The 57,671-nt window shown below is 62.0% G+C and carries 41 protein-coding genes (2 of these 41 only partly in view); 14 read left to right on the forward strand and 27 right to left on the reverse strand.

All coding sequences use genetic code 11. From position 1 onward, the window contains the following. Positions 1–158 carry the 3' portion of a pyridoxine 5'-phosphate synthase gene (pdxJ, locus tag ACVI9W_RS17780; protein WP_422417467.1) on the forward strand. 568 nt of this gene lie to the left of the window's left edge, so the window shows 158 of its 726 coding nt (coding positions 569–726); the start codon falls outside the window, past its left edge; it ends in the stop codon at positions 156–158. A gap of 74 nt (positions 159–232) precedes the next feature. Here pdxJ and ACVI9W_RS17785 read toward each other — a convergent pair whose 3' ends face one another. Together ACVI9W_RS17785 and ACVI9W_RS17790 are read right to left on the reverse strand one after the other, a co-directional pair. Further along, a complete protein-coding gene (locus ACVI9W_RS17785) occupies positions 233–1,618 on the reverse strand; it encodes a heavy metal sensor histidine kinase (RefSeq protein ID WP_461530683.1) in 1,386 nt (461 codons plus the stop codon). Next, positions 1,615–2,289, reverse strand: coding sequence for a heavy metal response regulator transcription factor (locus tag ACVI9W_RS17790; RefSeq protein WP_461530684.1), 675 nt, complete (start codon positions 2,287–2,289; stop codon positions 1,615–1,617). The genes ACVI9W_RS17785 and ACVI9W_RS17790 overlap by 4 nt, the downstream gene beginning before the upstream one ends. A gap of 203 nt (positions 2,290–2,492) precedes the next feature. Here ACVI9W_RS17790 and ACVI9W_RS17795 point away from each other — a divergent pair, with 203 nt between their 5' ends. From ACVI9W_RS17795 to ACVI9W_RS17815, 5 genes are all read left to right on the forward strand, one after another. Continuing rightward, entirely contained in the window at positions 2,493–3,746 is a 1,254-nt protein-coding gene (locus ACVI9W_RS17795; protein ID WP_461530685.1) for a TolC family protein, read from the forward strand. A gap of 64 nt (positions 3,747–3,810) precedes the next feature. Beyond that, positions 3,811–5,040 carry an efflux RND transporter periplasmic adaptor subunit gene (locus ACVI9W_RS17800; RefSeq protein WP_461530686.1) on the forward strand — a complete coding sequence of 410 codons (1,230 nt, stop codon included), beginning with the start codon at positions 3,811–3,813 and terminating at the stop codon, positions 5,038–5,040. An 18-nt stretch (positions 5,041–5,058) separates the two neighbouring features. Next, positions 5,059–8,220, forward strand: a complete 3,162-nt coding sequence (locus ACVI9W_RS17805; RefSeq protein ID WP_461530687.1) for a CusA/CzcA family heavy metal efflux RND transporter — start codon at positions 5,059–5,061, stop codon at positions 8,218–8,220. Between the two features lie 101 nt (positions 8,221–8,321). Continuing rightward, positions 8,322–9,644, forward strand: a complete 1,323-nt coding sequence (locus ACVI9W_RS17810; RefSeq protein ID WP_461530688.1) for an OprD family porin — start codon at positions 8,322–8,324, stop codon at positions 9,642–9,644. A gap of 98 nt (positions 9,645–9,742) precedes the next feature. Further along, positions 9,743–9,949 (forward strand): hypothetical protein, encoded by a 207-nt coding sequence (locus ACVI9W_RS17815; RefSeq protein WP_157191366.1) that lies wholly within the window; start codon positions 9,743–9,745, stop codon positions 9,947–9,949. Positions 9,950–10,022: 73 nt separating this feature from the next. Here ACVI9W_RS17815 and cmoB read toward each other — a convergent pair whose 3' ends face one another. The 7 genes from cmoB to ACVI9W_RS17850 form a co-directional block, all read right to left on the reverse strand. Next, positions 10,023–10,979, reverse strand: coding sequence for a tRNA 5-methoxyuridine(34)/uridine 5-oxyacetic acid(34) synthase CmoB (gene cmoB / locus ACVI9W_RS17820; RefSeq protein ID WP_461530689.1), 957 nt, complete (start codon positions 10,977–10,979; stop codon positions 10,023–10,025). Then, positions 10,976–11,719, reverse strand: coding sequence for a carboxy-S-adenosyl-L-methionine synthase CmoA (gene cmoA / locus ACVI9W_RS17825; protein ID WP_461530690.1), 744 nt, complete (start codon positions 11,717–11,719; stop codon positions 10,976–10,978). Before cmoA ends, cmoB begins: the two co-directional genes overlap by 4 nt. 85 nt (positions 11,720–11,804) lie before the next feature. Continuing rightward, complete coding sequence (locus ACVI9W_RS17830; protein WP_461530691.1) at positions 11,805–12,197, reverse strand: protease inhibitor I42 family protein; 393 nt, start codon at positions 12,195–12,197, stop codon at positions 11,805–11,807. 102 nt (positions 12,198–12,299) lie between these two features. Next, positions 12,300–14,720, reverse strand: a complete 2,421-nt coding sequence (lon, locus tag ACVI9W_RS17835; RefSeq protein ID WP_461530692.1) for an endopeptidase La — start codon at positions 14,718–14,720, stop codon at positions 12,300–12,302. Between the two features lie 131 nt (positions 14,721–14,851). After that, positions 14,852–17,260, reverse strand: a complete 2,409-nt coding sequence (locus ACVI9W_RS17840) for a glucose/quinate/shikimate family membrane-bound PQQ-dependent dehydrogenase (RefSeq protein ID WP_461530693.1) — start codon at positions 17,258–17,260, stop codon at positions 14,852–14,854. A gap of 30 nt (positions 17,261–17,290) precedes the next feature. Next, positions 17,291–18,649 (reverse strand): carbohydrate porin, encoded by a 1,359-nt coding sequence (locus tag ACVI9W_RS17845; protein WP_461530694.1) that lies wholly within the window; start codon positions 18,647–18,649, stop codon positions 17,291–17,293. A gap of 293 nt (positions 18,650–18,942) precedes the next feature. After that, on the reverse strand, positions 18,943–21,003 hold the full coding sequence (locus ACVI9W_RS17850; RefSeq protein WP_461530695.1) for a TonB-dependent receptor: 2,061 nt from the start codon (positions 21,001–21,003) through the stop codon (positions 18,943–18,945). A gap of 153 nt (positions 21,004–21,156) precedes the next feature. On the opposite strand from ACVI9W_RS17850, the gene ACVI9W_RS17855 reads away from it, so the two are divergent. Then, positions 21,157–21,378 carry a VF530 family protein gene (locus ACVI9W_RS17855; RefSeq protein WP_038607694.1) on the forward strand — a complete coding sequence of 74 codons (222 nt, stop codon included), beginning with the start codon at positions 21,157–21,159 and terminating at the stop codon, positions 21,376–21,378. 4 nt (positions 21,379–21,382) lie between these two features. After that, a complete protein-coding gene (locus ACVI9W_RS17860) occupies positions 21,383–22,036 on the forward strand; it encodes a Pr6Pr family membrane protein (protein WP_461530696.1) in 654 nt (217 codons plus the stop codon). A gap of 9 nt (positions 22,037–22,045) precedes the next feature. On the opposite strand, the gene ACVI9W_RS17865 is transcribed toward ACVI9W_RS17860, so the two are convergent. From ACVI9W_RS17865 to ACVI9W_RS17875, 3 genes are all read right to left on the reverse strand, one after another. Further along, on the reverse strand, positions 22,046–22,816 hold the full coding sequence (locus ACVI9W_RS17865) for a siderophore-interacting protein (RefSeq protein WP_461530697.1): 771 nt from the start codon (positions 22,814–22,816) through the stop codon (positions 22,046–22,048). After that, positions 22,813–23,382: a PadR family transcriptional regulator gene (locus ACVI9W_RS17870; RefSeq protein WP_461530698.1), complete on the reverse strand. Its 570-nt coding sequence runs from the start codon at positions 23,380–23,382 to the stop codon at positions 22,813–22,815. Before ACVI9W_RS17870 ends, ACVI9W_RS17865 begins: the two co-directional genes overlap by 4 nt. Before the next feature lie 169 nt (positions 23,383–23,551). Then, complete coding sequence (locus tag ACVI9W_RS17875) at positions 23,552–26,689, reverse strand: transglycosylase domain-containing protein (protein WP_461530699.1); 3,138 nt, start codon at positions 26,687–26,689, stop codon at positions 23,552–23,554. A 437-nt stretch (positions 26,690–27,126) separates the two neighbouring features. On the opposite strand from ACVI9W_RS17875, the gene ACVI9W_RS17880 reads away from it, so the two are divergent. Beyond that, on the forward strand, positions 27,127–28,548 hold the full coding sequence (locus tag ACVI9W_RS17880) for an amino acid permease (RefSeq protein WP_422420061.1): 1,422 nt from the start codon (positions 27,127–27,129) through the stop codon (positions 28,546–28,548). Positions 28,549–28,603: 55 nt separating this feature from the next. On the opposite strand, the gene ACVI9W_RS17885 is transcribed toward ACVI9W_RS17880, so the two are convergent. The 3 genes from ACVI9W_RS17885 to ACVI9W_RS17895 form a co-directional block, all read right to left on the reverse strand. Beyond that, positions 28,604–29,728 (reverse strand): OpgC family protein, encoded by a 1,125-nt coding sequence (locus ACVI9W_RS17885; protein ID WP_461530700.1) that lies wholly within the window; start codon positions 29,726–29,728, stop codon positions 28,604–28,606. Positions 29,729–29,878: 150 nt separating this feature from the next. Continuing rightward, positions 29,879–31,498: an FMN-binding glutamate synthase family protein gene (locus tag ACVI9W_RS17890; protein WP_461530701.1), complete on the reverse strand. Its 1,620-nt coding sequence runs from the start codon at positions 31,496–31,498 to the stop codon at positions 29,879–29,881. A 142-nt stretch (positions 31,499–31,640) separates the two neighbouring features. Continuing rightward, positions 31,641–35,936 (reverse strand): DEAD/DEAH box helicase, encoded by a 4,296-nt coding sequence (locus tag ACVI9W_RS17895; RefSeq protein ID WP_461530702.1) that lies wholly within the window; start codon positions 35,934–35,936, stop codon positions 31,641–31,643. Positions 35,937–36,119: 183 nt separating this feature from the next. Between ACVI9W_RS17895 and ACVI9W_RS17900 the strand changes: the two genes are divergently transcribed. Then, entirely contained in the window at positions 36,120–36,533 is a 414-nt protein-coding gene (locus ACVI9W_RS17900) for an NUDIX hydrolase (protein WP_461530703.1), read from the forward strand. Positions 36,534–36,557: 24 nt separating this feature from the next. Beyond that, entirely contained in the window at positions 36,558–37,196 is a 639-nt protein-coding gene (locus tag ACVI9W_RS17905) for a LysE family translocator (protein ID WP_422421956.1), read from the forward strand. Between the two features lie 3 nt (positions 37,197–37,199). On the opposite strand, the gene metR is transcribed toward ACVI9W_RS17905, so the two are convergent. Further along, a complete protein-coding gene (gene metR / locus ACVI9W_RS17910) occupies positions 37,200–38,117 on the reverse strand; it encodes a transcriptional regulator MetR (RefSeq protein ID WP_038607721.1) in 918 nt (305 codons plus the stop codon). A 108-nt stretch (positions 38,118–38,225) separates the two neighbouring features. Here metR and metE point away from each other — a divergent pair, with 108 nt between their 5' ends. Then, positions 38,226–40,538: a 5-methyltetrahydropteroyltriglutamate--homocysteine S-methyltransferase gene (gene metE, locus ACVI9W_RS17915; RefSeq protein WP_461530704.1), complete on the forward strand. Its 2,313-nt coding sequence runs from the start codon at positions 38,226–38,228 to the stop codon at positions 40,536–40,538. Between the two features lie 186 nt (positions 40,539–40,724). Then, entirely contained in the window at positions 40,725–41,717 is a 993-nt protein-coding gene (locus ACVI9W_RS17920) for an alpha/beta fold hydrolase (RefSeq protein ID WP_461530705.1), read from the forward strand. Positions 41,718–41,771: 54 nt separating this feature from the next. On the opposite strand, the gene ACVI9W_RS17925 is transcribed toward ACVI9W_RS17920, so the two are convergent. The 7 genes from ACVI9W_RS17925 to ACVI9W_RS17955 all read right to left on the reverse strand — a co-directional run bounded on the left by ACVI9W_RS17925 (position 41,772) and on the right by ACVI9W_RS17955 (position 48,601). Then, positions 41,772–42,098 carry a GlpM family protein gene (locus tag ACVI9W_RS17925; RefSeq protein ID WP_167335138.1) on the reverse strand — a complete coding sequence of 109 codons (327 nt, stop codon included), beginning with the start codon at positions 42,096–42,098 and terminating at the stop codon, positions 41,772–41,774. Between the two features lie 33 nt (positions 42,099–42,131). Then, entirely contained in the window at positions 42,132–43,457 is a 1,326-nt protein-coding gene (aauR, locus tag ACVI9W_RS17930) for a two-component response regulator AauR (RefSeq protein ID WP_038607729.1), read from the reverse strand. After that, positions 43,454–45,358 (reverse strand): two-component sensor histidine kinase AauS, encoded by a 1,905-nt coding sequence (aauS, locus tag ACVI9W_RS17935; protein WP_461530706.1) that lies wholly within the window; start codon positions 45,356–45,358, stop codon positions 43,454–43,456. Before aauS ends, aauR begins: the two co-directional genes overlap by 4 nt. A 69-nt stretch (positions 45,359–45,427) precedes the next feature. Then, complete coding sequence (locus tag ACVI9W_RS17940; protein WP_038607733.1) at positions 45,428–46,162, reverse strand: amino acid ABC transporter ATP-binding protein; 735 nt, start codon at positions 46,160–46,162, stop codon at positions 45,428–45,430. Next, positions 46,159–46,827, reverse strand: a complete 669-nt coding sequence (locus ACVI9W_RS17945) for an amino acid ABC transporter permease (RefSeq protein WP_167335139.1) — start codon at positions 46,825–46,827, stop codon at positions 46,159–46,161. Before ACVI9W_RS17945 ends, ACVI9W_RS17940 begins: the two co-directional genes overlap by 4 nt. Continuing rightward, complete coding sequence (locus tag ACVI9W_RS17950; RefSeq protein WP_461530707.1) at positions 46,824–47,570, reverse strand: amino acid ABC transporter permease; 747 nt, start codon at positions 47,568–47,570, stop codon at positions 46,824–46,826. The genes ACVI9W_RS17945 and ACVI9W_RS17950 overlap by 4 nt, the downstream gene beginning before the upstream one ends. A gap of 98 nt (positions 47,571–47,668) precedes the next feature. Continuing rightward, positions 47,669–48,601: a glutamate/aspartate ABC transporter substrate-binding protein gene (locus tag ACVI9W_RS17955; protein ID WP_191830900.1), complete on the reverse strand. Its 933-nt coding sequence runs from the start codon at positions 48,599–48,601 to the stop codon at positions 47,669–47,671. A gap of 333 nt (positions 48,602–48,934) precedes the next feature. Here ACVI9W_RS17955 and ACVI9W_RS17960 point away from each other — a divergent pair, with 333 nt between their 5' ends. Next, a complete protein-coding gene (locus ACVI9W_RS17960; protein ID WP_461530708.1) occupies positions 48,935–53,332 on the forward strand; it encodes an NEL-type E3 ubiquitin ligase domain-containing protein in 4,398 nt (1,465 codons plus the stop codon). A gap of 45 nt (positions 53,333–53,377) precedes the next feature. On the opposite strand, the gene glpD is transcribed toward ACVI9W_RS17960, so the two are convergent. The 4 genes from glpD to ACVI9W_RS17980 all read right to left on the reverse strand — a co-directional run. Continuing rightward, positions 53,378–54,958, reverse strand: a complete 1,581-nt coding sequence (glpD, locus tag ACVI9W_RS17965; protein WP_461530709.1) for a glycerol-3-phosphate dehydrogenase — start codon at positions 54,956–54,958, stop codon at positions 53,378–53,380. A gap of 141 nt (positions 54,959–55,099) precedes the next feature. Further along, on the reverse strand, positions 55,100–55,855 hold the full coding sequence (locus ACVI9W_RS17970) for a DeoR/GlpR family transcriptional regulator (RefSeq protein WP_010221027.1): 756 nt from the start codon (positions 55,853–55,855) through the stop codon (positions 55,100–55,102). 148 nt (positions 55,856–56,003) lie between these two features. After that, entirely contained in the window at positions 56,004–57,503 is a 1,500-nt protein-coding gene (gene glpK / locus ACVI9W_RS17975) for a glycerol kinase GlpK (protein ID WP_461530710.1), read from the reverse strand. Positions 57,504–57,569: 66 nt separating this feature from the next. Further along, positions 57,570–57,671 carry the 3' portion of an MIP/aquaporin family protein gene (locus ACVI9W_RS17980; protein WP_422419813.1) on the reverse strand. The gene runs 750 nt beyond the window's last position, so only the last 102 of its 852 coding nucleotides appear in the window; the start codon falls outside the window, past its right edge; the stop codon is at positions 57,570–57,572.

A 57,671-nucleotide genomic window follows, 5' to 3' on the forward strand; every position in this document is an offset into this window, starting at 1 on the left:
ATGGCCTGCATTATCACAACGTCGAAGCCGTTGCGGCGATCAAGGGCATCAACGAGCTGAACATTGGTCATGCGCTGGTGGCACATGCATTGTTCGTTGGCTTCAAGTCGGCGGTGGCGGAGATGAAGGCGTTGATCATGGCGGCTAGCCGTCATTAAAAACATCGCGGGGCAAGCCCGCTCCCACCAGGAGTGTGATGACCGGTGGGAGCGGGCTTGCCCCGCGATGCAGTCTACGAACCCTGGAAAACCAGACTGAACCGAGTCAACCCATTCACCTCACTGCTCACCTCAACCCGCCCGCCATGCACTTGCATGATCGACTTCACAATCGCCAACCCCAATCCGGTCCCCCCCTCCAGCCGCGAACGTCCCGATCCTGCCCGGTAAAAACGTTCGAACAGATGCGGCAGATGGGCCTGCTCAATGCCCGGCCCCTGGTTCTCCACTGACAGGCGGACTTCATCCCCACAGCGCTCAACCGCAATATCGATCGGCAGCCCCTCAGGGCTATGGCGAATGGCATTGCTCAGCAGATTCGACAACGCCCGTTGCACCATCAACCGATCAGCCATGATCGAGCCCCAGCCGTGCAGGCGCAGGCTGATGTCTTTCTGTTCGCTGCTGAACTCGAACAGCTCACTGACGCGCTTGGCTTCATCGGCCAGGTTTACCGGTTTGAGCGGCAACTGGGCGTGAGGCTGACTGACCTGGGCGAGAAACAGCATGTCATTGATGATCCGCTTGAGCCGGGTCAGTTCCTCGATGCTGGCTTCCAGCACTTCCTTGTATTGCTCGACGGGACGCTCCCGGCTCAGGGTCACCTGGGCCTTGCCCATCAGGTTGCCGATCGGCGTGCGCAGCTCATGGGCGAGGTCGTCGGAGAACTGCGAGAGTTGCTGCACGCCGCCATCGAGCCGGTCGAGCATGACATTCATGGCATGGGCCAGTTCCTTCAGCTCCAGGGGCAAGTCATCCAGTGGCAGGCGCAAGGCCAGTTGCTGGGCAGAAACCTGCCCGGCGATCTGGCTGAACCTGCGCAGTGGCGTCAGGCCGCGTTGTACCAGCTTCCAGGCGCCAAAACCGATCAACAGCACCAGCAATGGCAGCGCCAGCAGCGTCGAGCGCAGGTAGGCCTGCAACAGGCTGTGGTCGTCGGCAAGGTTGACCGTGAGCAACACGCGAACATCGGTGCCGTCCTGCAAACGCATCAGCCGCGAGGCGGTCAGCAGGTGATTGTCATCGCTGTCGCGCCATTGTTGAAAGGCCAGCTCGGGGCTGCCGGGAATCTGCAGCAGGGCCTCGGCTTCGAGTCCCGGCCCGAGGGTCAACAGGGCCGAATGCCGACCGGTCAGGGCGATCACGCTCAGGCTCAGGTTGTCATGGCCCATCACCACATCCAGAAGCGGGTGCGCCGACGTTTGCAGGTCACCGGACTTGAGGTCGATGCTCAGGCCGTGCTCGATCTGCGCCATTTTCGCCGTCAGGCTTTTACGCGCCCGACTGTCCAGTTCGTGGTCCAGGGCAAGTACCGCCAGGCAGGCCATGAGCAGCACCAGCGCTGCGCCCATCAGGCTGACGCTCAGGCCCAGGCGCAGGGAAAGCCGCGCCGGTTTCATTCGCGCGCCTCAAGCACGTAGCCAACGCCGCGCAAGGTGTGGATCAGTTTGTTGTCGAAGGGGTCATCGATCTTGGCACGCAAGCGGCGGATCGAGACTTCCACCACATTGGTGTCGCAATCGAAGTTCATGTCCCACACCAGCGAAATGATCTGGGTGCGCGACAGCACCTCGCCGCTCTGGCGCATCAGCAGGTGCAGTAGGGCGAACTCCTTGGCCGTCAGGTCGATACGCTGGCCGCCACGGTAAGCACGGTGACGGCCCGGGTCCAGCTCCAGGTCGGCAACTTTCAAGGTGCTCGGTTGCAGGGCCTGGTCGTTGCGGCGCAACAGGCTGCGGATACGCGCCAGCAATTCAGGAAACTCGAAGGGCTTGAGCATGTAGTCGTCGGCGCCCAGATCGAGGCCTTTGACCCGGTCCGAAAGGCGGCCATGAGCGGTGAGCATCATGATCCGCGTGCTGGAGTCGGCGCGCAGGCGCTGCAGCACGGTCCAGCCATCGATTTCAGGCAGGTTGACGTCGAGAATGATCAGGTCGTAGGCCTGCTGGCGGGCCAGGTGCAGGCCGTCGGCGCCGCTGTGGGCGCAATCGACGATATAGCCGTTCTCGCTCAGACCCTGCTGCAGGTAATCGGCGGTGCGAAGCTCGTCCTCGATAATCAGTAAACGCATGAAATGACCCGGTGATGTGAAAGGCGGTGATTCTCAACCCTGAAGTAGCTAGAAGGTCAAGGGCTGAAGGGCATCAAGCGGCGGATACTAAGTCATCTTGTGCAGGGCATTGGCTGGATTACAGATTTGTAATTTTCGAGTCATCTTGGGGATAAACCCCGATTACTACAGTGCGGGCTCCAAAAAAGGCGCAGGAGTCCGCCATGTTTCGCACCCTGGACAGGCCCGGCACAGGCCGTGGCCGCATTCTGCTGACGCTGGTATTGCTGGCCTTGCCCTCTGTGGCATTGGCCCAAGGCCCTGTGCTGACCCTCGACAATGCCCTGCGAACCGCCCAGGCCAACAACCCAGAGCTGGCGGTCGCACGTTGGGGCATCGATATCGCCGAAGGTGAACGACGCCAGGCGGGGGTACTGCCCAACCCCGAGTTGAGCTGGGAGGTTGAAGACACCCGCAACGGCTCGCAGACCACCACGGTCAGCGTCAGTCAGATGTTCGAGCTGGGCGGCAAGCGCGGAGCGCGGCTGGGCGTGGCCGGACGCGATTCGGAACTGGCGGGACTGGAGCTTGAACGCCAGGGCAACGCCCTGCGTGCCGAAGTGATCGGCGCCTTCGAGGCGGCGGTGCAGGCCCAGCAAGGTCTGCAACTGGCCGAACAATCACTGCGTTTGAGCGAGAGGGCTTTGCAAGTGGTGCAGGGGCGGGTCAAGGCCGGCAGCGCCACGCCGGTGGAGGCCACGCGGGCGCAGGTGCAGCTGTCCGAAGTGCGCCTGGAGCTAGGGCGTGCCGAACAGGCGCTGACCGTTGCCTATCAGCAATTGGCGGCCGCGACCGGAGCGCCCACGGCCGAATTCAGCCGGGTCGAAAGCGGTGGCAAGCAGGAGCCCGACGTGCCGAGCCGCACCCAGCTGCTTGAACGCCTGGAGCAAACGCCGGACATGCGTCTGGCGCGCACGCAGATCGATCAGACAGATGCCGCCCTGAAACTTGCGCGCACGCAACGGATTCCCGACCTGACCGTGAGTGTCGGCAGCCAGTACGACGAAGCCGAGCGCGAGCGCGTCAACGTGGTCGGTCTGTCGTTGCCGATACCGCTGTTCGACCGCAATCAGGGCAACATCCTCGCCGCCGCCCGCCGCGCCGATCAGGCCCGCGACCAGCGCAACGGTGCCGAACTGCGGCTGCGCAGTGAAGTGATCCAGGCCCTGGCTCAGTGGAGTACCGCCGCCCAGGAGGTGCAGGACTTCGACCGCTCGATCCTGCCTTCGGCGCAACAGGCGGTGGACGCCGCCACACGCGGCTTCGAACGCGGCAAGTTCGCTTTTCTCGATGTGCTCGATGCCCAGCGCACCTTGGTTGCCGCCCGCCTGCAGTACCTACAGGCCCAGGCCCAGCGCAGTGAAGCGCGAGTGCGTCTGGAACGCATTTTCGGAGACTTGAGCCTGGCCAGCCGCTGAGCCTGATCGACTTTTCCCCGCTTTGATTGACACCGCGTTCAGCGGTGACCGCTAAGGAGACTGCATGAACAAGAAGTCCACAACGCTGCTGATCGCTGCCTTGTTGCTGGGCCTGGGGCTGGGCGTGCTGCTGACGCGTCAGACCGGTCCGCAGCCGCAGGCGGCAACGCCAGCGTCCAGCCACGATCATGCTGAAGGTGATCACGATGAGGAAGAGAAAGGCGAGCACGGGCATGCCGAGTCTGAATCGGGACACGCGGAAGAAGAGGGTGCGATCACCCTGAGCCAGGAGCAGATCGCGCTGGCCGGGATCGAACTGGCCGCTGCCGCACCGCGCCAGTTGCAACGCAGCCTGTCGCTGCCGGGTGAGATCCGCTTCGATGAAGACCGCACCGCACATATGGTGCCGAGAGCGGCCGGGGTGGTCGAGTCGGTCGCTGTGGTACTCGGGCAGCAGGTCAAGGCCGGTGACTTGCTGGCGGTGATTGCCAGCCCGCAGATCTCCGAACAGCGCAGCGAACTGGCGGCAAGTCAGCGGCGTCTGGAACTGGCGCGCAGCACCTATCAGCGCGAAAAGGACCTGTGGCAGGAAGGTATTTCCGCCGAGCAGGACTACCTGCAAGCCCGCCAGGCCCTGCAGGAGGCCGAAATTGCCCAGGCCAACGCCCGGCAGAAAATCAGCGCCCTGAGTGGCACCACAGTGCTGGCCGGCGGCAATCGTTACGAACTGCGCGCGCCGTTTGCCGGGCAGATCGTCGAGAAGCATCTGGTGCCGGGTGAGGTGGTCAATGAGACCAGTGCTGCCTTCACGTTGTCCGACCTCTCGCGAGTGTGGGCGACCTTTGGTGTGGCACCGCGGGACCTGGGCAAGGTCCGCGCCGGTATGACAGTGAACATTGTCGCCAGCGAGCTGGGCGAGCAGGTTGAAGGGCGTATCAGTCATGTCGGCAGCCTGCTCGGTGAGCAGACCCGCACCGCCAGCGTCCGTGTCACCCTCGACAACCCGCGTGGCGCCTGGCGCCCGGGCTTGTTCGTGGCCGTGCAGGTGCCGGGCGAGGCTATTGCCGCCAGCCTTGCCGTACCCGATCAGGCGATCCAGAGCCTCGAAGAAAAGCCCACCGTGTTTGTGCGCACCGCCGAGGGTTTCGTCGCCCAGGCGGTGGAGCTGGGCGCCAGTGCCAATGGCTATGTCGAAATCCGCAAGGGCCTGCAAGCCGGTCAGCAGGTGGCGGCGTTGGGCAGCTTCGTTCTCAAGTCGGAGCTGGGCAAGGCCAGCGCCGAGCACGCCCACTGACCCGCGCGAGTACCTCTCATGTTCGAACGCCTTATTCAATTTGCCATCGAGCAGCGCCTGATGGTGCTGCTGGCGGTGCTGCTGATGGCCGCGCTCGGTGTGGCCAGCTACCAGAAGCTGCCAATCGATGCGGTTCCGGACATTACCAACGTCCAGGTCCAGATCAACACCCAGGCGGCGGGCTTCTCGCCGCTGGAAACCGAACAACGCATCACCTTCGCCATCGAGACGGCCATGGCCGGCTTGCCGGGCCTTGAGCAAACCCGCTCGCTGTCGCGTTCGGGCCTGTCCCAGGTGACGGTGATCTTCGAGGAAGGCACCGACCTGTTCTTCGCCCGGCAACTGGTCAACGAGCGCCTGCAACAGGCGCGCGGGCAACTGCCCGAAGGTGTTGAAGCAGCGATGGGACCGATCTCCACCGGCCTGGGCGAGATTTTCCTGTGGACGGTGGAAGCCGCCGAGGACGCACGCAAGGAGGATGGCAGCCCGTACACGCCCACCGACCTGCGCGAGATCCAGGACTGGATCATCAAGCCGCAACTGCGCAACGTGCGCGGGGTCGCCGAGATCAACACCATCGGCGGCTTTGCCAAGGAATATCAGATTGCCCCCGATCCCAAGCGCCTGGCGTCCTACAAACTGACCCTGGCCGATTTGCTCACCGCCCTGGAGCGCAACAATGCCAACGTCGGTGCCGGTTACATCGAGCGCCGCGGCGAACAGTTGCTGATCCGCGCGCCGGGGCAACTGGCCGGGATCGAGGATATCGCCAATATCGTTCTGGCCAACATCGACGGTACCCCCATCCGCGTACGCAATGTCGCTGAAGTCGGCATCGGAAAAGAGCTGCGCAGCGGTGCAGCGACCGAGAACGGCCGCGAAGTGGTGCTCGGCACGGTGTTCATGCTGATTGGCGAGAACAGTCGCACAGTGTCCCAGGCAGTGGCGCAGAAACTGGTGGAAATCAACCGTTCACTGCCGGTCGGGGTCAGCGCGGTGACGGTCTATGACCGGACCAATCTGGTCGACAAAGCCATTGCCACGGTGAAGAAGAACCTGATCGAAGGCGCGATCCTGGTGATCGTGATTCTGTTCCTGTTCCTTGGCAACATCCGCGCCGCGTTGATCACCGCGATGATCATTCCGCTGTCGATGCTGTTTACCTTCACCGGCATGTTCAGCAACAAGGTCAGCGCCAACCTGATGAGCCTCGGCGCGCTGGACTTCGGCATCATCGTCGATGGCGCGGTGGTGATCGTCGAGAATGCGATCCGCCGCCTGGCCCATGCCCAGCAACACCATGGGCGCCTGCTGACCCGCTCCGAACGCTTCCATGAAGTCTTCAATGCCGCCCGCGAAGCGCGTCGGCCGCTGATCTACGGGCAGTTGATCATCATGGTGGTGTACCTGCCGATCTTTGCCCTGAGCGGCGTCGAGGGCAAGATGTTCCACCCCATGGCGTTCACCGTGGTGATTGCCTTGCTCGGTGCCATGTTGCTGTCGGTGACCTTCGTGCCTGCGGCGATTGCCCTGTTTGTCACCGGCAAGGTCAAGGAAGACGAGAACCTGTTGATGCGTAGCGCCAAGCGTGGCTATGCACCGCTGTTGCAGTGGGTGATGGGCCATCGGTCGCTGGCGTTCAGTCTGGCCGCGGTGATGGTGCTGTTGTCCGGTGTGTTGGCCAGTCGCATGGGCAGTGAGTTCGTGCCGAGCTTGAGCGAAGGTGATTTCGCCCTGCAGGCGTTGCGCGTGCCCGGTACCAGCCTGAGCCAGTCGGTGGCCATGCAGCAGCAACTGGAACAGAGTGTGTTGAGCCAGGTGCCCGAGGTCGAGCGGGTGTTCGCACGGACCGGCACCGCCGAGATCGCCTCCGACCCGATGCCGCCGAACATCTCCGACAGCTATGTGATGCTCAAGCCGCAAGACCAGTGGCCGGATCCGGGCAAGTCGCGCGAGCAACTGATCGCCGATATCCAGCGCGCCAGTGCCCGCGTGCCGGGCAGCAACTACGAGCTGTCACAACCGATCCAGTTGCGCTTCAATGAGCTGATTTCCGGCGTGCGCAGTGATGTCGCGGTGAAGGTCTTCGGCGACGACATGGACCAGCTCAACCGCACCGCCGCACAGATTGCCGCGGCGCTGCAGGCGGTGCCGGGGGCGTCGGAAGTCAAGGTCGAGCAGACCTCGGGATTGCCGGTGCTGACCATTGATGTCGATCGCGACAAGGCGGCGCGCTACGGACTCAATGTCGGCGATGTGCAAGACACCATCGCCGTGGCGGTTGGCGGACGTCAGGCCGGTACCCTGTACCAGGGCGACCGTCGCTTCGACATGGTAGTGCGCCTGTCTGACAACCTGCGCACCGACATCGACGGCTTGTCGCAGTTGTTGATCCCGGTGCCGGCAGGTGCTGCCGGCAATGGCCAGATCGGATTTATCACCCTGGCCGATGTCGCCAGCCTGCAGCTGGTCCAGGGCCCCAACCAGATCAGCCGTGAAGACGGCAAGCGCCTGGTGGTGGTCAGTGCCAACGTGCGCGGGCGTGATATCGGTTCGTTTGTCGAGGAGGCCGGTGAGCGCATCGACAGCCAGGTCAGCATCCCGGCCGGTTACTGGACCCGCTGGGGCGGGCAGTTCGAGCAGTTGCAGTCGGCGGCGCAGCGTCTGCAGGTGGTGGTGCCGGTGGCCTTGCTGCTGGTGTTCGGCTTGCTGTTCATGATGTTCAACAACCTCAAGGACGGCCTGCTGGTGTTCACCGGTATTCCTTTTGCCTTGACCGGAGGCGTAGTGGCGCTGTGGCTACGGGATATTCCGCTGTCGATTTCGGCCGGGGTCGGTTTCATCGCCTTGTCGGGTGTGGCGGTACTCAACGGCCTGGTGATGATTGCCTTTATCCGTGGCTTGCGCGAGCAAGGGCGGACGCTGCGCCAGGCCATCGATGAAGGTGCGCTGACCCGTCTGCGGCCTGTACTGATGACCGCGCTGGTAGCCTCGCTGGGCTTTATTCCCATGGCCTTGGCCACCGGCACTGGTGCCGAGGTGCAGCGACCGCTGGCGACGGTGGTGATCGGCGGGATTCTTTCCTCCACCGCGTTGACCCTGCTGGTGTTGCCGGCGCTGTACTACCGGGCCCACCGCAAGGACGAAGAAGACGATGTCAGTGAAGTGACGAAACTGTAATTTCACGCTCATCTTCGAGTTATTCAGCCCTTGTCAGGATACCCACGGCGGCCGCATCAGCGGCCGTTGTGCGTATTACGGCGAATAATCAGGAGTTGAAGATGGGGAATAAAACCACAGCCTGTATCACCGGCGTCCTGGCGCTGGCCAGTAGCTCAGTAGGCCATGCCTCCGTTGAGCCTGGGGGCTTTGTCGAGGACAGTAGCCTGACGCTGCTCAGTCGCAATTTCTATTTCAATCGTGACTATCGCAAGGGCGGCGAGTCACCCACCGGCAAGGCCGGTTATGCCGAAGCCTGGGCCCAGGCGTTTATCGCCCGATTCCAGTCGGGCTACACCGAGGGCACCGTCGGCTTTGGCCTCGACGCCTATGCCATGCTCGCGCTCAAGCTCGACAGTGGCGATGGCCGCAGTGGCGGGCGCAGCTCGTTCGATATGCTGCCGGTCGATAGCAACGGTGACACCGCGAGCAACTTCAGCAAGCTGGGCGGCGCCCTCAAGGCGCGCCTGTTCGACACCGAAATCAAAGTGGGCGACGTGTTCCCGACCACGCCGGTGGTGCATTTTGGTGACTCCCGTTTGCTGCCGGAAAGCTTCAGCGGCTGGACCCTGGAAAACACCACTCTGGAGAACTTCACCTTGCAGGGCGGGCGCCTGCATGCCATGAGCCAACCTCTTTCAAGCAACAACCGTGACGGCTTCGAGACCTATTACGCAGGTCCGGTCGACTCGCCCTGGCTGGGCTACTTCGGCGGCGATTATCAGGCCACGGACAACCTCAGCCTGAGTCTCTACAGCAGTCGCCTTAAGGATGCCTGGGACCAGTACTACGCAGGCGTCAACTATCAGTACCCGATCTCCGAGCAGCTCAGCGTTTTCAGTGGTTTCAATTACTACAAGGCCAAGGATCAGGGCCAACAATTACTCGGCAGCTTCGACAACGACATCTGGAGTGCGCGCATCGGCTTCAGCTATGGCGCCCATACCCTGGCGTTGTCCCATCAGCGCAACCAGGGCGACAACGACTTCGACTACTTGCGCCAGGCCGACTCGATCTATCTGGACAACTCGATCCAGTACAGCGACTTCAACTCACCCAAGGAGCGCTCGTGGATGCTGCGCTACGACTTGGACATGGCCAGCTATGGCGTACCGGGCCTGACCTTCATGACCCGCTACGGGCGTGGCAGCGATGCTGATTATTCCGATGCCAACGCGGTGTACATGCGCCGTGATGCCGAGGGTAATCCACTGACCGGGCAGAAGCGCTGGGAGCGCGATATCGAAGCGAAATATGTGGTGCAGTCGGGCACCTTCAAAGACCTGTCGCTGCGCATGCGTCAGGCCACCACCCGGGCCACGGCGTTCGAGTCGGACCTGGACGAAGTACGCCTGATTGTGGAGTACCCGTTGACTCTGTTGTAGGGCATTTCTTGCAACACTGTAATGTCCTGCTCACCTTGTCGTTAGCTTGCCCTTCGTATGATTGAACCGTACTGAAATTCAATCACGAGGTGAGCAACATGAGCCTGATCAAGTATGCATTGATGGGCGTTCTGGCCCTTGGCAGTGGTGCCGCGCTGGCCGAAGGCGGCGCGGAACGTTCGAAACAGTTCTGGGAGAAGTTTCGCCTGAGCCAGGAGCAGATCCACGGCAAGCAGGATCAGGCGGTTGTCAGCTCCGACGCGCAGAAGCGCGCCAACGCTCAGCAGCAGGTGGTCAAAGAGTAGCTCCATTCACCTTAGAAGCTCCTCCGCTCCTTTGGAAAAGGTGAATATTAGGCGCCCATATGGGCGCCTTTTTTTACTTGCGTGCGACCAGAACAGCGCGACGTGGGGCGGGCAACCCTTCGATGGTACGGCTGTGGTCGGCGGGGTCGAGGAAATCGCTGAGCGACTGGTAGCGCATCCACTCGGTGCTGCGTTGCTCCTCGATGCTGGTGACACTGACATCGACGCAGCGCACATCACTGAAACCGGCGCGGCGCAGCCAGCGCTCCAGGGCCGGCACCGAAGGCAGGAACCAGACGTTGCGCATCTGCGCGTAGCGGTCTTCGGGCACCAGCACCTGATGTTCGTCGCCCTCGACCACCAGCGTTTCCAGCACCAGTTCTCCGCCTTTTACCAAGCAGTCCTTGAGCGCCAGCAGATGCTCGATAGGCGAGCGGCGGTGGTAGAACACGCCCATGGAAAACACCGTGTCGAAGCCTTCGAGATTGGCTGGCAGGTCTTCCAGGGCGAAGGGCAGGTGCCAGGCAGGCAGCTCTGGCAAGTAGCGCTGAACCGCCTGGAACTGGCAGAAGAACAGCCAGTTGGGATCGACGCCGATTACGCTGTCGGCACCGGCACCGAGCATGCGCCACTGGTAGTAACCGTTGCCGCAGCCGACATCGAGAATGCGCTTGCCCTTGAGATCCAGGTGCGGGGCGACCCGTGACCATTTCCAGTCCGAGCGCCACTCGGTATCGACATGCACACCGAACAGGTCGAACGGGCCCTTGCGCCAGGGTGACAAGCCCATCAGCGCCTGGCGCATGCGATCGCGGGTGTCCTGGTCACAGTCGCAATCGAGGTTCAGGCCGTTGACCAGGTCGACTTTGCTCGGCACCAGCGCCGGCAGCGCGTCCAGGGCATTCTGCCAACGTTCCAGGTCGCCGTGACCTTTCTCCATCTTGGTGTCGAGTTGCGCTTGCAGGCCTTGTGACCATTGCGCCAGGGGGGTGCCCGCCAGGCGGCGGACCAGTGGGGAAAGATCAATCATGGCAAGGCAATCAACGAGGCAAAGTTAAGGCATTGGAACCAGGGCACGACCTTGGAAAAACCGGCTGCCAGCAGGCGTTCGCGGTGTTCTTCAAGGCTGTCGGGTTTCATCACGTTCTCGATGGCGCTGCGCTTCTGGGCGATTTCCAGTTCGCTGTAGCCATTGGCGCGTTTGAAGGCGACATGCAGGTCGGTGAGCAGGGCGTGTTCGTCCGGGTCGTTGAAGCGCAGCTTCTCCGAGAGGATCAGTGCACCGCCAGGCAGCAGCGACTGGCGGATACGCGTGAGCAGCTCCAGGCGCTGCTCGGGGGCGATGAACTGCAGGGTGAAGTTCATTGCCACCACCGAGGCAGGCTGGAACTCCAGAGTAAGGATATCGCCCTCGATCACCTCGACCGGCAGCAGCTCCTGGAACATCGAGTCCTGGGCATTGAGGTATTGCCGGCAGCGCTCGACCATGGCTGCCGAGTTGTCGATGGCGATCACCCGGCAACCGTCGCTGCGCACGTGGCGGCGCAGGGCCTGGGTTACCGCCCCCAGTGAGCTGCCCAGGTCATACAGGGCGGTGTTCGGTTGGGCGAACTGGGCAGCCAGTACACCGAGGTTCTCGACGATAGTCGGATAGCCGGGTACCGAGCGCTTGATCATGTCCGGGAACACCCGCACCACGTCTTCGTTGAAGGCGAAGTCGGGCACCTGGCCAAGTGGCTGGGCGAATAGGCGGTCGGGTTCTTTGCTCACGGGGGCAATCCAGGCGTTGGGCGGTAAAAGTCGGGCATTTTAGCCAAACTGGCCGCCAGATGCATGGCCTGGCTGACCAGCGCTGTTACTTCACCGTGATTGTGCAGTCGAACGTCTGCACCGGACGCACTTCCGGGGCCCAAGGCTGCTGGTAAACCAGCAGCAAATGCCCCTCACCTGCGGCCTGGGCCTGGAAGCGCCAGGTCGATTGCCCCGCACTGCCAACGATCCCGGCATCTTCCGGATGGCTGTAGACCTCTGGGCCCAGGCTGCGCAGGATGCTTGCAGCGGGGTTCTGCAGCAGCCAGCGATAGCCGGTGCTGGGGTTGCTGGGCAGGGTCAGGGTGAGATTCTGGCCGGTTTGCAGTTGCAGCGGGCAGTCGGCCTGTTTTTCCAGTTCGACATTCTGGCGCGGTTGCTGGGCGCAGGCGGTGAGCAGGGCAAGGCTCAAAGGAGCGAGCAGGCGGGCGACGGTCATGTTGGCTCCGAATGGACGACGATAGCGCAGCATAACCGAAGATGATTACTGAACAAGCCCGCGCCACAAGGCGCGGGCTTGTTCAGTAGTGCTTTTAATACCTCAGAACAGCACCTTGGCCACATCACTGAAGCGTTTGGCGAAATGCACGCTCAGGCCTTCCTTGAGGTAGTCGGGCAACTCTTCGAAGTCGCCGCGGTTGGCTTCCGGCAGGATCAGTTCAAAGATTTTCTGCCGCCGTGCCGCAATGACCTTCTCGCGTACCCCGCCAATCGGCAGGACTTGCCCGGTCAAGGTCAGCTCGCCGGTCATTGCCACACCTTTCTTCGGTGCCTGGTCGCGGGCCAGGGACAGCAGGGCGCTGGCCATGGTCACCCCGGCGCTGGGGCCGTCCTTGGGCGTGGCGCCTTCGGGCACATGCAGGTGGATAAAGGCTTCATTGAAGTACGAGGGTTCGCCGCCGTACTTGATCAGGTTGGCGCTGATATAGCTGTAGGCGATTTCCGCTGACTCCTTCATTACATCACCCAGCTGGCCGGTCAGCTTGAAGCCGCGGTTGAGGGTGTGGATGCGCGTTGCTTCGATCGGCAGGGTCGCACCGCCCATGCTGGTCCAGGCAAGACCGGTGATCACGCCTTTGCCCGACAATACCTGCTCGCTGCGAAACACCGGCATGCCCAGAGAGGCTTCGAGATCTTTGCTGCCGATCTTGATCTTCGCTTCGGGGTTTTCCAGCAATTGCATCACCGCCTTGCGCACCAGTTTGCCCAGCTGCTTTTCCAGCTGACGTACACCGGCCTCGCGCGCATAGCCCTCGATGACCATGCGCAGGGCGCTGTCGGTAATGCTCAGGCTGGACTTGGCCACACCGGCTTTTTCCAGCTGCTTGGGCCACAGGTGACGCTTGGCGATAGCCAGTTTTTCTTCGGTGATGTAACCGGACAGGCGAATCACTTCCATGCGGTCGAGCAACGGCCCGGGGATCGAGTCGAGGGTGTTGGCGGTGCACACGAACAGCACCTTGGACAGGTCCAGGCGCAGGTCCAGGTAATGGTCGAGAAAATCGACGTTCTGCTCGGGATCAAGGGTTTCCAGCAGTGCCGAGGCGGGGTCGCCCTGGTAGCTCTGGCCCATCTTGTCGATCTCATCGAGCATGATCACCGGGTTCATCACCTCGACGTCCTTGAGCGCCTGCACCAGCTTGCCCGGCTGGGCGCCGATGTAGGTGCGCCGATGGCCCTTGATCTCGGCCTCGTCGCGCATGCCACCGACACTGAAACGGTAGAACGGTCGGCCCAGCGATTGCGCGATGGACTTGCCGATGCTGGTTTTGCCGACCCCGGGCGGGCCCACCAGCAGGACGATGGAACCGCTGATTTCGCCTTTCCAGGCGCCGATGGCAAGGAATTCGAGGATCCGGTCCTTGATGTCGTCGAGCCCGGCATGGTGCTGGTCGAGGATCTTGCGCGCGTGCTTGAGGTCGAGCTTGTCCTTGCCATACACGCCCCAGGGCAGGGCGGTGGCCCAGTCCAGGTAGTTGCGGGTAACGGCGTACTCAGGGGAGCCGGTCTCAAGAATCGACAGTTTGCTCATCTCTTCGTCGATGCGTTTTTTCGTGGCGGCAGGCAATGTCTTGCCCTGCAGACGCTGTTCGAACTGCTCCAGATCGGCACTGCGGTCGTCTTTGGTCAGGCCCAGTTCCTGCTGGATGACCTTGAGCTGCTCCTTGAGGAAGAACTCACGCTGATGTTCGCCGATCTGCCGGTTCACCTCGGCAGAAATCTCGTTCTGCAGGTGAGCGACTTCGACCTCTTTGCGCAGCATTGGCAGGACTTTTTCCATGCGCTTGAGCATCGGCACACAGTCGAGTACTTCCTGCAGCTGGTTGCCGGTGGCCGAGGTCAGCGCCGCGGCGAAGTCGGTCAGCGGCGACGGATCGTTGGGGCTGAAGCGGTTGAGGTAGTTCTTCAGCTCTTCGCTGTACAGCGGGTTGAGCGGCAGCAGCTCCTTGATCGCGTTGATCAGGGCCATGCCGTAAGCCTTGACCTCGTCGGTCGGCTCGCTCGGCTGATGCGGGTATTCGACTTCGACCAGGTACGGCGGGCGGTGGTGTTTGAGCCAACTGCGGATGCGTACTCGGGTCAGGCCCTGGGCGACGAACTGCAGCTTGCCGTTCTCGCGGCTGGCATGGTGAACCTTGACCAGGGTGCCGTACAGCGGCAGGGCCGAGGTGTCGAAATGTCGGTGATCTTCCGGCGGGGTGTCCATGAAGAACAGCGCCAGGGAGTGATGCGGGGTCTTGGACACCAGGTCCAGGGTTTCGGCCCAGGGTTCTTCATTGACGATAACCGGCAGTACTTGTGCCGGGAAGAACGGGCGGTTGTGGATCGGGATCACATAGACCCTTTCCGGCAGTTGTTGGTCGGGCAGGGCGAGGTTGTGGCCGGTGTGTCGGGAGGCTTCAGGATGCTCGACTTCGGCGTGTTCCTCGGGGCGTTCGGGTAGATCCTGCTGGTCACTCATGGGGCACCTGCGTATATGACTATGGTGCTTACATGGGGCGGGTTGGGGGGTGTTTCAATGGTTAGGGCTGATCGCGGGGCAAGCCCGCTCCCACAGAGGCCTGTGGGAGCGGGCTTGCCCCGCGATGATTTTTACTCAGCCAATTTGTAAGCGATTACGTAATCGCCCATTTTGGTCCCCAGCGAACCATGACCGCCAGCGGTCACCAGGACGTATTGCTTGCCGTCCTTACCGGTGTAGGTCATTGGCGTGGCCTGGCCACCTGCCGGCAGGCGCGCTTTCCACAGTTCCTTGCCGGTGTTGGTGTCGTAAGCGCGCAGGTACTGGTCCAGGGTGCCGCTCAGGAAGCCCAGACCGCCCGCGGTGACGATCGAGCCGCCCATGCTTGGCACGCCAATCGGCAGACCGATAGGGATCGGCGAACTGTCGCGGCTGGTACCGTTCTTGTGTTTCCACACCACCTGGTTGGTGGTCAGGTCGATACCGGCCACGTAACCCCAGGCAGGCGCCTGGCAAGGTACGCCCAGAGGCGACATGAACGGGTGCATGATCACCGCGTACGGGGCGCCGGTGTTCGGCTGTACACCGCTGGTTTCACTTTCGCGCTTGCTGCCGGCGGCGACTTGCTCACGCGGCACCATCTTCGAGACGAAGGCCATGTAGTTCGGCGAGGTGAACAGCAACTGGCGGACCGGGTCGACCGAGACGCTGCCCCAGTTGAAGACACCAACGTTACCGGGGTACACCAGGCTGCCCTGAAGCGACGGCGGGGTGTATTGGCCTTCGTAGCGCAGCTCGCGGAACTGGATGCGGCAGAGCATCTGGTCGAACGGGCTGGCGCCCCACATGGCTTGTTCGGTGAGGTCCGGGCCAAGCAGGTTGAGGTCGGAGCGGGCTTGAGTCGGGGCGGTATGGTCGCCTTCGACAGCACCTTGCGGGGCCGGGATTTCGCGGATCGGCACGATCGGGGTGCCGTCACGACGGTCGAGCACATACAGGCTGCCCTGTTTGGTCGGCGCGATCAGTGCAGGTTTGACGCCATCGGCGGTCTTCAGGTCGAGCAGGGTGGGCTGGCTGCCGACGTCCATGTCCCACAGGTCGTGGTGGGTGAACTGGTAGTTCCAGCGCACCTTGCCGTTGCGCAGGTCGAGGGCGACGATGCCGGCGCTGAACTTCTCGGCGCCCGGGGTGCGGTCGGCGCCCCACTGGTCAGGGGTCTGGTTGCCCAGGGGCAGGAAGACCATGCCGAGTTTTTCGTCGACACTGGCCAGCGACCACATGTTCGCCGAGTTGCGGCTGTAGGTCTTGCCCGCTGCCAATGGTGCGGTGTCGTCCGGGTTGTTGCTGTCCCAGTTCCATACCAGACGGCCATCATGAACGTCGTAGGCGCGAATCACCCCGGACGGCTCGTTGGTCGACTCGTTGTCCGTCACATGGCCGCCGATGATCACCAGTTCACGGGTGATCGCCGCAGGCGAGGTGGAGTAGTAGCCGCCGGCCGTGAACGGGCCGATGCCGGTGGTCAGGTCGATTACACCCTGGTTACCGAAACCTTCGCAGACTTTACCGGTGTCGGCGTTCAGGGCGATCAGACGGGCGTCGGCGGTGGGCAGGTAGAGGCGACGCGGGCAGGCGCGGGCCACCACTTGACCTGCGTCGGAGATCTTCGGCGCCGGGCTGCCGTCAACACTGAGGTAGCTGTTTTCGTCGTAATACGAAACACCGCGGCAGGTCATGTGGGCGAAGCCCTTGAAGCCAACCGGGCTTTTGATCTGCGGGTCGAAGCGCCAGATTTCGGCACCGGTGTCCGGGTCCAGGGCCAGCACTTTGCTGTGGGCGGTGCAGGCATAGAGCATGCCGTTGACCTTGAGCGGGGTGTTCTGGTTGGTCAGCTCCACCGGGTCGTTGTCGGTTGGCAGGTCGCCGGTACGGATACGCCAGGCTTCCTGCAGCTTGTGCACGTTGTCCGGGGTGATCTGGCGCAGCGGCGAATAGCGGTCGCCGAACTCGGTGCGGCCATAAGCCTGCCATTCGCCATCGGGCATTTGCGGCGCGGTGCTGCTCAGGCCAGAGCTGTCGCGGCCCAGTTTGCCCTTGATTTCACCCGGATGGGTGAACTGGCTGGCGACGGCGGTGGCACCAGACAGGACCACGGCCAGGCACAGCAGCGCCGGGTTGATCTTCGACGGATTGCCGAGCAGCGGACGACGCGCCCATGGCAGCAGCAGGACCACACCCAGGGCGAACCACAAGGCCAGGCGCGGCACCAGTTGCCACCAGTCCAGGCCCACTTCCCACAGTGCCCACAGGGTGCTGCCCAGCAGTACCAGGCCGTACAGGCCCAGAGCGTGGCGGCGCAGGGCCAGCAGGAGGATGCCGGACAGGGCGAAACCGATCCCGGCGATCAGGTAGTACAGCGAGCCGCCGAGCTGGCTCAGTTTGATGCCGCCCGCCAGCAGGGCCAGGCCCATCAGCAGCAACAGCACGCCAATCAGGCGCGGCAGCCAGCGGGTTCTACTCAGGGCACCTTCTGTGCTCATCGTGTGTTCTCCGTTAAGTGAAAAGGGCGATTAAAAATTGCTCTGGATCTTGATCCCGCCGATCAGCGCGTCGTCGACCTGGCTCACGCCACCGGGGTGGCGGATGTACTGCAGGTTCGGGCGCATAGTCAGCCAGTCGGCCAGGTGAATGCCGTAGTACAGCTCGGCGCTGTACTCGGTGTCCTGGATCGGACGGAACAGGGGATCGTCGTAGTCGCTGACACCGTTGGCCTCATTGAGCGCTTTGGCGTTCTTGCGGTAGGCGGGGTTGACGTGCACGCGGGCCAGGGCGAAACCGATGTCGTCCTTGGCGCGGGCGTCGAAGGGCCCCTTGTACACCACACCTGCCGAAACATAGTTGTCGATGGCATTGGTCTTCTTGTCGTGCAACGTGGCGTTGGCGAACACGCTCAGGCCACGGGAGTGGTCGGAAGCCTGCGACGTCAACTGTTGCTGGGCACCGAGCCAGAAGCCGTGCTTGCTCGAACTGCTGCGATAAGCCTGGCCGCTCAGTGCTGCCGGTTGGCCGTTGCTGTCCTTGTAGACATCAGTTGCCTTGGCATTACTGTAGTAGTAACCGGCGCGATATTCCCCTGGCAGGCCATTGACCGCCGGGCTCCAGACCAGCTCAACCGGGATCACCGCGCCTTGGGTGCCGCTGCCGCTGAGCTTGAAGCCGTTGCCACGGTCCAGGTTCGAAGGGTTTTGCTCGTAGGCGCCGATCTGCGCGTAGAGCTCGGGGGTGAGGTTGTATTTGACCCGCAGGGCCCACTGGCTGACCGGCCAGTTGTACCAGATGTCACCGGCCCAGTTACCTACCTGGGAGCCGCAGAAGGCCAGGTTCTGGAAGTCGCAGGGGAAGCTGTTGAAGTCTTCACCTTGACCGAAGCGGCCGAATTTCACATCCAGCGCGCCATCGAAATATTTCTGCTTGATCCACATCTGGGTCAGCCGCCAGGTCTGGCCACGGCCCCAGACTTCCTGGGCCGAGGTGAAGCCGCCGACCCGTGGATCGTTGATGCGGTCGTTGCTGATGTTGTCGCCGTGGCGCTGGGTGACGGTGAGCTGGAACTCGGCGTCGTGCCAGCCGAGGATCTTCTGCAGGTCCAGGTGCGTGCCGAGGGCGAACTGGCCGCTGTAGCGCGCCGTTTGGTCGTCGTCATAGCCGCCGTGCAGGTTGGCGCCCATTTCGCCGGTGTAACCGAGGGTGAAGTCGTAGCCGCGTTCAGCCAGCTCCGTGCGGGTGCCGCCCCAATCGCCGAGCATCCATGGCGAGTCGCTGGCGAACATCGCGGCGGCCTGGGCGCTGGGGGCGAGGCTGGCGATGGCCAGACCCGAAAACAGCGTCCGGGTGGCGGGGGAAAGGCGGAAACGATGAATCAGAGGCATGAGATAGCGCTATCTTTTGATTGTTGAAAAAACGGCAAGTGCGCCGGGTCCTGGGGATCGTCGGCGATAAGGCTTCTGGGGGATTGACTGAAGCGGTTCAGCTTGCGGCGGAGAGGATATAGCTGAATTTGTAAGAAAAAAAGTCAATTCAACAAGAGGGACCGTTGCTGGATTGGTAATAGTCCAGCAAGGTGGGAGCAGCTGTTGGTGGGAGCGGGCTTGCCCCGCGATGCGATCTGGCTGACAAACCGCAATCGCGGGGCAAGCCCGCTCCCACCGACAGCTTTCGTTTATCAGAAGGATGTACGCAGGCCTACCTCGACACTGCGCCCCGGCGCCGGCGCGATATCACGCAGGATGGAGCTGGCATAGCGCACGGTCTGGTCGGTGAGGTTCTCTCCGCGCACAAAGGCCAACCACTGGCTCTGACCGATATCAAAGCGATAGCCAAGGCTGGCGCTCAGGGTGGTATAGCCATCAGTACTGGTTTCATTGTCCGGTTTGCGATGCTGGGCGCTGGCGTGCTGCACATCAACCCGGGCCTGCCAGCGCTCCAGTTCCCACAGCAGGCCGCTGTTCAGGCGCAGCGGGGCAATGCGTGGCAGGTCTTCGCCGCTGTCCAGGTTCTTGGCCCGGGTGTAGTCGCCGGACAGTTCCAGGGCAAAGCTGCCCAAGCGGTTTTGCGTCAGCTGCCAGCGGTCCTGGGCCTCGAAGCCGTAGAAGCGCGCCCGCACACCTTTGTACAGGTACTCGGGCACGTCACCGGCGTGGTCATGATCGTGATCATGGTCGTGGGCTTCATCGCCATGGTCATGATCGTGGTCATGGCCTTCGCGCATATTGCCGCTGGCCAGCAGGCCGATGTAGTTGCGGAAATGGCTGTAGAACACCCCGACGCTGCCTTTGTGCACGCCGTTGTCGAAGCGCAGGGCCAGGTCGCTGGAAATCGCTTTCTCTTTGCTCAGGTTCGGATCGCCGACTTCAAACGTGCCGGTGGCGACGTGGGCGCCATTGGCATACAGCTCGTAGAAGGTCGGTGCGCGTTCGGTGTAGCCCAGGGTCGCGGCCAGCGACCAGATCGGCGTCAGCGTATAGACCGCGCCGGATGACAGGCTGGCGGCGGTGAAACTGCTGGCGCTGTCGGCCTGGGCGAATCGCTCGCTGCCCTGGCTGTCGGGATCGATCCGGGTGTGTTCCAGGCGACCACCCAGGCTCAGGTTGAGACGCTCGCTGGCTTGCCATTGTTCGAGCATGAACAGCGCCAGGCTATTGGTATCGCTCTGCGGGACGAAGGCCTCCTCACCGAGGGCGGAAAACTCGTTGCGACTGACCTGGGCGCCAATCACGCCTTCCACCGGCCCCCAGGGCTGATGCCGGGCTTCGACCCGTGCTTCGTAACCCTTGTTCTTGAAGGTGGTGTGCACTTCGCCGCCTTCCATTTCCCGATGCTGGTAATCGGTGTAGCCGACGTCGAACTTCAGTGCGCTGAAGGGGCCATCGAGATCGCGCAGCTCGGAGGCGAAACCGTAGTGATCCTGTTGCATGTCCAGGCGCACGCCGGGTTCGGCCACCGAGCCATAGTTCGAGTCGTAGCGGCTGTAGGACAGGCCGGTGTAGCCGTGATCCCAATGATAGGAACCGCCGACGGCACCGCCATCCTGGCGGCCGTCGCTGTTTTCCAGGCGATGCTTGCTGCCCGGTTCATCGGCGTCGCGGACCTTGGAACTGCGGGCGTAGCCAGGGATGCGCAGGTCGTTGAATTGCCGGCTGTTGGCGTCCAGGTGCAAGGCAAAGCGGCCATCGCCGGCTTCCAGCTTGCCGGCGCTGCTGCGTGTGGTGTCGGCGCCGCCGTAGCGCAACTCGCCAGCGCCATGAATGCCGTCGACGGGGTCGGTGGGGATGCGGTTGTCGAAGCTGTTGACCACGCCACCAATGGCGTTGCCACCGTAGAGCAGGGCGGCCGGGCCGCGGACGATCTCGATGCGATCTACGGTGGCCGGGTCCAGCGGTACGGCGTGATCGTAGGACAACGATGAGGCGTCCAGAGCGCCGACGCCATTGCGCAGAATGCGAATGCGATCGCCGTCCAGGCCACGGATCACCGGACGGCTGGCGCCGGGACCGAACCAGGTCGAGGCGACGCCGGGCTGGTTGTTCAGGGTCTGGCCGAGACTGCCTTTTTGTTGCAGGGCCAGCGCGTCACCTTCGAGTACGGTGGTGGGCGCGGCCAGTTCGCTGTTGCCCAGCGGGTTGGCGGTGATGACCTGGGGCTGCAACTCCACGGCCTGGCTCAGTGGTGATGCGAGCCAAAGGGCAGCAGTGAAAGGGGAGAGTCGAAGGGGCAAGCGACGCATGGGCGGCGGGGTTCCTTGGCAGGGTAATGATATTGATACAGTATAACATTACCATTTGTCGTGCCGCTGCGCCTACTACAGCTGCGCTAGAATGTTTGTAGCCAGCCCACCCCTGGGCTAAGGTGCGCACCTTTGATTCGCTGGAGCACAGGCATGACCACCGCCAACCCCAATCCGCTGCATGGCGTGACCCTGGAGCAGATCCTCACCGCACTGGTAGAGCACTACCAATGGCAAGGGCTGGCCGAGCGTATAGATATCCGCTGCTTCAAGAGTGATCCGAGCATCAAGTCGAGCCTGACTTTCCTGCGCCGCACCCCCTGGGCCCGGGAGAAAGTCGAGCGTCTGTACCTGAAGCTGCAGCGCGGCCGCTGACCTCATGGTCCGGCGCGAGGTCGTGATCGGCCTGGCCGCCTGCCTGGGCTGGAGCGCGCTGGCGATCCAGCTGTACCTGGTGCTGTGGGTGCGCTGGCAGGAGCAGGCCAGCCTGATCGGCGGCCTGGTGAACTTCTTCAGCTATTTCACCGTGCTGAGCAATACCCTGGTCGCCGTGGTGCTCAGCCAGGCGGCATTCGGCTGCGAGTCTGCGGCGCGGCGCTGGTTTCTCGGCCCGGCAGTCAGTTCGGGTATTGCCGTCAGTATTGTCCTGGTCGGTCTGGCCTATAGCCTGTTGTTGCGCCATCTGTGGCAACCGCAGGGCTGGCAGTGGCTGGCCGATGAGCTGCTGCACGATGTCATGCCGTTGCTGTTCGTCAGTTATTGGTGGTGCTGCGTGGAGAAAGGCAGCCTGCGCCTCAGGCATCTGTTGGCCTGGTTGCTGTATCCGGCGGGGTATTTTGCTTATGCGCTGCTGCGCGGAGAGTCGATAGGGGTCTATCCCTATCCGTTCATCGATGTCGCAAGCCTCGGCTATGGGCAGGTGCTGCTCAATGCCTTGGCGATCCTGTTCGGCTTCATTGCCATCGGCCTGTTGATACTGGGCCTGGATCATTGGCAGGGCGGGCGCCTGGCCAAGGCCAGGACGCAACCCTGATAGTGCCGGTTATTCGTCGTCGTGCGGGTCGAGGCGCCAGTAGGCGGCGGCCTTGATCAGGTTTTCATTGACGCCTTTTTCGTCGATCAACAGGCGCTTGGTCTTGCGGGTCAGGGCTTTTTCCAGGGCAACCCACGCGTAAAGCTGACCTTCAGGCAGGGTCAGATCCTTCACCACGTCCTGCAGATCCTGCTGGTGCCGCTGGACCCAGATCACTTGCAATTGGGCCTGGCTCACCAGGGCCTGTTGTTCCTCGGCGTTTTCGATCTCGATGACCGCCAACACCTTGCGCGTGGCCGGCAGTTCTTCCAGGCGCCGGGCAATGGCCGGGATCGCGGTTTCATCGCCGATCAGCAAATAGCTGTCGAAGATGTCCGGAACCACCATTGAACTGCGCGGGCCGGCAATGTTCAGCACCTGGCCGACCTCTGCCTGGGCTGCCCAGGTCGACGCAGGGCCGTCGCCGTGCAGGACGAAATCGATATCCAGCTCACCGGCTACCAGATCGATACGCCGTGGGGTGTATTCACGCATGGTCGGGCGCAGGCCGTCGCGACTGAAGTCGAGGTTGTCCAGCGCTGCCTGTTCTTCTGCCGAACAGGCGAACATCAGTTTGACGTGATCGTCGCTGCCGACACTGGTGAAGCCTTGCAGTTGCGCTCCGCCCAAGGTGATGCGGCGCATGCGCGGGGTCAGTTCGGTGACCCGCAGTACGTCCAGGCGGCGGTGTTTGATCTCATGATTGACGCGATGAATCGCGTTGTTTTCGCTGGCACTCATTCGGTTTTCTCCGTGCTTGTCGCAGCGGGCCCTGCGACGATGGCTTTGGCGGTGTTGTTGAGCAGGGTGCGCACCCGATCGATTTCTTCCGGATTCCAGCGGCCACTGTGCATCTGCAGGGCATGGCGCAGGTTGTGCACCGCTTCGTGGATCTCTGGCGGCCGGTCGTGTCCGTACAGCGAGCGTTTACTGACTTCGATGCGCATGCGCACGCCGTCCAGGGCGATGGCTTGCTCGGCCAGCGAATCAAGGCCTGCAGCGGTGACGCTGTAGAGCTTCTTGCTGCCGTGCACCTCGCCGACGATCAGCTCGCTTTCTTCCAGGAATGTCAGGGTCGGATAGATGACGCCCGGGCTTGGGCTGTAGTTGCCGCCGAACAGGCTTTCGATCTGGCGGATCAGGTCATAGCCGTGGCAGGGCTGCTCGGCCAGCATCGACAGCAGCAGCAGTCTCAGGTCGCCAGGGGCAAAGACCCGTGGTCCGCGGTCGCCGCGCTCACGGCTGTGGCGACGTTCAAATCCGTCATGGCGTTCGCCATGTTCGCGGTGGGGGTGATGTTCACGCATGGAGGGCTCCGTTTGCGTTAGATGTATCTTTAGATACTACTCAAGATATATCTTAAAGCAAGCATGAGAGTGAGAATATTTCTCATCAGAAGGGAGCAGGAGATGAACGGTATCGCTGGCAAAGCAACGCCCTGGCATGTGTCAGCTGCCTGGGCGTTGCTGCAAAGGGCTACTGTCGCGCTACTTGTTGTGGGGCCTTGCACAGGGTGTGGCTACCGGGTTGCAGGTACGGGGTGAGGATCGGGGCCATGCCCTTGAGTACCTGCACCGGCAGGGCCGAGGTGAACTTGAAGGACTCGGCGGCACGCCCGGGGACGAACGCGGTGAGGGTGCCGAAGTGGTTGTCGCCAAGGAAGAACACAAAGGTTGCCGTGCGGTTGATCGCTTTTGAGCCAAGCAGGCGGCCACCGGCTCCCCAGCTTTCGAGCCGGTTGTCGCCAGTGCCGGTCTTGCCGCCCATGACCATCGGCGTGCCGTCATTGAGTTTGAAGCTGCCGGACACCCGCCGTGCGGTACCGGCATCGACCACTTGCGAAAGGGCCCCGCGCAAGGCGCGGGCGACTTCCACCGAGAGCACCCGCTGGCCGAGGTCCGGGTCACCTGCCAGGCGTGTTTCATACGGGGTGTCGGCGGCAAAGTGCAGGGTATCGATGCGCAGGGTCGGCAGGCGGATACCATCGTTCTGGATGATGCCGATCAGCTCGGCCAGGGCTGCCGGGCGGTCGCCGGAGCTGCCGATGGCAGTGGCCAGCGAGGGCACCAGGTGATCGAAGGGATAGCCGACCCGTTTCCAGCGCTGATGGATATCGAGGAACGCTTCGATTTCCACCAGGGTACGAATACGGCTGTCACGCGCGCCTTTGTGCCGGCTCTTGAACAGCCAGCTGTAGACTTCCTGACGCTCGAATTGGCTGGCCTGTGTCGCATCCTGGAAGCTGGCATTGGGGTTGTTGAGCAAGTAGCCCAGCAGCCACAGGTCCAGAGGGTGAACCTTGGCGACAAAGCCTTGGTCGGGCAGATCGAATTTGCCGGGACCGTAGGCGTAGTACAGGTTATCCAGTCGCTCATCGGTCAGGATGTCTTGCTTGGTGGGCTTGCGCTTGGTGTCCTGCAGATCCTTTTTCACGTGGGCACGAACAAAGGCGTTGAAGGTGGCCTGGTCTGCTTCGGGGAACAGGTAGCGGTGGACGGCGGCCAGGCGGATCGGGGTGATGCGCAGACTGTCGAGAAAGGTGTCCAGGCGCTGTTGCGAGGTTTTGCGCTGGTACTTTTTCCAGAACCTGCGCAGATAGTCGGTGCCTTCTTTGTCGGCAAAGCGCGCCAGATACTCCTGGCGGCGTGGCTCGGCATCGTCCTTGAGCAAGCTGATGCTGCTGCCTGGCGTCTGGTAGGTGCTATAGCGCACCAGGTCACGCATCAAACGGATAAACGGCAGGTTGATCGACTCGCGCAGGGCGTCTTTGAGTGTGGGAATCCGGTTGTTGTCTTCTTTGCGGAAGTTATTGAACACATGCATGCCGCCACCGGTGAAGAAGGCTTCACCGGGGCTGGCCGAATACTTGCGATTGAGCGCGGCATCGAGCATCGCGGTGATGTTGCGGTCCTTGTTCTGGATCAGGTAGTCGAGGGCCCAGCGGGTGATGAAGTCCAGTTCGGCGACCTCGACCTTCTTCAGATCGGCGGCGGGGGTATTGGCGTACTTGTCATGCAGTTCGGCGATGATTTCCAGGTAACTGGTCAGCACCCGCAGCTTGGCGGTGGAACCTAGCTCCAGCTTGCTGCCTTCGTTGATGTCGAACGGCTGGTCGGTACTGTCCGTTTGCACCCGCACGCGCGAACCGTTGGCGGTGCGTTCAAGCAGGGTAAAGCTGTAGCGCACCTGGGTGGTGCTGGTCGGGGTCAGCAGGCGTTCGCCAAACAGGCCGAGCTTCTCGGCGATGGCTGGATCGGCAAGGTCCTTGAGGTACTGGCTGACCTGGCCTTGCAGGTCGGATTGCAAGGTGCTGGTGGCCGACAGGTCGAGGCGGTCCAGGTCGTACAGCGGCCGGGCCAGGGCCAGGGACAGACGACTGCGGGCAACGCTGATGCCCTTGTTGGTGACGATCGGCTGGATGGTCGGTTGTGCTACCCAGTCGCGGTAGGTCGCCTTGCTGGCCAGCGCGGCGTCGGCCAGCGGCCGGTCGACGATATTGGCGGCGGCCAGAATCCGGATGTGACTGTCGGTCAGCTCGGACAGCTCGTTGCGGCCCTTGGACAGAAAGTGTGAGGGACGGCGCTGGGCAATCATCAGTGACAGTACCTGACGCAGGGCCAGACCGCGTGCAGCCATGCTTGCAGGGTCGGTCTCGGTCGAGGCCAGGGCCTGGTTGACCTGGGCGAAGTCGGCGCCGTACCAGACCCGCAAGCCCTCGGCCATGCCATGCACTTCACCATGCCCGGGCACCGCCGACAGCGGTACGCTGTTGAGGTAGTCGCGCACGATACGCTGGCGTGCTTCGAGGGTTTGCGGGCCGCCCTGATAGGCGCGCACGCTGGCGGAAATCATCTGGCGGATTTTCTCGCTGCCGGAGACGGTCAGGCCGTCAGGCGAGTGGCGGTATTTCTCCAGTTGGGTGGCCAGGGTGCTGCCACCGGCGGACTGGCCGGGCAGGGCCAGGTACTTGGCGACCTGGCTGTAGGCCGCCTTGGCAAAGCGTGGCCAGTCCACGGCCGGGTTGGCGTTGGGGTCGTTGGGGTCGAGCAGGTCGCGGTTCTCGATGAATAGCAGGCTGTTGACGATGACCGGCGGGATGGCGTCGAAGTCCGGGTACAGGTACTGCGGGTAGTGGTACTGGTAAAGCACATCGCCCTTGCAGTCGGTGATCGACAGCCCGGTCTGGATCTTTTCTTTATAGGGCACGAAAAAACCGTGCTCGGTGTAGTCCATCAACGATGGGGAAAAGTGCACCTGCTCGCTGATTACATAATCACGTTTGAGCAAGCGTGGCAGGAACTCCCCCAGGGCGCTGTAGCCCAGGCGTTTGTCGAAGGGCCCGTCACCCGGATAAATGATCGCATCGCTGGGCCCCGGCTGCAGGGAGTAGGTCAGGGTCGAGGCGAGTTGGCTGAGCTCGCGTGATTGCAGGCGCGAGGTGTGCAATTCATTGGCGATGGCCATTCCCAGCGCAATCAGGGCGAGCAGCAGCACCAGCCAGACCAGCCGCCACCACAGGTGACGCTGGCGAGGGCTTTTTGGCAAAGGCGATTCTTCAAGGGATTCAGAGGGAGTTTCCTTACTCGTTGGTTCCGATTGCCACAATGCGCCCATAGTGTTCAGCCCGGCTACGTATTTTCGTCTCGCTTGCCTGAAGCTTAGTCGGTGAGCGGGTTTGGTGAAAAATTTGTAAGTCCTGTAAGGCTGTTCCTAAAAAGGGTACGACCTGCGCCTTTGGTGGAGGTTGTAATGCCCCGTTTTGGTGCTATGTTAGCCGCCCTGTTTGTCACCCTGGAGAAAACACGGGGAATGCCCCTCCGTGGATGCGGTTTTTGCCGAGTGTTCTCGCCAAATATCCTGCTCTTTATAGTGAAATGCCCTGCAGGGGCCTTTCTATACTGCTCGCCCCTTTCGCTTTGCCGGTTTATTGCGTGCCGGTAGGCGGGACCGCTCACAAGGTGGTGCCCGGCAAGACAGTGTATCCAGCCTATCGGCGGTACCAGGTCTGCACGAAGGGTCTATATCCAATAACAAAATGAGGTTGTATTTCTATGCCAGTCGGCAACCATCCTTCTCATGGTGAGACCGCCCAGGGCGGCCCACTCAAGCGAGAACTCGGCGAGCGACATATTCGCCTGATGGCGCTGGGCGCCTGTATCGGTGTCGGCCTGTTTCTGGGCTCGGCCAAGGCCATTGAAATGGCCGGCCCGGCAATCATGCTGTCGTACATCATTGGTGGCCTGGCGATCCTGGTGATCATGCGTGCCCTCGGTGAAATGGCCGTGCACAACCCGGTCGCAGGCTCCTTCAGCCGTTACGCTCAAGACTACCTCGGCCCGCTGGCGGGCTTCCTGACCGGCTGGAACTACTGGTTCCTGTGGCTGGTGACGTGCGTCGCAGAGATCACCGCGGTGGCCATTTACATGGGCATCTGGTTCCCCGACGTACCGCGCTGGATCTGGGCCCTGGCGGCGCTGGGCAGCATGGGGGCGATCAACCTGATCGCGGTCAAGGCCTTCGGTGAGTTCGAGTTCTGGTTTGCCCTGATCAAGATCGTCACCATTATTGCCATGGTTCTCGGCGGCATCGGCGTCATTGCCTTTGGCTTCGGCAACGACGGCGTGGCAGTGGGTATTTCCAACCTGTGGAGCAACGGCGGTTTCATGCCCAATGGCGTGACCGGGGTATTGATGTCGCTGCAGATGGTGATGTTCGCCTACCTGGGCGTGGAAATGATCGGCCTGACCGCCGGTGAAGCGCGCAACCCGCAAAAGACCATTCCCCAAGCCATCGGCTCGGTGTTCTGGCGCATCCTGCTGTTCTATGTCGGTGCTTTGTTCGTGATCCTGTCGATCTACCCGTGGAACGAGATCGGCAGCCAGGGCAGCCCGTTTGTGATGACCTTCGAGCGTCTGGGTATCAAGACTGCCGCCGGTATCATCAACTTCGTGGTGATCACTGCGGCGCTGTCGTCGTGCAACGGCGGTATCTTCAGTACCGGGCGCATGCTCTACAGCCTGGCGCAGAACGGTCAGGCTCCAGCCACCTTCGCACGTACTTCGAGCAATGGCGTACCGCGTAATGCCTTGCTGCTGTCGATCGCCGCGTTGCTGCTGGGCGTACTGGCCAACTACCTGGTGCCGGAGAAAGTCTTCGTCTGGGTAACCGCCATCGCCACCTTCGGGGCGATCTGGACCTGGGTGATGATCCTGCTGGCGCAGCTGAAATTCCGTGCTGGCCTGAGCGAAACTGAACGTGCGGCACTGAAATACCGCATGTGGCTGTGGCCGCTGAGCTCCTACCTGGCGCTGGCGTTCCTGATCCTGGTGGTTGGCCTGATGGCTTACTTCGAGGAGACCCGCGTGGCGCTGTACATCGGCCCGGCGTTCCTGGTGATGCTGACCGTGCTGTATTACGTGTTCAAACTGTCGCCTAAAGCTGACAACGTGCAGCTGGCGCGTTCCGCGTCGTGATGTAGAAACATCGCGGGGCAAGTCGAGACGACTCGATTTGCCCCGCGATGAGACCTCAGGCCGCCGTCATTTGCACCGGCCGTCCCAAGCGCTTGTTCAGATCAAGCCAAGCCGCCAGTAGCGCCATCAACCCCACCCCCACCAGCGCGGTCAGCACCTGCATTGACCAGTGCTCATCCGCAAGGGCATTGACCATGTCCGCCAAGGGCGCGAGCAATACGCCCAAGCAGAACACTTCCAGCGAATAGCGCCCCATGCGACAGGTTTGCCCGGCCAGCCAGTTTTGCGTCCAGCGGCTGCCAGGCAGCAGTTTGGCGGTAACGTAGGCCAGCGCCAGGAAGTGCAGCAAGCGCGGCGGCGACAGGTCGGTCTTGCTGATGGGGTACAGCAGCTCGCTGATTGCTGCCGGCATCAGGGCATCGTGAATCTCTGGCCAGCGCCAGGACACCGTGATCAGCCCCGCCAGCAGCGAATAGACGGCCGCCGCCAGAAACAGCGGTTGGCGAAGCAGCGGCGGAGTTTGCATTGCACGTCGCCGCTGCCCGTGTATCGCCGCCGCGCCACCGAGCACGAACAGAAACTGCCAGGTGACCGGATTGAAGTACCAGACACCGTCGGAAAAATTCGCCAGATTCCAGCCTAGTTTCGGCGCCATCAGGTACACCGCCATCGATACGCCGACCACCGCCCAGGTATGGCGCAGCAACAGTGGCAGGGCTATGGCCAGCCCCGCCAACAGCACGATGTACAGCGGCAGCGGATCCATCAGGTTGGGCTTGAAGCGCAACAGCAGTTCATCGGTCAGCGCTTGCTGGGGATTGGTGATGAAATGCGTCAGGCCCATTTCCTCGACCAGGTCGCGGGTTTGCACATGGCTGTTGGCGTAGAAGACGATGCCCATCAGCATCGCCAGCAGGAAGATATGCACCACATACAGCACCCAGGTACGTCTGAGAATCTTCACACAGGCAATCAGGTAGCCATCGCGTTGCAGGACTTTGCCGTAGGCCAGTACCGCCGCGTAACCGGCAAGAAAGACGAAAACCTCCGCAGCATCGCTGAAGCCGATGTTGCGCAGGGTGATCTGGCCCAGAGGGTTGTGCGGGATGTGATCCCAGAAGATGAAGATCAGCGCCAGGCCCCGAAAGAAATCGATGCGCGGGTCGCGTCCGTTAAACATGGCAGCGGGCTCTTGAACAGTTGATTTAATAGTGACAGGCCGGCGTGGGAATTCTCTTGTGCCACACGTCGGGCGGGGGGCAGGGTGGCGGTATTGGCAAGCAATTGCAAAAGTTGCGTATTACTTGATGTCTCAATACCGCGCAGATCCTCAGGCGACTGCCAGGTCCTGGGGTTCAAAGCTGTCCGCCCGGGCCATTTGCCACATCCGCGAATAGAACTCGCCGTTGATTTCGCCGTTGAGCAGTTCGCCCGGCTTGAGGAACACATGCATCTGCGAGAACAGCTTGATCTCGGTGGCCGAGACCCGGCGTACCAGATGTTTGGCCTCCAGTTGCGACGGGTGATCAAGACCTGCCGCCGCAAGCATTTCAGCTAGGGCCTTGAGGGTGCTGTGGTGAAAGTTGAACACCCGCTGGGCCTTGTCCGGCACCACCAGGGCACGCTGGCGCAGGGCGTCCTGGGTGGCGACGCCGGTAGGGCATTTGTTGGTATGGCAGCTCTGCGACTGGATGCAGCCGATGGCAAACATGAAGCCACGTGCCGAGTTGGCCCAGTCGGCGCCGATGGCCAGCACGCTGGCGATGTCGAAGGCGCTGACGATCTTGCCGCTGGCCCCCAGTTTGATCTTGTCGCGCAGATTCAGTCCGACCAGGGTGTTATGCACGAACAGCAGGCCTTCTCGCAGCGGCACGCCGATATGGTCGGTGAACTCCACTGGTGCTGCGCCGGTACCGCCTTCCTTGCCGTCGACGACGATGAAGTCCGGCAGGATTCCGGTTTCCAGCATGGCCTTGGCAATCCCCATGAATTCCCAGGGATGGCCCAGGCAGAACTTGAAACCTACCGGCTTACCGCCGGACAGCTCGCGCAGTTGGGCAATGAACTGCATCATTTCGATCGGCGTGGAAAAGGCGCTGTGGCGTGAAGGCGAAATGCAGTCTTCGCCCATCATCACCCCACGGGTCTCGGCGATCTCGCGGGTTACCTTGTGCTTGGGCAGGATGCCGCCGTGGCCGGGTTTGGCGCCCTGGCTCATTTTGATCTCGATCATCCGCACTTGCGGGCTGCGGGCCTGCTCGGCGAAGCGCTCGGGGTCGAAGCGGCCGTCCGCGGTGCGACAGCCGAAGTAACCACTGCCCAGCTCCCAGGTCAGGTCGCCGCCGTGCTCGCGGTGGTAAGGGCTGATGCTGCCTTCGCCGGTGTCGTGGGCGAAATTACCCAGCTTGGCGCCCTGGTTCAGGGCGCGGATGGCATTGGCGCTGAGTGAGCCGAAGCTCATTGCCGAAATATTGAACACCGAGGCCGAGTAAGGCTGGGTGCATTGCGGGCCACCCACGATCACCCGAAAACTCGCCGGGTCGCTCAAGGGCGCGGGGCGCATGGAATGGCCGATGAATTCGAAGCCGGACTGGTAGACATCGATCAAGGTGCCGAAGGGTTTGTCGGACGCTTCGTTCTTGGCCCGGGCGTAAACCAGCGAACGCTGGGCGCGGGAGAAGGGCAGGGCATCGCTGTCGGCTTCGAGCAGATACTGGCGGATTTCCGGACGAATGCCTTCGACCAGGTAGCGGATGTTGCCCAGGATCGGGTAGTTGCGCCGCACCGCGTGGCGGCTTTGCAGCAGATCGAACACGCCGATCAGGCTGAGCACGGCGGTGGTCAGGGTGAACGGCCAGAGCCATTCATGGTGCAGGAAAGGCAGGCTCACCAAGGTGAACAGGACACAAGCGGCGAAAAAGGCGTAGCGGCTGAGTAGTGACAGGCTCATACGGGTTCCTTGCGATGAAACGGTCAGGCTCAGGGCCTGGACAAACTTCGACCTTAGCCCGGTTGGCCGCGCTAGCGCCAGCCTGCAAACATGAAGGTTTACCCCTTGCCTGCTGGAGTGAAAATCATTCGCGCAAGCGTGTTCAGCACTGGCGTCCTGGCTCGCGTATCAGGCGCTCGCGCAGTTCGCCTTGCTGCGCCAGTTCCACCTCAAGGAGTAGCTGCACGTTGCCGGCAATCAGCGTGGCGACCGGCAGGCCATCCCGAAACAGCAGCCGATTGCCGCTCAGCGCTGGCACCTTGTTGCCCGGTAGCAGGGTGCCGATCAGGTTCAACGGATCGCTGGCACTGATGGCGACCAGTTCGCCGTTCACGGGGCGCCTGCGAACTTCGCGCAACAGCGCCACGGCTTCGGGCAGGGCGAACTGTTCGCCTGCCAGGCCGCTGATGAACCGCCCGCCACGGATTTCGCCGCGGGCTTCCAGACGATGGTAGCAACGCAGCAGTTCGCGCCAGCTCGGCAGCCAGTCGGCCTCGCGCTCCAGCAGCCGCCAGCAGATCACACCGTAACGGCGCAACAGTGTGCGGGCGACGTGTTCCAGGCTGGGATCACGGTTATCGGCTGCCGGGGTTTTGCGCAGCAGCGCCCAGCGCCCGGCATCGTCCATGCCCCCGAACAGGGCGCCGCGACCACGACGATGGCTACGGTTCTGCCGCTTGCTCGCCGGGGTGATCAGCGCGCGCAGGCCAGCGAAGCTGTCGGCGCTGACCAGGCCTGCGGCCACCAGCTCCTGCAAGGCGTTTTCCAGTTCAGTGGGGAGCAAGTGGGCATCGCTGAGCAGTTCATCGAAAAACAACGCACCGTGCTCGCTCAGCGCCGTGTGCACCCGTTGCGCGCGCAGGCTCAGTTTGCTGCTGTCCAGGGCCGGACCGAATGTACGCCACAGGTTAAGTTGCGCGCGTGGCAGCAGCACCAGCGGTGTGCTGCGCAGGGTGGTGCTGGCTGCGCCGGGGGCCAGGCGTGCCCACACATGCTTGCCAGCGCGGCAGCTCTCGTCCAGCCAGCGCGGGCTGTAGTCGCTGATCCGGCTGGGCAGCAGATCGCTCTCCCAGGCGGTGGCCGCTGCCGGATAGCCCTCGAACTTGCCCAGCACTTCGCTCAGCGCTGCCGGACCTTGCAGGTGAGTGCCCGGTGCGAGGTGCTGCCAGTCGAACAGAAAACGCATGAAATCCTGCAGGCTGACCGGCTCGATCTCGCGCCGCAGGCGTTTGACCGTGTAGCGATGGATGCGCGCCAGCAGGTGGCGCTCGCACCATTGCAGGCTCTGTTGGCCCGGACAGAAATAGCCGCGCATCACATAGCCTTCTGCCTCAAGCCGCACCAGCGCTTGTTCGAGATCACCGGTGGACAAGTGCAAAGGCCCGGCGATCTGCTCCAGTGTCAGCGGACCGAAACCGCTCAGACGCGCGCGCAGCACCTCCACCAGCGCGGTTTCGCGCTCGATCGGCTGGTCGAATCCGGCAAGCGCCGCTAGGTCCGGTGTCATCTGTGCAGTGGGATAGATTGCGCGCAGGAGCACCTGACGCTCGCGGGCCAGCCACAGGGACTGGTCTGCGTCGAGTTGCAGGCAGCAGGCCCGACCTGCTGCCCGTAGCTCCTCAAGCCACGCCAGCCAGCCGGGGTTGGCTGTCACTTCATCTTGGCTGATGCAGGCCAGGCTCATCAGTGTCTCGTGCATTTCATCGCCGCGCGCAGGCGATGGCCAGGCTTCGGCTTGCACTGCGCGAATGGCCTCACTATCCAGGGCGCCGAGGTCATCGCTGTTTTGCGCATCGCTCCAGCGTCGACTCTGTACCGCCTGGGTACGTCGTTCTTCCAGCGGTGCATCATCGAGAAAGGTGTAGGGCCGGGCGTTGAGAATCGCCGCGGCAAGTGGCGATGGCGCCGGCAGATCACGGCTGATCAGGCTGATCTGCCCTTGTTCAATACGCCGCAGCAAGGCCAGCCAGCCTTCACAGTCCATGGCTTGGTGCAGGCAGTCGTCGAGGGTCTGCTCGACCAGCGGGTGATCCGGGATCTGCCGTTCGCCGACGATGTTTTCCAGGCAGGCGATCTGGTCGGGGAACACCGCGGCAATCAGGTCTTCGCTTTTCATCCGCTGGATCTGCGGCGCTACCTTGCGTCCGCCGACAAAGCGCGGCAAGGCCAGCGCCACACCGGCATTCCAGCGCCAGCGCACGCCGAACAACGGCGCATCGAGCAAGGCCTGGATCAGTACCGATTCAGCGTTGTTGCTCGACAGATAGCGCCACACGTCGTCCAGCACAAAGCTGTGGCTGGTGGACAGCGACAGGACGATGGCATCTTCGCTGGCGGCGGCCTGCAGTTCGAAATTGAAGGTGCGGCAAAAGCGCTTGCGCAGGGCCAGGCCCCAGGCGCGATTGATGCGGCTGCCAAAGGAGCTGTGGATGATCAGCTGGGTGCCGCCGGAGGCGTCGAAGAAACGTTCCATGATCAGGGTTTGTTGTGAGGGCAGGGCCCCCAGTACCTGGCGGGTTCGGGCCAGATAGTCGAGCAGTTGTTCAGCGCTGCCTGGGTCAAGGCCGACCTCTTCCTGCAGCCAGCTGAGTGCGTCCTGCAATTGACCGGCAGATTCGTTCAGGCGTCGGTCGATCTCGCCTTGCAGGCGGGCGACCGCGAACGACAGTTCATCGCTGCGCCCCGGCGCTTCACCCAGCCAGAACGGGATGCTCGGTGGCAAGCCTTTGGCATCCTCGACGCGCACCTTGCCGCTTTCCACCCGCAGGATGCGGTAAGAGGTGTTGCCCAGCTGAAAGATGTCGCCGGCAATGCTCTCCACGGCAAAATCTTCATTGACGCTGCCGATGTTCAGCCCCTGGGGTTCAAGCAGCACTGCATAGTCGGCGTTGTCCGGGATGGTGCCGCCGCTGGTCAGAGCGGTCAGCTGACTACCGCGGCGCCCGCGCAGGCTGCTATTGACTGCATCGCGGTGCAGGTAGGCGCTACGCACACCCTGGCGGCCATTGAAGCCTTCGGCGAGCATGCGCAGCAGGGCCTGATAGTGCGCCTGATCCAGTTCGGCATAGGGCATGGCCTGTCTCAGGCAGTCGTACAGTGCTTGCTCCTGCCAGGGTTGGCAGCTGACTTCGGCAACGATCTGCTGGGCCAGGACATCCAGTGGCGCCCGGGGAATCTGCAGCAGATCCAGCTCGCCACGGCGCACACAGTCGAGCAGCGCCGCGCATTCGATCAGATCATCCCGAGACAGTGGAAACAGGCGGCCTTTGGGTGTGCCCTCGACCTGATGCCCGGCACGCCCGACCCGTTGCAGGAAGGCGGCGATGGAGCCGGGCGAGCCGATCTGGCAGACCAGTTCGACTTCACCGATATCGATCCCCAGTTCCAGCGAAGCTGTGGCCACCAGTACCTGTAGCTCGCCACGCTTGAGGCGCTGCTCGGCATCCAGGCGGTGCTCCTTGGCCAGGCTGCCGTGATGTGCGGCTACAGCCTGCGCGCCCAGGCGTTCGCTCAGGTGCCGGGGCAGGCGCTCGGCCAGACGGCGGGTATTGACGAATATCAGGGTGGTGCGGTGCTCGCGGGCCAGCACGGCCAGACGGTCATACACCAGGCCCCAGACATCGGTTGCCATGACCGCGTCCAGTGGCACGGGCGGCACTTCCAAGGCCAGGTCGCGGGTGCGGGCATGGCCGATGTCGACAATCGCGCAGTTCCGGCCCTTGCCGACCAGAAACTCGGCCACCCGTTTGACCGGGCGCTGGGTGGCCGACAGGCCAATACGGCGCAACGGTCGGCCACACAGCGCCTGCAAACGTTCAAGGCTGAGGGTCAGGTGGCTGCCGCGTTTGTTGCCGGCCAGGGCATGGATCTCGTCAACGATCACCGTGTGCACACTGGCCAGGCCCTGGCGTCCGGAGTCGGAGCCGAGCAGCACATACAGTGATTCGGGCGTGGTCACCAGAATATGCGGCGCCTGACGGCGCATGGCATTGCGTTCCTTTTGCGGGGTATCGCCGCTGCGTACTGCCGTGCGTATCGCCAGCGGCTCACTGCCCTGTTCAACCAATGCTTCATTGATACCCGCCAGCGGTGCCTGCAGGTTGATCTGGATATCGTTGGACAGTGCCTTGAGGGGCGAGACGTAGACCACCTGGGTCTGGTCGGGCAATTGGCCGCTGGCCAGGCCCTGTTCGAACAGTTCATCGAGGATTGCCAGAAAGGCGGTGAGGGTCTTGCCTGAACCTGTGGGGGCCGCCACCAGCAGCGAATGACCGCGGCGGATCAGCGGCCAGGCTTGCGCCTGAGCGGCGGTCACGGTCGGGAAGCGACGCTGGAACCAGGTACGCACCGCAGGGTGGAAAGCCGCCAGTTCCGGGTGGTTCAGGGCAGGTAGGTTCATGGGCTGTTTATGCGGCTAACGGCAGCGGCTTGCAAGGTACATTCGTCAGGCGGTGGGAGCGGGCTTGCCCCGCGATGCGATTTGACTAACAACATGCAATCGCGGGGCAAGCCCGCTCCCACCGGGTTGTCTGGCCATTCTCAACATGTGATCCTAGCGCGCTTTCTCAGCGACGAGTCCCCCATGAGCAAAACCATCCGCATCGCCGCCGCGCTCCTGCTCGATCCGCAAGGCCGCACCCTGCTGGTACGCAAACGCGGCACCCAGGCCTTCATGCAGCCTGGCGGCAAGATCGAGGCCGATGAGCAACCGGTCAGCGCCCTGGCCCGTGAGTTGTTCGAAGAGCTTGGTCTGCAGATCGATCCGCAAGACGCCGACTACCTCGGCCAGTTCAGCGCCCCGGCCGCCAACGAGCCGGGTTATGAGGTCCAGGCCGAGCTGTTTCAGGTGCACACTTCGATGCCCGTCGAGCCTGGCGCAGAGATCGAAGAGGTGGTCTGGGTCTCGGCCCGCAAGCAACTGACACTTGAGCTGGCACCGCTGACCCGGGACTTGATTCTGCCCCTGTACCGGCGTTTAACTAGCCAGCCTGTCTGATCTTCCATTTGCAAAGGAATGCCAATGATCCCCGCTCACGAATGGTTGCTGTTCACCGGTGCCGCTTTGTTGATGGTCCTGACCCCGGGGCCCAACATGATCTATCTGATTTCACGTTCGATCTGCCAGGGCCGCATGGCCGGGATCACCTCGCTGGTGGGCGTGGTCGCCGGTTTTCTGGTGCACATGACGGCCGCAGCGGTGGGCTTGACTGCCTTGTTCATGGCCGTGCCGCTGGGCTATGACCTGCTCAAGTGGGCAGGCGCCGCGTACCTGCTGTGGATGGCCTGGCAAGCAGTCAAACCCGGAGCGCGTTCGCCGTTCGAAGCCCGCGAGTTGAGCCCGGACTCCCCGGCCAAGCTGGTGATGATGGGCTTTCTGACCAGTGTGCTGAATCCCAAGGTAGCGATGTTCTACCTGTCGATCCTGCCGCAGTTCATCTCCCCGGAGCATGGCTCGTTGCTGGCCCAGAGCCTGATGCTGGGGCTGACCCAGATTTCCGTGAGCTTTTCGGTGAACCTGCTGATCGCCTTGTTCGCCGCCGGGCTGTCGGCCTGGTTCGTACGCTACCCGCTGTGGCTGATGGTGCAGCGTTATGTGATGGGCTTCGTCCTGGCCGGTCTTGCGCTGCGCCTGGTGCAGGAGCAGCGCAAACTGGCCTGAGGCTCAACGCACTGCGCTGACACCGTCAAGGGTGGAGAACGACGTGTCCTTGGCGGTCAGCAGGAAGTCGCGCATGTACGGCGCATCGAGCATATCGGTGCGCACTGCCGCATACAGCGTGGCGAACAGGCCTTTCTCGCCCAGACGTTTGCCCTTCACATAACCGCGTGAACTGTACTCATGCAGGGCCCAGTGCGGCATGCCGCAGACCCCGCGGCCGCTGGCCACCAACTGCATCATCATCACCGTCAGCTCCGCCGTGCGTACCTGTGCAGGTTCCACGTCGGCGGGTTCGAGGAAACGGGTGAAGATATCCAGGCGATCCCGTTCCACCGGGTAGGTGATCAGCGTCTCGCTGGCGATATCGTCCGGCACGATGTAGGGCTTGCTGGCCAACGGGTGCTGGTTGGCCACCGCGAGCATGGCTTCGTAGGTGAACAGCGGTACATAGGTCAGGCCCGCCAGCTCCAGCGGGTCGGAGGTCACCACCAGGTCCAGGTCACCGCGGGCCAGGGCCGGCAGCGGGGCAAAGGCGAAGCCTGAGGCCAGGTCCAGCTCGACCTCCGGCCAGGCGTCGCGGAACTGGTCGATGGTCGGCATCAGCCACTGGAAGCAGCTGTGGCATTCGATGGCCATGTGCAGGCGTCCGGCGGTACCACCGGCCAGGCGCGCGATGTCGCGTTCGGCGCCGCGCAGCAAGGGCAGGGTGGCATCGGCCAATTGCAGCAAACGCAGGCCGGCGCTGGTGAAGCGGATCGGCTTGGTCTTGCGCATGAACAGCTGCATCCCCAGGCGCTCTTCCAGTTCCTTGAACTGGTGGGACAGGGCCGACTGGGTCAGGTGCAGCCGTTCAGCGGCTTCAACCAGGCTGTCGGCTTCGCGCAGGGCGTGCAGGGTTTTCAGGTGGCGAATTTCCAGCACCAGGTGCTCCATGAGTAAATTTTGAGATCAACACGAATTTATTGAGTTTGTCTCATGTTGCCCTGTCTGTCGACAATAGCGCCATCTTTTACAGGGAGCACGATTGTCATGGCATTGGCCCACAACCTTGGTTTTCCGCGCATTGGCGCCGACCGCGAGCTGAAGAAAGCGCAAGAAGCCTACTGGAAGGGCGATATCGACCAGGCCGGTCTGCAGGCGGTGGGACGTGAGCTGCGTGCCCGTCACTGGCAACTGCAAAAGGATGCCGGCATCGATTTGCTGCCGGTCGGTGACTTTGCCTGGTACGACCAGGTCCTGAGCCACTCGCTGGCCTTCGGCGCGATTCCCGAGCGCTTCGCCAAGACCCTGGGCAGCAATGGCTTGCCGACCCTCGACACCTTGTTTGCCATGGCCCGCGGCGCTACCACCCACTGCTGCGGTGGCGAGCACGGCCAGGCGCAATATGCCCAGGAGCTGACCAAATGGTTCGACACCAACTATCACTACCTGGTGCCGGAGTTCAGCGCCGACCAGCGCTTTTTGCTTAGCTGGGAGCAGCTGTTCGACGAAGTCGCCGAAGCACAGGCCCTCGGCCACGCGGTCAAGCCGGTATTGATCGGGCCGTTGACCTACCTGTGGCTGGGCAAGGCCAAAGGCGGCGACTTCGACAAACTCGACCTGCTGGAACGCCTGCTGCCGGTCTACGGCGAAATCCTCAGCCGCCTGGCACGCCAGGGCGTGGAGTGGGTGCAGATCGATGAGCCGATCCTCGGCCTGGATTTGCCACAAGACTGGAAGAACGCTTTCGAGCGCGCCTACCACATCCTTCAGTACTCGCCGTTGAAGAAGCTGGTGGCGACCTACTTCAGTGGCCTGGAAGACAACCTCGGCCTGGCCGTCGGTCTGCCGGTGGACGGCCTGCACATTGATCTGGTGCGTGCACCGGAGCAGTTGCCGACGGTGCTCGACCGTCTACCCACTTACAAAGTGCTGTCCCTCGGTGTGGTCAACGGCCGCAACGTCTGGCGTTGTGATCTGGACCAGGCGCTGGAACAGTTGCAGCAAGCTAAACAACGTTTCGGCGCCAATCTCTGGGTTGCCGGTTCCTGCTCGCTGCTGCACAGCCCGGTGGACCTGGCGCGGGAAGACAAGCTCGATGCTGAACTGAAAAGCTGGCTGGCGTTCGCCGTGCAGAAGTGCGAAGAAATTGCCGTGCTGAGCAAAGCCCTGGAGGTACCTCACCTGCCTGGCGTGCAGAATGCGCTGGCCAACAGCCGCGCTGTACAGCTCAGTCGCAGCCAGTCGCCGCGTATCCACAAGCCTGAAGTGCAGGCGCGTCTGGCAGCGGTTACCGCCGCGGATAGCCAGCGCCAGTCGGCTTTTGCCCAACGCATCGAAGCCCAGCGTAAGCGCTTGCAGTTGCCGGCTTTCCCGACCACGACCATTGGCTCGTTCCCGCAGACCTCGGCGATCCGTCTGGCACGGCAGGCCTATAAGCAAGGCAAGCTATCGGCCAACGACTACACCGATGCGATGCACAGCGAGATCCGCCACGCCGTACAAGTGCAGGAGCGTCTGGGCCTGGACGTGCTGGTGCACGGCGAGGCTGAGCGCAACGACATGGTCGAGTACTTTGCCGAACAACTGGATGGCTACAGCTTCACCCGATTCGGCTGGGTGCAGAGCTACGGTTCGCGTTGCGTCAAACCGGCAATCATTTACGGTGACCTGAGCCGTCCGCAGCCGATGACCGTGGCCTGGATCGAGTATGCCCAGCGCCTGACCAGCAAGGTCATGAAAGGCATGCTGACCGGCCCTGTGACCATGCTGATGTGGTCGTTCCCCCGTGAAGACGTGTCGCGCAAGGTCCAGGCCGAGCAACTGGCCCTGGCCATTCGCGATGAAGTACAGGACCTGGAAGCGGCCGGCATCAAGATTGTGCAGATCGACGAAGCGGCGTTCCGCGAAGGTCTGCCGCTGCGCCGGGCGCAATGGCAGGCTTACCTGGACTGGGCGGTGGAGGCCTTCCGCCTGTGTTCCAGTGGCGTACGTGATGAAACCCAGATTCATACGCACATGTGCTACAGCGAGTTCAACGACGTGATCGAAGCCATTGCGGCGATGGATGCCGACGTCATCACCATCGAGACTTCGCGCTCGGACATGGAGCTGCTGGAGGCCTTCGAAGCCTTCGACTACCCCAACGATATCGGCCCGGGTGTGTATGACATCCACTCTCCGCGAGTGCCGGACACAGCGGAAATGGTCAAGTTGATGAGCAAGGCGGTCAAGCGGATCCCGGCCGAGCGCCTGTGGGTCAACCCAGACTGCGGCCTTAAGACCCGCGCCTGGCCGGAGACGGAAGCGGCACTGGTGAACATGGTGGCCGCCGCTCGACAATTGCGTAGCGAACTGGCGTGAACAATCGCGGGGCAAGCCCGCTCCCACTGTAGTCACATAGCCCCTGTGGGAGCGGGCTTGCCCCGCGAAAATGTTTCTTACCGCTCAGCGAGTGTCATCAAACGGTCACGGTTTTGTGGCAGCGCGCTCGCATGAAAGTCATCAGACTCCCGTTCTACTGGGGATTTTCATTCTGGTGTTTCTTTCATGCGGGCGTTTTTGTTTTTTCTGGCGCTGATCAGCGCTTTACCTACTTTTGCGGCGTCGCGTTGCGACGTCAACGTGCCCACCGAACACGTCGAGGTTGCGCAACTGAATCTGGCTTACCAGAGCATCGGTCGTGACTCGGATCCAGCTTTGTTATTGGTCATGGGCCTCGGTGGTCAGTTGATCCACTGGCCCGATGAAGTGCTGGTTGCCTTGTGCCAACAAGGTTTTCGGGTGATCCGCTACGACAACCGCGACGTCGGCCTGAGCCGTTGGCGCCAGGCACCGGCCAGCGCCAACCTGACCTACCAGGTGCTGCGTTACAAGCTCGGCCTGTCGGTGGCCGCACCCTATAGCCTCAACGACATGGCTGATGATGGCCTGGGGCTGATGGATGCCCTGCACGTCGAACGCTTCCATGTCCTCGGGGTGAGCATGGGCGGCATGATTGCCCAGCATATGGCGGCAGTGGCCCCGGAACGGGTCGAGAGCCTGACCTTGATCATGTCCAGTTCCGGCGCCCAGGGCTTGCCGGCACCTAGCCCGGCGTTGGTGCAGTTGCTGGCACGGCGTGAAGCACCGAACCGCGAAGCGGCGCTGGAGCAGCAGGCTGACCTGCTGGCAGCGCTGGGCAGTCCGCAGGTCGAGGACGATCGTCAGGCGCTATTGCAACAGGCCGCGCAATCTTATGACCGGGCCTTCAACCCAGAAGGAGTCGAGCGCCAGATCATGGCCATTCTCGCCGAGCCGAGCCGGGTCGAGCTGCTCAACAGCCTGCGCCTGCCGACGCTGGTGGTGCATGGCACTGCCGATCCGCTATTGCCGGTGATGCATGGCGTGCACCTGGCAGCGCACATCCAGGGTAGTCAGTTGAAATTGATTCCGGGCCTGGCCCATCGTTTTCAGGAGCAGTTCAAGGTGCCTTTGCTGGCGGCGGTGCTGCCTTATCTGAAAACCCAGCGGCTGGCAGACACTCATCTGGCGGTGTATTGATCGCGGGGCAAGCCCGCTCCCACCGGTGGGAGCGGGCTTGCCCCGCGATCGGGTTCAATGCAACTTCACCCACACACTGACCAACACAGTCGCGGCCACCAGCCACGCCACTGCCGCCAGCGCCAGTGACAGCTCCAGACGCATGCGGTCGACCAGTACATACAAGGCCGCCAGGTAGACAAAGTAGGGGATGATCGACCACATGCCGAACAGGATGGTGGTCTTCAGGTCCTCCAGTGATCGGCCTTTACCGACGATGTAGTGGGCAATCAGGGCGAAGGTCGGAAACAGCGGGACCAACCCGGCAATGTAGTAGTTACGGGTTTTCGCCAAGGCGGCAAGGATCACCACCACAGCCGCCCCCAGGCAGGCTTTGAGTATCAGGTCCACGGGCTTTCTCGCGTTATCGGCCGGTCAACCCAGGCCATACTTCTTCACTTTGTCGAACAGGGTGGTCTTGGCCATGCCCAGCTCCTGGCTGGCCTGGCTGAGGTTGCCGCCCGTGCGTTGCAGGGCATCGCTGAGCAGGTTGCGCTCGAAGGCCTCGACCGCCTCGGCAAAACCCAGGCCCTGATTGGCGCTGGCGCCGGCCTTCTTGAAGGCTGGCAGGCCCAGGGCGTAGCGTTCGGCAACGTTGCGCAGTTCACGCACGTTGCCCGGCCAGTCGTGAGCCATCAGGCGTGACAGGGTCTGACTGTCCAGTTGCGGGACTTCGCGGTCGAAGCGCAAGGACGACAGCTGCAGGAAGTGTTCGAACAGTTGCAGGATGTCTTCACGCCGTTCGCGCAACGGCGGCAGTTCCAGGGTGACCACGTTGAGGCGGTAGTACAGGTCGCTACGGAACTGCCCGCTCTGGCCGAGGGCGTCGAGGTCGGATTTGGTCGCGGCGATCACCCGGCAGTCCACGGCGATGCTCTGGTTCGAGCCGAGGCGCTCGAGGGTACGTTCCTGCAACACGCGCAGCAGTTTGATCTGCAGGTTGATCGGCATGCTTTCGACTTCGTCGAGAAACAGCGTGCCGCCATTGGCGTGCTCGATCTTGCCGATGCGGCGCTTGCCCGCGCCGGTAAAGGCGTTGGCTTCGTGGCCGAAGATTTCGCTTTCGAACAGGTTCTCAGGCAGCCCGCCGCAGTTCAAGGCGACAAAGGGCTGGCTCTGGCGGCGGCTGAAATCGTGCAGGCAGCGGGCGACCAGCTCTTTGCCGGTGCCGGTCTCGCCTTCGATCAGGACGTTGGCCGAGGTGTCGGCGACGTTGGCGATCAATTCACGCAGGTTCTGCATGGCCGGCGAACGCCCGATGATCCGGCCTTCCAGGGTGCTTTGCTCGGCCAGTTGGCGGCGCAAGGCGAACACCTCTCGCGACAGCCCGCGTTGTTCCAGGGCGCGGCGTACCACCTCGACCAGGCGCTCAGGGGCGAACGGCTTTTCCATGAAGTCGTAGGCGCCGTTGCGCATGGCACCGACGGCCATGTCGATATCGCCGTGGCCGGTGATCAGCACCACCGGCAGGCTGCTGTCGCGGGCCTTGAGCCGGCTCAGCAGCTCCAGGCCATCGATGCCGGGCAGGCGAATGTCGCTGACCACGATCCCGGCGAAATCATCACCGATGCGTTGCAAGGCTTCTTCGGCGCTGCCAACACCTTCACAGGCGATGTCTTCCAGCGCCAGGGCCTGCTGGCAGCCGAGCAGCACATGCGGGTCGTCTTCGACGATCAGGACGGTAAGGGGCGCTTGGTTCATAGGGACTCGGATTTTGTAGGGGCATTGGCCAGGGGCAGGGCGAGGACGAACGCCGTGCCGCCACTGGCAGGGTGTTCGACACTCAGGCTGCCCTTGGCAGCGGCGGCGAGGCTGGCGGACAGGGTCAGGCCCAGGCCCAGGCCATGCTCTCCCGGCTTGGTGGTGAAGAACGGTTCGAACAGGTGCTTGCGGGCTTCATCATCGATGCCATGGCCATTGTCGCGCACCCGCAGGCGATACTTGTCGCCTTGCCGCTCGCCTTCGAGCCACAGCTCGGGCAGTGGTTGTGCGGCCATGGCGTCGAGGGCGTTACCGATCAGGTTGACCAGGATCTGTTCCAGGCGGGTCTGATCGATCGCCAGTTGCTGGTCGTCGAACTGGTTGTTGAGTTTCAGGTGGCAGCCGGCGATCCGGTTGCTCAGTACTTGCAGGCTGGCATCCACCGCTTTGGCCAGCGAGGCCTGGCCGCTGTCGTCACCGCGTCGGGCAAAGGAGCGCAAGCTCGCGGTAATCCGGCCCATGCGGTCGATCAGGTCGTTCATGGTGCGCAGGTTGGTGCTGGCGGTTTCCAGGGCGCCGCGCTCGAGAAAGCGCACGGTATTACCCGACAGCGTACGCAACGCCGCCAGCGGTTGGTTCAGTTCATGGGCGATGCTGGTGGACATCTGACCGATGGCCGCAAGTTTTCCGGCCTGAACCAGTTCGTCCTGGGCATGGCGCAGGGTCTGCTCGGCTTGCCGGCGCTCACGGATCTGACCCTTGAGACGATCGTTGCTGGCACGCAAATCGGCGGTGCGCTCGGTGATCTTGCGCTCCAGCTGACTGTTGGCTTCTTCGAGTGCCTCGCGGGCGGCCAGGCGCGTGGCGATGACCTTGCGCCGCTCGTTCCAGGCGATCAGCACAATCGTCAGCAGAGCGAAGGCTACGGCGACCAGCACGCCCTGGATGATCGATTCACGGCGCAGGTCCTGCAGGGGCGTGAGCAGGGTGAAATGCCAAGGCGTGTCGCTCAGGCGCCGGGTCTGGGCCAGGTAGGCGACTTCGCGGCGGCCGTCGCCCAGTTCGGCATTGGCCGGGAAACTGAGCTTTTCGACGCCGTCGGCGAGCTTTTCCCGCGACAAGGGCTGCAGCTCGTTGAGCGGCCACCAGTAGTACTGCAGGCTGCGGGCCAGGCGTTCCTTGATTTCCGGGGTCAGCGGGCGCACCGACTTGAGTCGCCGCGCCGGATCGCTGGAGAGAATGATGATGCCATTCTCGTCGCTGACGAAGGCTTCCAGGCGTGCCCGTTGCCAGCGTTCTTCCATGTTTTCCAGGCGCACCTTGATCACCGCCACGCCAATGATCTTGCCGTGTTCTTCCAGGCCATGGGCCAGGTAGTAGCCCGGCTCGCCGGTGGTGCTGCCGATGCCATAGAAGCGACCCGGCTGGCCGCGTACGGCGTGCTGGAAATAGGCACGGAACGACAGGTCTTCACCGAGGAAACTGTCGACATCGCGCCAGTTGCTGGTGGCCTGGACCCGGCCAGTGGTATCGAGGACAAAGATCGCCCGGCTGCGGCTGCGCCGGTTCAGGCCTTCAAGGTATTCGTTGACCGTCTGGCGATGTTCGCCATCGGGTTCGGTCAGCAGGCTGGAGACACTGTTTTCCAGTTCCAGCAGGCTGGGCAGGTAGGTGTACTTGCTGATTTCGCTCTCGACGCCACGCGCGTGCAGCTCAAGCTGGCGCTCGCCGGATTCGCTCAAGGTGCGGATGCCGTTGTGCTCGCTGATCATGAAGCCGGCCACACCCAGACCGATCATCAGCAGGATGATCAAGGGTGGCATCAGCAGTTGGCGGATCAAACGGGGTTTCACGGCAAGGGCAGGCTTGGCTGGGCGAAAGAGCGTGGGATCGCATTTCATCACAGTGGCCTTGGTACGACCAGCATCCTCTGCCCGGCGCATGCAGGACAGAGGGTGCTGATCATCACCTCAGTGTTGCAGGATTTTGCTGAGGAAGTGCTGAGTGCGCTCATGGCGCGCGCTCGGGTCGCCGAAGAAGGCTTCCTTCTGGCAGTCCTCGATGATCTTGCCCTGGTCCATGAAAATGACCCGGTTGGCGACCTTGCGGGCAAAACCCATCTCGTGGGTTACGCACATCATGGTCATGCCTTCGTGAGCCAGTTCGACCATCACGTCCAGTACTTCGTTGACCATTTCCGGGTCGAGTGCCGAGGTCGGTTCGTCGAACAGCATGACGATCGGGTCCATCGACAGGGCGCGGGCGATGGCCACACGCTGCTGCTGGCCGCCGGAGAGCTGCCCCGGGTGCTTCTTGGCGTGAGCGCTGAGGCCTACGCGGTCGAGCAGGGCCAGGCCCTTCTTGGTGGCTTCGGCTTCGCTACGACCGAGTACCTTGCGCTGTGCAATGGTCAGGTTCTCGGTGATGGTCAGGTGCGGGAACAGCTCGAAGTGCTGGAACACCATGCCGACCCGCGAGCGCAGCTTGGGCAGGTTGGTTTTCGGATCGGCGATCGAGGTGCCGTCGACGACGATGTCACCCTTCTGGAAAGGCTCCAGGGCGTTGACGCACTTGATCAGGGTCGACTTGCCCGACCCGGACGGGCCGCAGACGACAACCACTTCGCCTTTCTTGACCTCGGTGTTGCAGTCGGTCAGAACCTGGAAGTCGCCGTACCACTTGTTGACGTTCTTGATGGAAATCATACGGTTATCCTTTTCTGCAGACGCTTGACCAGCCACGAAGCGGAGAAGCTGACGACGAAGTACACAGCACCAGCAAACACCAGGAACTCGTTGGAGCGTCCGATGATGTCGCCACTGGCACGTGCCGAGTTGAGGAAGTCGACCAGGCCGACGGTGTACACCAGCGAGGTGTCCTGGAACAGGATGATGCTCTGCTGCAGCAGCAGTGGGGTCATCTTGCGAAACGCCTGGGGCAGGATGATCAGGCGCATGGTCTGACCGTAGGTCATGCCCAGCGCCTGGGCAGCGCCCATCTGGCCCTTGGAGATCGACTGTACGCCAGCACGGACGATTTCGCAGAAGTAAGCCGCCTCGAACATCATGAAGGCCACGACGCAGGAGGTGAAGGCCCCGATCGGAGTATCTTCGCCGGTGATCCAGCGCAGCACGAACGGTACCGCCAGGTAGAACCAGGTGATCACCAGCAGCAGCGGGATGGAGCGGAAGTAGTTGACGTAAATACCGGCGATGTTTGCCAGCAACTTGTTCGACGACAGCCGCATCAAGGCCAGGATGGTGCCCAGCACGATACCGCCGACAACCCCCATGACCATCAGTTGCAGGGTCATGACCATGCCGTTCCACAGGCCCGGCAGGGCGGGAATGATTCCACTGAAGTCCATTATTTGCCCCCCACGGAGATCAGGCCGGGTACTGCGACTTTCTTCTCGACCATGCGCATCAACAGCATCAGGCCCATGTTCAGGGTGAAGTAGATCAGCGTTGCCAGGGTGAAGGCTTCAAACAGGTTGGCCGAAAATTCGGCGGTCTGCTTGGTTTGCGCCAGCAGTTCCATCAGGCCGATCAGCGAGGCCACCGAGGAGTTCTTGAACACGTTCAAAAATTCCGAGGTAAGGGGCGGAATGATGATCCGGTAGGCTTGCGGCAGCAGCACGTTCCAGTAGATCTGCGGCAGGCTGAAGCCCATGGCGCGAGCGGCGGCTTCCTGGCCGCGCGGCAGCGCCTGGATGCCGGTGCGCACTTGTTCGCAGACACGCGCAGCGGTAAACAGACCCAGGCAGATGACCACACTGATCAGTGCCGAGGTGGTTGGATTCAGGTCCTGTTTGAACCATTCCTGCAGGCCCTCAGGCAGCAGGTCGGGCACCAGGAAGTACCAGATGAACAGCTGCACCAGCAGCGGTACGTTACGAAACAGTTCCACGTAGCACGTGGCGATACCCGATACCACGCGGTTCGGGACAGTACGCATGACGCCGAGCACGGAGCCCAGCAGCAACGCGATGATCCAGGCGGCGACGGCAATGACGATGGTCCAGCCCAGACCGGTGATGTACCAGTCCAGATAGGTTTCGCTGCCAACGCCAGTGGACTTGAAGAATACGCCCCAGTCCCAGTTGTAATTCATCGGGATCTCCCCTCAGATCAGTTTTTCACGGGCACCTTCGAGCATCCGAGGGCGCAAGGCACCCTCGGATGAAAGGTTAGACACTAACTAGCTGGGGATCAGGACTTCTTTTCGTCTGCAGCTTTGTCGGTAGGATTGGCGATCAGCGCCTTGAGCTCGTCGCTCATCGGGAAGTTCAGGTTCAGGCCCTTAGGCGGGACTGGCTGATTGAACCACTTGTCGTAGATCTTGTTGATCTCGCCCGACTTGTAGAGGTCAACGATGGCCTTGTCGACTGCAGCCTTGAACGCAGGGTCATCTTTGCGGACCATGCAGCCGTAGATTTCATAGGACTGCGGCGTGCCGACGATTGCCCAGCCTTTCGGATCCTTGGCCTTGGCCATTTCGCCGGCGAGCAGCGCGTCGTCCATCATGAAGGCCACGGCGCGACCGGACTCGAGCATCTGGAAGGATTCGCCGTGGTCCTTGGCCGAGATGACGTTCATCTTCATCTGCTTGTCGGCGTTCATCGACTTGAGGATGCGCTCGGAGGTGGTACCGGCGGTGGTTACCACGTTCTTGCCGGCCAGGTCAGGGAAGTCCTTGTACTTGGCGTTTTCAGGCTTGCCGTCTTGTGCTTTGGTCAGCAGACGGGTGCCGACTTCAAAGATACCGACCGAGAAGGCCACTTGCTGCTGGCGCTCGACGTTGTTGGTGGTCGAACCGCATTCGACGTCAACGGTGCCGTTCTGTACCAGCGGAATACGGGTCTGGGAGGTGACCAGGTTGTATTTGACGTTCAGGTCTGGCTTGTTCAGGTCCTTTTTCAGGGACTCGACGATGGCCAGCTGGATGTCATGGGAGTAACCGACGGGTTTACCCGAAGCGTCGGCGATGTAGGAGAACGGGATAGAAGCGTCGCGGTGCCCCAGAGTAATGGTGCCCGAGTCGTTGATTTTCTTCAGAGTGCCGGTCAGCTCTGCGGCGGTGACTGGCATGCTGATCAAAGCGGCCGTGATGGCTGCGCCCAACAGGTGGGGAACGATACGCATCAAAATTTCCTCGACGTTGTTTTTTTTATGGAGCCGTTGGCGGGCTCTTTCGTTCAGCGAACACTGCAATGAAGCGTTGCGCATTCGGGTACTGAGTGTAGAGCATGAGTCGTGCCAAGCCCTGACTTTGATCATAACGCCGTGAAAAGACTGGGGATTAAACTTTTTTGACGCTTGCAGTTGCGACAGGTGCGTACGGAAATCCGAATGAACGGATGTTTTGCGTTCGGGAACCCGGCTACTCGACAGGTGTCTTCAGGGATTGACGTAATTACCACTTCGGGTGGGGTTCGGCGTGGTGTTCTGGCGCTTTCTCAATAATGAGCACACGCCATGACCTCAAAGCTGATCCCTGCAGATTCCATTGATGCCCTGATCGCCAAGCGCCTGCCTGCCTGGCTGAGCAGCGCCACGAGCGATCAGTTGCATGCCCTTCATCGTGCCTTGGGCAAGCAGCAAGCCAGTGAGCAACAACTGCACCAGCTGCTTGGCTCTATTCCGGCGCTGGACGACTTTGCCGCGCCACTGCTGGAAGCGGCCCTGCGCAGTAGCCATCGGCTGAGCACCGATGTGCGCACCAGCCGAGTGCGGGTGACGCAAGAGGTGTTCCTGCCTCCGGTTGTCATCAGTACACCTGCGCCAAAATACACCCGTATATCGTCGCAGCGGGTGCTGGCTGCGGCATTGCACAATTATACGGATGAGGAAACCCGGCCCCGGGCGTTCACTCAAGCGACGCTGCTCGACGCTTCAGGAACGCCGTTATCCATTGCGTTCGAAGATTTTGCCCGGCTGTGCCGGCAACTGGATGTAGGCGGTAAATACCAGGCAGTCTTGCGTGAGCATCTGGTGCCGACGGACTTGCCCGGTAGTGTGCCCGGTCAGGCCCGACGACGCATCGAGGACCTGTTGGAAGAAGCGCAACGTGCGCAGTTGGAAGTCACGGTGCGGCTGGCTGCGCTAAAAGGGCATATCGGCCCTCGCAGCTACCTGCAATTGCTGCCGGTCATCGCTCCCAAACCTGTTGTTCCGGCCGATTCCGCAGTGTTGACGTATCGCGAGCTGTTTGTATTGGGCGTACATATCAACGGCGTTGTGGTTGTGGAGACTCGCAAACCGATCGGTAATGCCTCTCTGCAAAGCCTCATCGTGTGGATCCCGGACGATCCGCAGCAACCGCTGCAGGAGCATGCATCATGGGAGGCCTTCTACCAGGTGTTGGGGTTACGTCTTCGCGCCCCGGACTATGCGGTTTTTTTCGCCCGCTTCATCAGCGAGCGGGATCGCGTTGCCTTTTCCACCACGTTGAACGGGTTGCTTGATTCCAGCGACGGCAAATTGCCGCTTGAACTCGATGGGCGTGATTTCGCCATCGAAGAACCCTTGTTTGCCTATCTGCGCCGATTGCGAATAGAAAAGATCCTCGACGACGCTCGCATAATGGCTGTGCCAACCGGCGATGAAGACGCCGAGTCGCGGCGTAAAAGGCTGGAAGGGTACGAGAATCTTGGCCTGACCTTATTGAACCTGGCGGGGTTGCTGGTCCCGGGGTTGGGAGAGGTGATGCTCGGAGTCGCGGTCCTGCAGGTCGCCAATGAAGTGTATGAGGGCTATCAGGATTGGCAGCTGGGGGATCGCCAGGCGGCATTGGCGCATATGTTCGGTGTTGCCGAAAATGTGGTGCTCGGCGCTGCGCTAGGGGCGGGCGCCTCTGCTGCGGGCAAGCTGCTTGAGCGGGTGGCCTTCGTCGACGGCCTTTCGCCGCTTTACACCGATGCCGGCCACTTGAAACTCAGTACGGGTGAGATGGCGACCTATCAGGTCAAGAATATCGGGTTGAAAGTCGGCCAGCACACGCAGCGCAAAGGTCAACAGCATTTACGCCTGCATGAAGGGACGTACCAGGTACAGGGCAGTGAGCTCAGCGGGACACTACGAATTCGCCATCCACAGCACCGCGATGTGTCGGGTCCCTTGCTTGAGCATAACGGTGCTGGTGGCTGGCGACATGTGCTGGAACTGCCACAGGAATGGGCTGGAGCCACCCATCTGTTGCAACGGCTGGGCTCAAGCCTGGCTGATATGACGGACGATGAGGCCCAGACCGTGCTGGAAAGCACCGGCTTCGACGAGGCTCGATTGCGCCGTCTGCATCTGGAGAATGCACCTGCGCCGGCGCGGTTGCAGGACGCTATGGAGCGTTACCGGTTGCATCAGCAATTTCCTGAGGTGCGGGGTGAGGCATTTGAAACGCTGGTGGCATCCCGGCAGATGCTGGAGCAGGCCTCAGTCGCCGTGCTGCGGCGTGATTTTGCGGGCCTGTCGATACGCGGCGCAACGGAAATCGTCGAGCAGATCGATAGTCATCAGGTCGAGCAGATGCTCAGTACCAGACGGGTTCCGTTGGCCCTGGCCGAAAGAGCACGCTGGTACATACGCGACAGTCGTCTTGACCGCGCCTGTGCTGGTTTGCGTCAACCCCAGGCAGCCAATGCCGACACGGAAAAGCTGGCGTTGGGGCTTATCGACCACCTGGCACCCTGGCCCGACTCGGTGAGGATCGAAGTACGTGTTGACCATCCCGCTGGCGCATTGCAGGCGCAAATAGGTTCGGAAACGGCTGAACAGGTCATGTGCGTTGTCAGGGGCGACAAGGGCTACGGCATCCATGACGCATCAGGATGGCTGCTGCCTATGGCCGCGGAGACAGACGGCCTGGCAGAAGCCCTGTTGCTGAGCCTGGACGAAGGGCAGAAGGTGGCGCTCGGCGGCCCGCTGCTTGGCAAAAAAAGCTTGAGCGATGCACTGGTGAAGCAGGCCAGTAGCGATCGCGAACTGGTCTCGCGACTGATCGGCCAGGCGCCGATCGGAGGAGGTGTGCGACCTCCGCTGCGTTTTGGCGACGGACGTCTTGGCTATCCGCTCAGTGGTCGTGGTATAGGCAGCCGTGTGGCGATCAGGCGTGCCATCCGCCAGGTGTTCCCGACGCTGGACGATTACCAGTTGCACCATTATCTGTTGGCGCTGGAGCAACGCGAGGTCGCTCTTTGGGAGCACACTCATCAGTTGCACAGTCAGCTGGCGCGTTTGCGCGTAGTGCTTCGGCAGTGGCGCGAAGAGCACGGCAGTGCTCTGGATTTACTCAGGCGCCAGCGGGTATCCGATAAATTGCGTCGTTGCTGGCGGCGCAAGGGGGAGACGCTTGAGGATGGCGGTTACTCACTGGAAATCGAAGGCGAACGTGTCGGTCGGCTACCCTCGCTCCCGGAGGATGTGGACTTCGGGCATGTGACCCGTCTTAAGCTGCGGAATATGAATCTTTCGGCGCTTGATGCCGACTTCCTGCCGCGTTTTCCAAGTCTGGTTTCACTTGATCTACGTGACAACCAGCTTTCGACCCTTCCAGCAGGCATCGAGCAACTCAGTGCATTGAGGTGGTTGCGTCTGAGCAACAACCAGATCGTCATGAGTAACGCGGCAAATCTGCGTCTGCGGGCATTGACCAACCTGCAGCAGCTTGACCTTGGGCACAATCCACTGGGTGTGGCACCCGATGTAAGTGCGCTGGTGCACCTGCGGGATTTGAGCCTGCGCGCCACCGGTCTGAGCGAGTTTCCGGCAAGGGTCCAGCAGTTGCCCTGGCGAGGGCTTACCGACATGCGCGACAACCAGCTGCGTCAGTTGAATCAGGAACTCCATGGTTTGCGGTTGCGGGTAGAGCGTGTGTCTTTGCACGACAATCCGCTGGATACAGCCAGTGAGCAGTTTCTCGGCGAGGCGTCGACTTCATCCAGCGCATCGAACTCTGGCGTTAGTCATAACCTCTCGTTCCGTCATCAACTGGTGCAGGAAGCCGAGCGGGAGCGTTGGTTGGTCGGCTCTACCGGCGCGCTGCGCGTCCAGCGAGATGCCCGGTGGCTTGCCCTGAAAGAGGAGCCAGGGTCGGAGGGTTTCTTCCGTTTTCTTCGCGACTTTGCGCAATCCTCTGATTTTCAGCGGCACCCGCTCTACTACAGGATGCGCATGTGGCAGGTCATGGATGCTTGTTACGAGAACAGTGAGGTGCGTGAACAGCTGTTCCTCCTGGCTGGTGGCAGGCGTACCTGCGAAGACCGATTGCTGTTGATCGTCAGTCAGATGCAGGTCCGGGTGATTATCCATCAACAGACCGCAGGCTTGTCCCTGGCGCAGAGTGAAGTGCCATTGATGCAGGTGGGGCGCTCGCTGTTCCGCCTTGATCAGGTCGACTCGATTGCCGCCCAACGGATTCGGGAGCTGCGTGCCAGCGGAGGGCTGAGCGGTGGTGGTGAAGTCGACGACATTGAGGTCTACCTCACCTATCGGCTCAGACTGGCTCGTACGCTTGGATTGCCAGGGCAGCCGAGCAGCATGCATTACGAGGCTTACAGTGGCGTGACGGCTGCAGATCTGAATAACGCGAGGGTGGCCGTGTTGCTGGCCGAGACCAACGATAGCCTGGCAGAGGCCTTGGCCGGTCGTGATTTTTGGCAGGAACACCTGCGCGGCACTTACCTCAATCGTTTTACGGCGCTGGTTGATGCATACCAGGTGCCTTTAGCGGATTACTGGGTGCAAGTCGAGGCTGGGGAAATCAGCGAGCAGGCCTACCTGGAGCAAAGCAGGGCCTTGATGCATGAACTCAACGTAGCTGAGCGGGAGCTGTTTCTGGAGTTGACCCGGGAAGCCTATGTGCGCTGGCCGATCCATTAGGGATAAGCCGGGCCGCCGCAGCGGCCCGGCCCTGTCACGCGGACTTCAGGCCGCCTGCACGCGCGCTCGATTCAATTCCAGGCGCTGGAGGTATTCCCGCAGTGCCTGTTGCTCCGCTGCTGTAGTGAACAAGCCCAGCTTGCTGCGGCGCCAGAGAATGTCATCGGCGCTGACAGCCCACTCTTCGCTGCACAGATAGTCCACCTCGCGGGTGAACAAGCCGCCGCCAATGGCGTCGCCCAGGTCTGCCGGGCCTTGCACGCCTTCGAGCAGGCGCCACACGCGGCTGCCATAAGTGAGGGCCCAGCGCTTGGCGATTTCTGCCGGCAGCCAGCCACAACGGGCCAGGATGGCGTCGGTCAACGCTTGCGGAGTGGTCATGTCTTCGCCACCCGGCAGTGGTGCGCTGGCCGTCCAGCTGCCGCGCATCTGGGTGAAGAACGGCGCGAGCTGGGCCATGGCCGATTCGGCCAGCTTGCGGTAGGTGGTCAGCTTGCCGCCGAACACCGACAGCAACGGCGCTTCGCCGGTGCTGGAGGAGAGTGCCAGGGTGTAGTCGCGGGTCACCGCCGACGGGTTGTCGGATTCGTCATTGCACAGCGGGCGCACACCGGCGTAGGTGTGCAGGATATCGGCGCGGCTGAGCTGATGATTGAAGTGCTCGTTGACCACTTTGAGCAGGTAGTCGGTTTCGCCTTCAGTGATTGCGACTTTGGCCGGGTCGCCGGTGTATTCGCGGTCAGTGGTGCCGATCAGGGTGAAGCGCTCCAGGTACGGAATGGCGAACACGATCCGCTGGTCTTCGTTCTGCAGGATGTAGGCATGCTCGCCGTCGTACAGTTTCGGCACGATCAGGTGGCTGCCCTGGATCAGGCGAATGCCGTATGGCGCGTCGAGCTTGAGGTCATCCTGGATGAACTTGGCCACCCAGGGGCCGGCCGCATTGACCAGGGCGCGGGCCTTGATCGACTGCTGGCTACCGTCAGCGTGTTCCAGCAGTACATTCCATACGCCATCGACACGCTGTGCGCTGACACAACGCGTACGGGTACGGATATCTGCCCCGTGCTCACGGGCGGCCATGGCGTTGAGTACCACCAGGCGGGCGTCGTCCACGGCGCAATCGGCGTATTCGAAACCGCGGGTAATCACCGGTTTGAGCGGGTTGCCCGGACCGAAACGCAGGCCGCGTGAGGCACCGAGTTGCTTGCGCTTGCCCAGGTGATCGTAAAGGAACAGGCCGGCACGGATCATCCAGGCCGGACGCAGGTGTGGGCGGTGCGGGAGAACGAAGCGCATCGGTTTGACGATGTGCGGGGCCTTGGCCAGCAGGACTTCACGCTCGGCCAGGGCTTCGCGCACCAGGCGGAATTCGTAGTGTTCCAGGTAGCGCAGGCCGCCGTGGATCAGCTTGCTGCTGGCCGACGAGGTGTGGCTGGCGAGGTCGTCCTTTTCGCAGAGGAACACCGACAGGCCGCGTCCCGCCGCATCGGCGGCGATGCCCACGCCGTTGATGCCACCGCCGATAACGGCGAGGTCATAGATATCGGCAAGGGCAGGCGATGACAAGCTGGATTGCGGCACGGGAGGCTTCCTCAAAGACTTTCTAACATCGATTTTGAACATTGATGTTCATTTTCGAAAATACTAGCGCAACAGAATGCCGCCTGCCAGTCGCTTCCCATAGAAAATACTGATCGGATGATAATTAAATGAAAAATAACGAACATTTTCGCTGCCACCATTGCGGTGGCAGCTGTTACGGGCTCAGACCACTTCCAGGCGAATCTTGTACTGGTTGAGCAACTGGGTGAGGGCGGGCACCGGCGCCTGGTCGGTGACCAGGCAATCGATCAGGCTGATCGAGCCCAGGCGCACCATGGCGTTGCGTCCGAACTTGCTGGAGTCGGCGGCGAGGATCACCTGACGGGCATTGGCAATGATCGCCTGGGAAACCCGTACTTCCTGATAGTCGAAATCCAGCAGGCTGCCGTCTTCGTCGATGCCGCTGATACCGACCAGGGCGAAATCGACCTTGAACTGGTTGATGAAGTCGACACTGGCCTGGCCCACCACACCACCGTCTCGGCGTACGTTGCCACCGGCCAGCAGCACTTCGAAGTCATCCTTGGCGCTGAGGATCGAGGCCACGTGCAGGTTGTTGGTGATGATTTTCAGGTGGTTGTGATTGAGCAGCGCGCGGGCGATGGATTCGGTGGTGGTACCGATGTTGATGAACAACGAAGCATGGTCGGGAATCTGTGCGGCGATGGCTTCGGCGATACGCTGCTTCTCGTCGCGCATCTGATCGGCGCGCATGGCGTAGGCGGTGTTCTCGATACTGGAATCATAGGCGGCACCACCGTGGTAGCGGCGCAGCAGATTGACTTCGGCAAGCTGGTTGATATCACGGCGGATGGTTTGCGGGGTGACGACGAACAACTGCGCCATTTCTTCGATACTGACATAGCCGCGTTCGCGGACCAGTTCGAGGATTTGTTGTTGGCGAGGGGGCAGATTCATGGGCGGTCCTTTTGGGCTGCCAGGCAAATTGCGCCATGATGCCGGAGGAAATGGCTGGCGGCCAGTCGACCAAAGCGATCGCGGGGCAAGCCCGCTCCCACCGGGTGTTGATGATTCCCTGTGGGAGCGGGCTTGCCCCGCGAAAGTCTTACTCCTCGTGCGGTTCCCAATCCCGCGTGCGATCCACTGCCTTCAACCAGCCGGCATACAGCTTTTCTTTGGCCGCTTCATCCAGCTGCGGGCTGAACTCACGCTCGATGATCGCTTTGCCGCGCAGTTCATCCAGGCTGCTCCAGAAACCGCAAGCCAGGCCCGCCAGGTAGGCGGCGCCGAGGGCGGTGGTTTCGCGCATTTGCGGGCGCTCGACACAGGTGCCGAGGATGTCGGCCTGGAACTGCATGAGGAAATTGTTGGCCACCGCGCCACCGTCCACGCGCAGCTCGCTCAGACGCTGACCGCAATCCTGCTGCATGGCATCGAGGACATCACGGGTCTGGTAGGCGATCGATTCCAGCGCGGCGCGGATGATGTGATCGACTTTGACCCCGCGGGTCAGGCCGAACAGCGCGCCACGGGCGTAAGGGTCCCAGTACGGTGCGCCGAGACCGGTGAAGGCCGGCACCAGGTAAACGCCGTTGCTGTCCTTGACCTTGCTGGCGAAGTACTCGGTGTCATGGGCGTCATTGACGATTTTCAGTTCGTCACGCAGCCATTGTACGGTGGAGCCACCGTTGAACACGGCACCTTCCAGGGCGTAAGCCACTTCGCCACGAGGACCGCAGGCGATGGTGGTGAGCAGGCCGTGGGAGGATTTCACCGCCTTGTCGCCGGTGTTCATCAGCAGGAAGCATCCGGTGCCGTAGGTGTTCTTGGCCTGGCCCGGTTCCACGCACATCTGACCGAACAAAGCCGCCTGCTGGTCGCCAGCGATACCGGCGATGGCGATACCGCTCTTGGTGCGGCCGTAGACTTCGGAGGAACTGCGCACCTCGGGCAGCATCTGCCGAGGAATGTTCAGTACCTCAAGCATCTTCTCATCCCACTGCAGGGTATGGATGTTGAAGAGCATGGTCCGCGAGGCGTTGGTGTAGTCGGTGACATGTACCTTGCCGCCGGAGAATTTCCAGATCAGCCAGCTGTCGACGGTACCGAACAGCAGGTCGCCGCGCTCGGCGCGCTCACGGGCGCCTTCGACATTGTCGAGGATCCACTTGAGCTTGGTGCCGGAGAAGTACGGGTCGGTGACCAGGCCGGTGGTTTCGCGGATGTACTCCTGCAGGCCATCGCGCTTGAGTTGTTCGCAGATCTCGGTGCTGCGGCGGCATTGCCAGACGATGGCGTTGTACACCGGGCGGCCGGTTTCCTTGTCCCAGACCACGGTGGTTTCACGCTGGTTGGTGATGCCGATGGCGGCCACCTGGTCATGGCTCAGGCCGGCCTGGGCCAGGGCTTCGACCATGGTCGCGCTCTGGGTGGCGAAGATTTCCATGGGGTCGTGTTCGACCCAGCCCGCTTGTGGGTAATGTTGTGCGAATTCACGCTGCGAGGTGCCTACCACGTTGGCATCGCGGTCGAAAATGATAGCCCGCGAACTGGTCGTGCCCTGGTCAAGGGCAATGATGTAGTTCTTGTTCTGGGTGTCTGTCATGTCGTTGGCCTTGCACTTAATAAGGTAGTTGTCAGGGCAGGGCGAGCCTGGCTCGCCCGTTCGGCATCAGGATGCCTGGGTCTTGCCCTGAGGGTTGGCGTCGGTCTGGGTGCTTTCGCTCTCGGCAACCGGCAGGTTGCGGGCGATCACACCGCGGTACAGGGCGGC

The organism is Pseudomonas sp. 210_17 TE3656 (genome assembly GCF_054821965.1).

What these genes read in the sequence shown, in the direction of transcription:
- ACVI9W_RS17920 (WP_461530705.1), top strand. Translation starts at nt 40,725, where the DNA reads ATGCGGGCGTTTTTGTTTTTTCTGGCGCTGATCAGCGCTTTACCTACT.
- ACVI9W_RS17855 (WP_038607694.1), top strand. Translation starts at nt 21,157, where the DNA reads ATGACCACCGCCAACCCCAATCCGCTGCATGGCGTGACCCTGGAGCAG.
- ACVI9W_RS17845 (WP_461530694.1), bottom strand. Translation starts at nt 18,649, where the DNA reads ATGCCTCTGATTCATCGTTTCCGCCTTTCCCCCGCCACCCGGACGCTG.
- ACVI9W_RS17830 (WP_461530691.1), bottom strand. Translation starts at nt 12,197, where the DNA reads ATGACCGTCGCCCGCCTGCTCGCTCCTTTGAGCCTTGCCCTGCTCACC.
- ACVI9W_RS17970 (WP_010221027.1), bottom strand. Translation starts at nt 55,855, where the DNA reads ATGAATCTGCCCCCTCGCCAACAACAAATCCTCGAACTGGTCCGCGAA.
- cmoB (WP_461530689.1), bottom strand. Translation starts at nt 10,979, where the DNA reads ATGATTGATCTTTCCCCACTGGTCCGCCGCCTGGCGGGCACCCCCCTG.
- ACVI9W_RS17850 (WP_461530695.1), bottom strand. Translation starts at nt 21,003, where the DNA reads ATGCGTCGCTTGCCCCTTCGACTCTCCCCTTTCACTGCTGCCCTTTGG.
- ACVI9W_RS17955 (WP_191830900.1), bottom strand. Translation starts at nt 48,601, where the DNA reads ATGCGTATCGTTCCCCACCTGTTGGGCGCAGCCATCACGGCCGCTTTG.
- ACVI9W_RS17885 (WP_461530700.1), bottom strand. Translation starts at nt 29,728, where the DNA reads ATGTTTAACGGACGCGACCCGCGCATCGATTTCTTTCGGGGCCTGGCG.
- ACVI9W_RS17840 (WP_461530693.1), bottom strand. Translation starts at nt 17,260, where the DNA reads ATGAGCACAGAAGGTGCCCTGAGTAGAACCCGCTGGCTGCCGCGCCTG.
- metE (WP_461530704.1), top strand. Translation starts at nt 38,226, where the DNA reads ATGGCATTGGCCCACAACCTTGGTTTTCCGCGCATTGGCGCCGACCGC.
- glpK (WP_461530710.1), bottom strand. Translation starts at nt 57,503, where the DNA reads ATGACAGACACCCAGAACAAGAACTACATCATTGCCCTTGACCAGGGC.
- ACVI9W_RS17795 (WP_461530685.1), top strand. Translation starts at nt 2,493, where the DNA reads ATGTTTCGCACCCTGGACAGGCCCGGCACAGGCCGTGGCCGCATTCTG.
- ACVI9W_RS17890 (WP_461530701.1), bottom strand. Translation starts at nt 31,498, where the DNA reads ATGAGCCTGTCACTACTCAGCCGCTACGCCTTTTTCGCCGCTTGTGTC.
- ACVI9W_RS17940 (WP_038607733.1), bottom strand. Translation starts at nt 46,162, where the DNA reads ATGATTTCCATCAAGAACGTCAACAAGTGGTACGGCGACTTCCAGGTT.
- ACVI9W_RS17880 (WP_422420061.1), top strand. Translation starts at nt 27,127, where the DNA reads ATGCCAGTCGGCAACCATCCTTCTCATGGTGAGACCGCCCAGGGCGGC.
- ACVI9W_RS17815 (WP_157191366.1), top strand. Translation starts at nt 9,743, where the DNA reads ATGAGCCTGATCAAGTATGCATTGATGGGCGTTCTGGCCCTTGGCAGT.
- ACVI9W_RS17870 (WP_461530698.1), bottom strand. Translation starts at nt 23,382, where the DNA reads ATGCGTGAACATCACCCCCACCGCGAACATGGCGAACGCCATGACGGA.
- aauR (WP_038607729.1), bottom strand. Translation starts at nt 43,457, where the DNA reads ATGAACCAAGCGCCCCTTACCGTCCTGATCGTCGAAGACGACCCGCAT.
- ACVI9W_RS17805 (WP_461530687.1), top strand. Translation starts at nt 5,059, where the DNA reads ATGTTCGAACGCCTTATTCAATTTGCCATCGAGCAGCGCCTGATGGTG.
- ACVI9W_RS17860 (WP_461530696.1), top strand. Translation starts at nt 21,383, where the DNA reads ATGGTCCGGCGCGAGGTCGTGATCGGCCTGGCCGCCTGCCTGGGCTGG.
- ACVI9W_RS17865 (WP_461530697.1), bottom strand. Translation starts at nt 22,816, where the DNA reads ATGAGTGCCAGCGAAAACAACGCGATTCATCGCGTCAATCATGAGATC.
- aauS (WP_461530706.1), bottom strand. Translation starts at nt 45,358, where the DNA reads ATGAAATGCGATCCCACGCTCTTTCGCCCAGCCAAGCCTGCCCTTGCC.
- ACVI9W_RS17900 (WP_461530703.1), top strand. Translation starts at nt 36,120, where the DNA reads ATGAGCAAAACCATCCGCATCGCCGCCGCGCTCCTGCTCGATCCGCAA.
- lon (WP_461530692.1), bottom strand. Translation starts at nt 14,720, where the DNA reads ATGAGTGACCAGCAGGATCTACCCGAACGCCCCGAGGAACACGCCGAA.
- ACVI9W_RS17875 (WP_461530699.1), bottom strand. Translation starts at nt 26,689, where the DNA reads ATGGGCGCATTGTGGCAATCGGAACCAACGAGTAAGGAAACTCCCTCT.
- ACVI9W_RS17895 (WP_461530702.1), bottom strand. Translation starts at nt 35,936, where the DNA reads ATGAACCTACCTGCCCTGAACCACCCGGAACTGGCGGCTTTCCACCCT.
- ACVI9W_RS17800 (WP_461530686.1), top strand. Translation starts at nt 3,811, where the DNA reads ATGAACAAGAAGTCCACAACGCTGCTGATCGCTGCCTTGTTGCTGGGC.
- ACVI9W_RS17905 (WP_422421956.1), top strand. Translation starts at nt 36,558, where the DNA reads ATGATCCCCGCTCACGAATGGTTGCTGTTCACCGGTGCCGCTTTGTTG.
- ACVI9W_RS17960 (WP_461530708.1), top strand. Translation starts at nt 48,935, where the DNA reads ATGACCTCAAAGCTGATCCCTGCAGATTCCATTGATGCCCTGATCGCC.
- ACVI9W_RS17810 (WP_461530688.1), top strand. Translation starts at nt 8,322, where the DNA reads ATGGGGAATAAAACCACAGCCTGTATCACCGGCGTCCTGGCGCTGGCC.
- ACVI9W_RS17950 (WP_461530707.1), bottom strand. Translation starts at nt 47,570, where the DNA reads ATGAATTACAACTGGGACTGGGGCGTATTCTTCAAGTCCACTGGCGTT.
- ACVI9W_RS17785 (WP_461530683.1), bottom strand. Translation starts at nt 1,618, where the DNA reads ATGAAACCGGCGCGGCTTTCCCTGCGCCTGGGCCTGAGCGTCAGCCTG.
- glpD (WP_461530709.1), bottom strand. Translation starts at nt 54,958, where the DNA reads ATGTTCAAAATCGATGTTAGAAAGTCTTTGAGGAAGCCTCCCGTGCCG.
- ACVI9W_RS17790 (WP_461530684.1), bottom strand. Translation starts at nt 2,289, where the DNA reads ATGCGTTTACTGATTATCGAGGACGAGCTTCGCACCGCCGATTACCTG.